The organism is Streptococcus sp. A69, from assembly GCF_058556195.1.
This window is the reverse complement of sequence record NZ_JBZUJU010000001.1, coordinates 173,015-230,685: the sequence shown is the minus strand read 5'-3', so window position 1 is coordinate 230,685 and position 57,671 is coordinate 173,015. Positions and strand designations below refer to the sequence as shown.

59 protein-coding genes and 4 pseudogenes (2 of these 63 running past the window's edge) are annotated in these 57,671 nt (G+C 36.4%); 52 read left to right on the top strand and 11 right to left on the bottom strand.

All coding sequences use genetic code 11. The features are described from left to right. The 10 genes and pseudogenes from AC4ME5_RS01155 to AC4ME5_RS01110 all read left to right on the top strand — a co-directional run. Positions 1 to 285 carry the 3' portion of a hypothetical protein gene (locus AC4ME5_RS01155; protein ID WP_270747946.1) on the top strand. 282 nt of this gene lie to the left of the window's left edge, so only the last 285 of its 567 coding nucleotides appear in the window; the start codon falls outside the window, past its left edge; the stop codon is at positions 283 to 285. Between the two features lie 104 nt (positions 286 to 389). Further along, entirely contained in the window at positions 390 to 632 is a 243-nt protein-coding gene (locus tag AC4ME5_RS01150) for a hypothetical protein (RefSeq protein WP_007521894.1), read from the top strand. 104 nt (positions 633 to 736) lie between these two features. Further along, positions 737 to 1,126, top strand: coding sequence for a hypothetical protein (locus AC4ME5_RS01145; protein WP_491799400.1), 390 nt, complete (start codon positions 737 to 739; stop codon positions 1,124 to 1,126). Further along, positions 1,123 to 1,503, top strand: a complete 381-nt coding sequence (locus AC4ME5_RS01140; RefSeq protein ID WP_096422247.1) for a hypothetical protein — start codon at positions 1,123 to 1,125, stop codon at positions 1,501 to 1,503. Before AC4ME5_RS01145 ends, AC4ME5_RS01140 begins: the two co-directional genes overlap by 4 nt. A 235-nt stretch (positions 1,504 to 1,738) precedes the next feature. After that, positions 1,739 to 2,125, top strand: coding sequence for a hypothetical protein (locus AC4ME5_RS01135; RefSeq protein WP_007521898.1), 387 nt, complete (start codon positions 1,739 to 1,741; stop codon positions 2,123 to 2,125). A 45-nt stretch (positions 2,126 to 2,170) separates the two neighbouring features. After that, positions 2,171 to 3,052 (top strand): diacylglycerol/lipid kinase family protein, encoded by an 882-nt coding sequence (locus tag AC4ME5_RS01130; protein WP_096422245.1) that lies wholly within the window; start codon positions 2,171 to 2,173, stop codon positions 3,050 to 3,052. Between the two features lie 62 nt (positions 3,053 to 3,114). After that, a pseudogene (locus AC4ME5_RS01125) lies at positions 3,115 to 3,225 on the top strand (phosphoribosylanthranilate isomerase); the annotation flags it as partial. Then, positions 3,218 to 3,484: pseudogene (locus tag AC4ME5_RS01120) on the top strand (23S rRNA (uracil(1939)-C(5))-methyltransferase RlmD); the annotation flags it as partial. The pseudogenes AC4ME5_RS01125 and AC4ME5_RS01120, both read left to right, overlap by 8 nt. Positions 3,485 to 3,528: 44 nt before the next feature. Next, a complete protein-coding gene (locus AC4ME5_RS01115) occupies positions 3,529 to 4,317 on the top strand; it encodes an alpha/beta hydrolase (protein WP_491799397.1) in 789 nt (262 codons plus the stop codon). Positions 4,318 to 4,352: 35 nt separating this feature from the next. Continuing rightward, positions 4,353 to 4,544, top strand: a pseudogene (locus AC4ME5_RS01110) (IS630 transposase-related protein); the annotation flags it as partial. Between the two features lie 264 nt (positions 4,545 to 4,808). Here the strand turns inward: AC4ME5_RS01110 and AC4ME5_RS01105 are convergent. After that, entirely contained in the window at positions 4,809 to 5,099 is a 291-nt protein-coding gene (locus tag AC4ME5_RS01105; protein WP_231076080.1) for a DUF4368 domain-containing protein, read from the bottom strand. A gap of 164 nt (positions 5,100 to 5,263) precedes the next feature. Here AC4ME5_RS01105 and AC4ME5_RS01100 point away from each other — a divergent pair, with 164 nt between their 5' ends. Both AC4ME5_RS01100 and AC4ME5_RS01095 read left to right on the top strand, forming a co-directional pair. Continuing rightward, positions 5,264 to 7,012, top strand: a complete 1,749-nt coding sequence (locus tag AC4ME5_RS01100) for a glycoside hydrolase family 13 protein (RefSeq protein WP_491799395.1) — start codon at positions 5,264 to 5,266, stop codon at positions 7,010 to 7,012. Positions 7,013 to 7,327: 315 nt separating this feature from the next. Continuing rightward, on the top strand, positions 7,328 to 8,344 hold the full coding sequence (locus AC4ME5_RS01095; protein WP_491799393.1) for a hypothetical protein: 1,017 nt from the start codon (positions 7,328 to 7,330) through the stop codon (positions 8,342 to 8,344). Positions 8,345 to 8,352: 8 nt separating this feature from the next. On the opposite strand, the gene AC4ME5_RS01090 is transcribed toward AC4ME5_RS01095, so the two are convergent. Further along, entirely contained in the window at positions 8,353 to 9,375 is a 1,023-nt protein-coding gene (locus tag AC4ME5_RS01090) for a hypothetical protein (protein WP_491799391.1), read from the bottom strand. Between the two features lie 176 nt (positions 9,376 to 9,551). Between AC4ME5_RS01090 and AC4ME5_RS01085 the strand changes: the two genes are divergently transcribed. The 13 genes from AC4ME5_RS01085 to AC4ME5_RS01025 all read left to right on the top strand — a co-directional run bounded on the left by AC4ME5_RS01085 (position 9,552) and on the right by AC4ME5_RS01025 (position 17,921). Next, positions 9,552 to 10,049: a YfbM family protein gene (locus AC4ME5_RS01085; RefSeq protein WP_096422237.1), complete on the top strand. Its 498-nt coding sequence runs from the start codon at positions 9,552 to 9,554 to the stop codon at positions 10,047 to 10,049. A 48-nt stretch (positions 10,050 to 10,097) separates the two neighbouring features. Next, on the top strand, positions 10,098 to 10,826 hold the full coding sequence (locus AC4ME5_RS01080; RefSeq protein WP_061588168.1) for a HEAT repeat domain-containing protein: 729 nt from the start codon (positions 10,098 to 10,100) through the stop codon (positions 10,824 to 10,826). A gap of 293 nt (positions 10,827 to 11,119) precedes the next feature. Beyond that, positions 11,120 to 11,524 (top strand): hypothetical protein, encoded by a 405-nt coding sequence (locus AC4ME5_RS01075; protein WP_007521909.1) that lies wholly within the window; start codon positions 11,120 to 11,122, stop codon positions 11,522 to 11,524. Between the two features lie 37 nt (positions 11,525 to 11,561). After that, positions 11,562 to 12,413, top strand: coding sequence for a CbrC family protein (locus AC4ME5_RS01070; protein ID WP_491799388.1), 852 nt, complete (start codon positions 11,562 to 11,564; stop codon positions 12,411 to 12,413). A gap of 55 nt (positions 12,414 to 12,468) precedes the next feature. Further along, complete coding sequence (locus AC4ME5_RS01065; protein WP_061588170.1) at positions 12,469 to 12,921, top strand: hypothetical protein; 453 nt, start codon at positions 12,469 to 12,471, stop codon at positions 12,919 to 12,921. Between the two features lie 27 nt (positions 12,922 to 12,948). Next, the gene (locus AC4ME5_RS01060; RefSeq protein ID WP_007521912.1) at positions 12,949 to 13,509 is read left to right on the top strand and encodes a hypothetical protein; all 561 of its coding nucleotides are present in this window, start codon (positions 12,949 to 12,951) and stop codon (positions 13,507 to 13,509) included. Next, on the top strand, positions 13,493 to 14,011 hold the full coding sequence (locus AC4ME5_RS01055) for a hypothetical protein (protein ID WP_007521913.1): 519 nt from the start codon (positions 13,493 to 13,495) through the stop codon (positions 14,009 to 14,011). The genes AC4ME5_RS01060 and AC4ME5_RS01055 overlap by 17 nt, the downstream gene beginning before the upstream one ends. A gap of 119 nt (positions 14,012 to 14,130) precedes the next feature. Next, the gene (locus AC4ME5_RS01050; RefSeq protein ID WP_007521914.1) at positions 14,131 to 14,577 is read left to right on the top strand and encodes a hypothetical protein; all 447 of its coding nucleotides are present in this window, start codon (positions 14,131 to 14,133) and stop codon (positions 14,575 to 14,577) included. A 13-nt stretch (positions 14,578 to 14,590) separates the two neighbouring features. After that, on the top strand, positions 14,591 to 15,610 hold the full coding sequence (locus tag AC4ME5_RS01045; protein WP_491799385.1) for a hypothetical protein: 1,020 nt from the start codon (positions 14,591 to 14,593) through the stop codon (positions 15,608 to 15,610). A gap of 105 nt (positions 15,611 to 15,715) precedes the next feature. After that, positions 15,716 to 16,027 (top strand): hypothetical protein, encoded by a 312-nt coding sequence (locus tag AC4ME5_RS01040; RefSeq protein ID WP_007521917.1) that lies wholly within the window; start codon positions 15,716 to 15,718, stop codon positions 16,025 to 16,027. Between the two features lie 11 nt (positions 16,028 to 16,038). After that, a complete protein-coding gene (locus AC4ME5_RS01035; protein ID WP_491799383.1) occupies positions 16,039 to 16,755 on the top strand; it encodes an acyl-CoA thioester hydrolase/BAAT C-terminal domain-containing protein in 717 nt (238 codons plus the stop codon). A gap of 142 nt (positions 16,756 to 16,897) precedes the next feature. Beyond that, the gene (locus AC4ME5_RS01030; protein WP_007521921.1) at positions 16,898 to 17,044 is read left to right on the top strand and encodes a hypothetical protein; all 147 of its coding nucleotides are present in this window, start codon (positions 16,898 to 16,900) and stop codon (positions 17,042 to 17,044) included. 139 nt (positions 17,045 to 17,183) lie between these two features. Then, positions 17,184 to 17,921 carry a TraX family protein gene (locus tag AC4ME5_RS01025; protein WP_007521923.1) on the top strand — a complete coding sequence of 246 codons (738 nt, stop codon included), beginning with the start codon at positions 17,184 to 17,186 and terminating at the stop codon, positions 17,919 to 17,921. Between the two features lie 44 nt (positions 17,922 to 17,965). Here AC4ME5_RS01025 and AC4ME5_RS01020 read toward each other — a convergent pair whose 3' ends face one another. Next, positions 17,966 to 18,775 carry a Cof-type HAD-IIB family hydrolase gene (locus AC4ME5_RS01020; RefSeq protein WP_007521925.1) on the bottom strand — a complete coding sequence of 270 codons (810 nt, stop codon included), beginning with the start codon at positions 18,773 to 18,775 and terminating at the stop codon, positions 17,966 to 17,968. A 253-nt stretch (positions 18,776 to 19,028) separates the two neighbouring features. Between AC4ME5_RS01020 and AC4ME5_RS01015 the strand changes: the two genes are divergently transcribed. The 5 genes from AC4ME5_RS01015 (at position 19,029) to AC4ME5_RS00995 (ending at position 28,376) form a co-directional block, all read left to right on the top strand. Then, a complete protein-coding gene (locus AC4ME5_RS01015) occupies positions 19,029 to 19,250 on the top strand; it encodes a hypothetical protein (RefSeq protein ID WP_007521927.1) in 222 nt (73 codons plus the stop codon). 52 nt (positions 19,251 to 19,302) lie between these two features. Next, complete coding sequence (locus AC4ME5_RS01010) at positions 19,303 to 19,974, top strand: CPBP family intramembrane glutamic endopeptidase (RefSeq protein WP_007521929.1); 672 nt, start codon at positions 19,303 to 19,305, stop codon at positions 19,972 to 19,974. A gap of 128 nt (positions 19,975 to 20,102) precedes the next feature. After that, positions 20,103 to 23,378 carry an ATP-dependent nuclease subunit B gene (gene rexB, locus AC4ME5_RS01005; protein WP_485679623.1) on the top strand — a complete coding sequence of 1,092 codons (3,276 nt, stop codon included), beginning with the start codon at positions 20,103 to 20,105 and terminating at the stop codon, positions 23,376 to 23,378. Beyond that, entirely contained in the window at positions 23,375 to 27,028 is a 3,654-nt protein-coding gene (gene addA, locus AC4ME5_RS01000) for a helicase-exonuclease AddAB subunit AddA (protein WP_491799381.1), read from the top strand. Before rexB ends, addA begins: the two co-directional genes overlap by 4 nt. 169 nt (positions 27,029 to 27,197) lie before the next feature. Then, positions 27,198 to 28,376: a hypothetical protein gene (locus AC4ME5_RS00995; protein ID WP_491799380.1), complete on the top strand. Its 1,179-nt coding sequence runs from the start codon at positions 27,198 to 27,200 to the stop codon at positions 28,374 to 28,376. Between the two features lie 32 nt (positions 28,377 to 28,408). Here AC4ME5_RS00995 and AC4ME5_RS00990 read toward each other — a convergent pair whose 3' ends face one another. Further along, entirely contained in the window at positions 28,409 to 28,765 is a 357-nt protein-coding gene (locus AC4ME5_RS00990) for a type II toxin-antitoxin system PemK/MazF family toxin (RefSeq protein ID WP_042902272.1), read from the bottom strand. Further along, a complete protein-coding gene (gene mazE, locus AC4ME5_RS00985) occupies positions 28,749 to 28,964 on the bottom strand; it encodes a type II toxin-antitoxin system PemI/MazE family antitoxin (RefSeq protein ID WP_061588176.1) in 216 nt (71 codons plus the stop codon). The genes AC4ME5_RS00990 and mazE overlap by 17 nt, the downstream gene beginning before the upstream one ends. A gap of 212 nt (positions 28,965 to 29,176) precedes the next feature. Here mazE and ylqF point away from each other — a divergent pair, with 212 nt between their 5' ends. Genes ylqF through AC4ME5_RS00970 form a run of 3 tightly spaced genes read left to right on the top strand, consistent with a single transcriptional unit; the run spans position 29,177 to position 32,366 of the window. Then, positions 29,177 to 30,028, top strand: a complete 852-nt coding sequence (ylqF, locus tag AC4ME5_RS00980; protein ID WP_491799379.1) for a ribosome biogenesis GTPase YlqF — start codon at positions 29,177 to 29,179, stop codon at positions 30,026 to 30,028. Then, positions 30,015 to 30,800, top strand: coding sequence for a ribonuclease HII (rnhB, locus tag AC4ME5_RS00975; protein WP_007521943.1), 786 nt, complete (start codon positions 30,015 to 30,017; stop codon positions 30,798 to 30,800). Before ylqF ends, rnhB begins: the two co-directional genes overlap by 14 nt. 15 nt (positions 30,801 to 30,815) lie before the next feature. After that, a complete protein-coding gene (locus AC4ME5_RS00970; RefSeq protein WP_491800055.1) occupies positions 30,816 to 32,366 on the top strand; it encodes a ClC family H(+)/Cl(-) exchange transporter in 1,551 nt (516 codons plus the stop codon). A 616-nt stretch (positions 32,367 to 32,982) separates the two neighbouring features. Here AC4ME5_RS00970 and AC4ME5_RS00965 read toward each other — a convergent pair. After that, positions 32,983 to 33,509 (bottom strand): annotated as a pseudogene (locus AC4ME5_RS00965) (IS982 family transposase); the annotation flags it as partial. Between the two features lie 473 nt (positions 33,510 to 33,982). Further along, positions 33,983 to 34,996, bottom strand: coding sequence for a hypothetical protein (locus AC4ME5_RS00960; RefSeq protein WP_491799378.1), 1,014 nt, complete (start codon positions 34,994 to 34,996; stop codon positions 33,983 to 33,985). Positions 34,997 to 35,302: 306 nt separating this feature from the next. Here AC4ME5_RS00960 and AC4ME5_RS00955 point away from each other — a divergent pair, with 306 nt between their 5' ends. From AC4ME5_RS00955 to msr(D), 7 genes are all read left to right on the top strand, one after another. Next, entirely contained in the window at positions 35,303 to 35,719 is a 417-nt protein-coding gene (locus AC4ME5_RS00955) for a zinc-ribbon domain-containing protein (protein WP_491800053.1), read from the top strand. A gap of 33 nt (positions 35,720 to 35,752) precedes the next feature. Beyond that, the gene (locus tag AC4ME5_RS00950) at positions 35,753 to 36,133 is read left to right on the top strand and encodes a zinc-ribbon domain-containing protein (RefSeq protein ID WP_231076084.1); all 381 of its coding nucleotides are present in this window, start codon (positions 35,753 to 35,755) and stop codon (positions 36,131 to 36,133) included. 503 nt (positions 36,134 to 36,636) lie between these two features. Beyond that, positions 36,637 to 37,659, top strand: coding sequence for a hypothetical protein (locus tag AC4ME5_RS00945; protein ID WP_036757376.1), 1,023 nt, complete (start codon positions 36,637 to 36,639; stop codon positions 37,657 to 37,659). After that, complete coding sequence (locus tag AC4ME5_RS00940; RefSeq protein ID WP_009664121.1) at positions 37,646 to 39,136, top strand: LA2681 family HEPN domain-containing protein; 1,491 nt, start codon at positions 37,646 to 37,648, stop codon at positions 39,134 to 39,136. Before AC4ME5_RS00945 ends, AC4ME5_RS00940 begins: the two co-directional genes overlap by 14 nt. Positions 39,137 to 39,908: 772 nt before the next feature. Next, a complete protein-coding gene (locus tag AC4ME5_RS00935; protein WP_000873143.1) occupies positions 39,909 to 40,079 on the top strand; it encodes a hypothetical protein in 171 nt (56 codons plus the stop codon). 385 nt (positions 40,080 to 40,464) lie between these two features. Continuing rightward, on the top strand, positions 40,465 to 41,682 hold the full coding sequence (gene mef(A) / locus AC4ME5_RS00930) for a macrolide efflux MFS transporter Mef(A) (RefSeq protein ID WP_000417519.1): 1,218 nt from the start codon (positions 40,465 to 40,467) through the stop codon (positions 41,680 to 41,682). A gap of 119 nt (positions 41,683 to 41,801) precedes the next feature. Next, positions 41,802 to 43,265 (top strand): ABC-F type ribosomal protection protein Msr(D), encoded by a 1,464-nt coding sequence (gene msr(D), locus AC4ME5_RS00925; protein WP_000420313.1) that lies wholly within the window; start codon positions 41,802 to 41,804, stop codon positions 43,263 to 43,265. Between the two features lie 117 nt (positions 43,266 to 43,382). Here the strand turns inward: msr(D) and AC4ME5_RS00920 are convergent, their stop codons facing one another. The 4 genes from AC4ME5_RS00920 to AC4ME5_RS00905 are packed head-to-tail and all read right to left on the bottom strand — an operon-like array spanning position 43,383 to position 44,627. Next, entirely contained in the window at positions 43,383 to 43,682 is a 300-nt protein-coding gene (locus AC4ME5_RS00920; RefSeq protein ID WP_001072467.1) for a DUF5960 family protein, read from the bottom strand. After that, positions 43,669 to 44,037 (bottom strand): hypothetical protein, encoded by a 369-nt coding sequence (locus AC4ME5_RS00915; RefSeq protein ID WP_000567222.1) that lies wholly within the window; start codon positions 44,035 to 44,037, stop codon positions 43,669 to 43,671. Before AC4ME5_RS00915 ends, AC4ME5_RS00920 begins: the two co-directional genes overlap by 14 nt. Before the next feature lie 12 nt (positions 44,038 to 44,049). Beyond that, entirely contained in the window at positions 44,050 to 44,385 is a 336-nt protein-coding gene (locus tag AC4ME5_RS00910) for a DinB/UmuC family translesion DNA polymerase (protein ID WP_000806926.1), read from the bottom strand. Beyond that, positions 44,382 to 44,627 (bottom strand): hypothetical protein, encoded by a 246-nt coding sequence (locus tag AC4ME5_RS00905; RefSeq protein ID WP_001813542.1) that lies wholly within the window; start codon positions 44,625 to 44,627, stop codon positions 44,382 to 44,384. The genes AC4ME5_RS00910 and AC4ME5_RS00905 overlap by 4 nt, the downstream gene beginning before the upstream one ends. Before the next feature lie 394 nt (positions 44,628 to 45,021). Here AC4ME5_RS00905 and AC4ME5_RS00900 point away from each other — a divergent pair, with 394 nt between their 5' ends. The 12 genes from AC4ME5_RS00900 to AC4ME5_RS00845 all read left to right on the top strand — a co-directional run. Next, on the top strand, positions 45,022 to 45,639 hold the full coding sequence (locus AC4ME5_RS00900; RefSeq protein ID WP_009664199.1) for a TetR/AcrR family transcriptional regulator: 618 nt from the start codon (positions 45,022 to 45,024) through the stop codon (positions 45,637 to 45,639). Positions 45,640 to 45,748: 109 nt separating this feature from the next. Next, positions 45,749 to 46,459 carry an ABC transporter ATP-binding protein gene (locus AC4ME5_RS00895; RefSeq protein WP_009664098.1) on the top strand — a complete coding sequence of 237 codons (711 nt, stop codon included), beginning with the start codon at positions 45,749 to 45,751 and terminating at the stop codon, positions 46,457 to 46,459. Then, positions 46,452 to 48,011: a permease-like membrane multi-spanning protein gene (locus AC4ME5_RS00890; RefSeq protein ID WP_009664211.1), complete on the top strand. Its 1,560-nt coding sequence runs from the start codon at positions 46,452 to 46,454 to the stop codon at positions 48,009 to 48,011. The genes AC4ME5_RS00895 and AC4ME5_RS00890 overlap by 8 nt, the downstream gene beginning before the upstream one ends. Before the next feature lie 18 nt (positions 48,012 to 48,029). Next, positions 48,030 to 48,251 (top strand): DUF1648 domain-containing protein, encoded by a 222-nt coding sequence (locus AC4ME5_RS00885; RefSeq protein ID WP_009664127.1) that lies wholly within the window; start codon positions 48,030 to 48,032, stop codon positions 48,249 to 48,251. Beyond that, positions 48,248 to 48,577 (top strand): GntR family transcriptional regulator, encoded by a 330-nt coding sequence (locus AC4ME5_RS00880; protein ID WP_035620602.1) that lies wholly within the window; start codon positions 48,248 to 48,250, stop codon positions 48,575 to 48,577. The genes AC4ME5_RS00885 and AC4ME5_RS00880 overlap by 4 nt, the downstream gene beginning before the upstream one ends. Before the next feature lie 170 nt (positions 48,578 to 48,747). Further along, positions 48,748 to 49,377 (top strand): TetR/AcrR family transcriptional regulator, encoded by a 630-nt coding sequence (locus tag AC4ME5_RS00875; RefSeq protein WP_009664054.1) that lies wholly within the window; start codon positions 48,748 to 48,750, stop codon positions 49,375 to 49,377. 277 nt (positions 49,378 to 49,654) lie between these two features. Continuing rightward, the gene (locus tag AC4ME5_RS00870) at positions 49,655 to 50,395 is read left to right on the top strand and encodes an ABC transporter permease (protein ID WP_009664163.1); all 741 of its coding nucleotides are present in this window, start codon (positions 49,655 to 49,657) and stop codon (positions 50,393 to 50,395) included. A 135-nt stretch (positions 50,396 to 50,530) separates the two neighbouring features. Beyond that, on the top strand, positions 50,531 to 51,244 hold the full coding sequence (locus AC4ME5_RS00865) for an ABC transporter ATP-binding protein (protein ID WP_009664206.1): 714 nt from the start codon (positions 50,531 to 50,533) through the stop codon (positions 51,242 to 51,244). A gap of 26 nt (positions 51,245 to 51,270) precedes the next feature. Further along, complete coding sequence (locus AC4ME5_RS00860) at positions 51,271 to 52,953, top strand: ABC transporter ATP-binding protein (protein ID WP_046165602.1); 1,683 nt, start codon at positions 51,271 to 51,273, stop codon at positions 52,951 to 52,953. Between the two features lie 488 nt (positions 52,954 to 53,441). Further along, complete coding sequence (locus tag AC4ME5_RS00855; RefSeq protein ID WP_037600646.1) at positions 53,442 to 54,701, top strand: site-specific integrase; 1,260 nt, start codon at positions 53,442 to 53,444, stop codon at positions 54,699 to 54,701. A gap of 12 nt (positions 54,702 to 54,713) precedes the next feature. Next, positions 54,714 to 56,567 (top strand): hypothetical protein, encoded by a 1,854-nt coding sequence (locus AC4ME5_RS00850; RefSeq protein WP_037600649.1) that lies wholly within the window; start codon positions 54,714 to 54,716, stop codon positions 56,565 to 56,567. Beyond that, positions 56,564 to 57,671, top strand: partial view of a hypothetical protein gene (locus AC4ME5_RS00845; RefSeq protein ID WP_046165600.1) — the 5' portion only. The gene runs 569 nt beyond the window's last position; only the first 1,108 of its 1,677 coding nucleotides appear in the window; the start codon lies at positions 56,564 to 56,566; its stop codon lies off the right edge, out of view. Before AC4ME5_RS00850 ends, AC4ME5_RS00845 begins: the two co-directional genes overlap by 4 nt.

Sequence of the window (57,671 nt, the reverse complement as noted above, 5' to 3'; positions counted from 1 at the left end):
GTGGTCGAAGGAGCTACAAAAGTCGATGCTTATTTAGTGAATAACGATGAAGTGAAAGCCTATATCGAAGCCAGAGAAGCAAACTTCCGTAAGGCAAAAGACTTTTTAGAAGGCAGTGGATATGAAGTCGACAGAAGCTTTTTCGGAAGTGAAGATGGTGAAGCGATTCTCTACAGAATACGCGGCACCGAAGATTGGCACTTCTTGTGTCACTTAGACCCATCGTTTTTAGAGATTGAAGATGTAGAAGGATATATTAAAGAAGCGATGGAAGAGATGCAATAGTCAAAATAAATTCCTTGTGAGTGTACGCCACTGCTTGCGTGAACGGATTAAGCAGTAAAGGGAAACTTCTAGCACTATCCGGTTTCTTAAGGAGAAAGGGCATTATGAAAATAGAAATTGGGAAAACCTATCTAGTGAAAAATGATATTTTCAGTTTAAAAAAAGGTGAACTCTGGACCTTAGTTGACAAGGGTTATCAGGCTTATTTTGGTGAACAGAATTTCGTATTTGTCAATGATGAGAAAGTGAAGGTATTTGCCGTTTTACAAGATAGTTCAGATGAAGATATGCAAATTTACCATCATCTGGATGACTATCTTGAAGAAGTTACTCCTGAAGATTTTTAAAAAATGTGAGATGAAACTTATAGCTATATGCTTGTTATACTACTATAGATTTTCATAGTGAGAAAGCGTATGAGACGATTGAAAATAGTGGAGAGAAAGATTTAATGATTGAGTGGAAATCTTTACCAGAAGATGAGTATGAAGTTAGTGCAGTTCTTAGTGAAAATAGTAATTACGAGATTTCTACGATAACTTTGAAGGGCAAGAAACATCTGATTAGATTGAAATTTCCATTTTGTCATTTTTACCAAATCATAGATAGAGACTTTTTTGGTACTCTTAATCAGATTCCTAGTTTACCAGAGCTTGAATCCCCTATTTGTAAGCTAGATACTAGTAGTCTGATTACAGAAGTGATTCATAAGGCGGGTGGAGTTTTGGCTGAAGAAGATTTGGTTCATTTTCGTATTTGTGCCAAGAATCTAGTCATAGACTTAATTCTCTATAAAAATGAAGAGAGTGATATCAGGATAGAAGAGGTTGGTCAAGAATGAAGTGGATTAATATTGGTGAGAAAATCAAGTATGATTGGTATGAATTACGGTGTCAACTTTCTCGAGAAAATCACCTGCAAATTTTTCTCGAAGGTTTAAAGAATCAAAAGCTAAAATACTGTATAGATTTTGGTAAGACTCTATTCTGCAGATCTATCGATGAGGGGTTGGACCTGAATTTGCTCGAAGAAGATTTTATTAGCGGACCAAAATTTCCTCATTTCTCAGATGGGGTTTTACTTGAAATGTTAGATAGTCACCTCAAAAAAAGAGTTCAGAAAATTTATTCTGTTCCAATCTATCACTACCAAGTACAGGGAATTAATTTTGGGATAGACATCCTTACAGTGGCTATTCCGATTATCAAAAAGATCTAGACTGAAACTAGGGTGAAAGCCATCTGGTTCAGTCTTTTTTCTATTTATGTAGTATAATAAAGGGTGTAGGGATTCTATTTTTTATACTCTTCGAAAATCTCTTCAAACCACGTCAGCTTCGCCTTTCCGTACTCAAGTACAGTATGCGGATAGCTTCCTAGTTTGCTCTTTGATTTTCATTGAGTATTAATAGGATTTTTCCAAGAACGAAAAATCATCTAGAAAGAGGAGAAGCATGAAGCAATCACTTGAATTTTTAAGAGAAAGAATCACCGATAAGATGCCCTTAGAGGATATGGTAGCAATTTTTGAAGACTTGTGTAGTGATCCTATTGAGGATGAAATGATTTTATTTGAGACAGGGACATTTACAACTGTATCTGATAAGCCCTTGTTTCAACTATCCTTAGTAAGGCAAGCCCCAAATGAAGATGAAGAGTTTTATCAAGTTCACCTTGATATTTTCTATGAAGCATGTCAAGAGAATCAAATGTTTCATGAATCGACCTGGGATGAAGATTTAGAGGAAAATATCTTTGATTACATTAGAGATTCAGAGGTGTTTGCCTATGCTAAAGAGCAGGAATACCAAGCGGTCAAAATTTATCTAGACCAAACTTGAGATAATTAGTTAAAGTAAGGAAATCTAATGACAGGAAAACTATAAATGAAAAAAATTATGATCATTATTAATCCAACATCTGGTGGTGAAAAAGCCTTGGATTATAAAGTTAAGTTAGAAAATAAAGCCTTAGATTATTTTGAGCATGTGGAAACCAGAATCACTGAGAAAGCTCTTGATGCGACAAACTTTGCAGCAGAAGCTTCTAAAGAGAAGTATGATGCTGTCCTTGTTTTTGGTGGTGACGGGACTGTCAATGAAGTCATTTCGGGTATTACTGAGAGAGACTACATTCCTAAGTTAGGGATTATCCCAGGCGGTACGGGTAACCTCATTACGAAACTTTTGGAAATCAATCAAGACATCGATGGTGCGATTGATGAACTCGATTTTAACTTAACCAACAAGATTGATATCGGTAAAGCGAATGACAACTATTTTGGTTATATTTTTAGTATCGGTTCTCTGCCTGAGGCGATTCACAATGTTGAAATCGAGGACAAGACAAAATTCGGTATTTTAGCCTATGCTATAAATACCATGAAATCTGTCATGACGGATCAGGTCTTTAACATTAAGGTGGAGACGGAAAATGGAAATTATGTTGGTGAAGCTAGCCATGTTTTGGTTCTCTTGACAAATTACTTTGCTGATAAAAAAATCTTTGAAGAAAACAAGGACGGCTATGCCAATATTTTGATTCTGAAAGATGCTTCTATATTCTCTAAATTATCCGTTATTCCTGATCTACTAAAAGGAGATGTTGTCAGCAATGATAATATTGAGTATATCAGAGCGCGTAATATTAAGATCTCTTCAGATAGTGAATTGGAGTCAGATGTTGACGGCGATAAATCGGATAACCTACCTGTAGAAATCAAAGTTCTACCTCAACGAGTAGAAGTATTTTCAAAACCGAAAGAGTAGAAGGTAAAAATTAGTTTATTATTCACAACGAAATCGATTTTATATCAACGATTGGAGGAGGAATCAATTCTTTATTTGATGAATTTCGATCAATTTGTTCTCATTTAAACCAAATCGGAATCACACCGACGCTCATGGGGTCTTTGGTTTTTGAATACCGTTCAAATGAAGAACTGGCTCAAGGAAGGTATTCAACCAACTGTTATCTTGGTTGATCCTCCACGCAAGGGCTTGACCGAAAGCTTTATCAAGGCAAGTAGCCAAACAGAAGCAGACCGCATTGCTTATATTTCATGTAATGTCGCTACTATGGCGCGTGGTATCAAACTCTAGCAAGAAATGGGTTATGAACTGCAGAAAGTCCAGCCGGTTGATCTTTTTCCGCAGATACATCACGTGGAGTGTGTAGCTTTGCTTGTACGAGCTGATTAAACAAGGATGTAGCTAGTGAAAGTCCTACAGTAAGGAGTTTAAACATGAAATTCCATGAATTTGGTGATAAGAATTTGCCTTCTATCTTACTGATACATGGTGGTGGAAGTTCTTGGTGGAATTATCTTCGTCAAGCACGAATCTTGTCAGAAGAATACCGTATTATTCTACCCACTTTGAATGGCCACGGCGAGGAATATCAACTTGATTATGTTTCTACTGAAGATTCTGCTTTGGAGATTCTAGACTATATCAAAGCAAACTGTGGTGGGAAATTGTTTGCGATCGGTGGTGTTTCACTTGGTGGTCAAATTGCTATGGAGCTTTTGTCAATAGACAGAGATATAGCTGAGAAGGCCATCATAGATGGAAGCCTCTGTATTCCTCAACCAAGATTAGCTAAAATCAGCATTTTTCTGGTACGTCTATTTGGTAAACTGATGTTCAGTAAATTCTCTTGCAAACTTCAGTTAAGCATGATGAACAAACTCTATCCTAAACTCGCTTATCCGGAGGAAATAAAAGATTATTATTTGGAGGATTTGCCAAGGACGCCTGTCAAAACATTGGTGACCATTTACAAAAACTATATGGGATGTTACAAGCTGAAAGATATGATTTCTGCTAGCAAGGCTCAGGTTCTGTATATCTATGGTGAAAAAGAATTGAACTGTGTGAAAGAATCAGCGAAATTATTTCAGCAGCTACATTCAAATACAATTTTGTATGAAGCAAAGGGCTATAACCACGGCTATTTATCAGCTTACCTGCCTTATGAGTGGATTGATTTGGTGGTGCCATTTTTAAAGAGTGATTCATTTATAGTAAACTGAACAAAAAATAGTACATAATTTGGTGTAACCTTCTTATGGCTTATCCAATAGATTTTCGTAAAAAAGTTCTCGGTTATTGTGAGCGAACAGGTAGTATAACAGAAGCATCACACGTTTTCCAAATCTCGCGTAATACTATTTATGGCTGGTTAAAGCTAAAAGAGAAAACAGGAGAGCTAAACCATCAAGTAAAAGGAACAAAACCAAGAAAGGTTGATAGAGATAGATGTCATTAAGTGGAGTTAGTGAGTTAGATGTCAAGGTAAAATCAAGGTTTTTGCGGGGAATCACGCAACTAAACATAACAAAGATCGATAATTTCTGACATCTTTGATTGGTAGATGATCGGACAACTTTTCATTACAATTTTCATAAGAATAAAACACGGAGGTTCTCATGAAAAAAGAAATGGAGTGGGCATCATCCAGCATAGAGGAATAATGAACCAAGGCTTCCTCACTACTGATTAGTTTCAGTGGTGAGGAGCCTTTTTACGCTTCGATGTCGATTGTGAGGCCGGACTTAAATTCCACGGTGAAGTGGCCAAAAAAGACGGCGATCTTCTCGATGAGCTTATTTACCAGAGTCTCATCAAACTCTGTGATGTCGGTTTTCTGCTTGGCGATGAAGTCCTGCAGCTCCTTGATCCGGTTCTCACAGGGTACTTCTGCGTGGGTGATTGATTTCCAAGCGGCTAATACAGCGCCAGACGATGAATTTGCAGCCGTGATTGTTCCAGTGGACGCGCCGGTAAAGCTCACTGCAGAAAACGATTTGTGCAAAGCAGTGATTGCAGGAGAAGATGTGCTTCCTGCCGGACGGGCTGGTGTGAACCACGCGCCTTCGGACAAGCCTTGCAAATAAAATACGAAAGTAGTATACTAGAATCACGATTTTGAAAACGTTTGCGTTTTAAATGAATCAAAGTAAATTAGGAGATAGCTCAATGGAATTAACAGCCATTTACCACAGACCAGAGTCGGAGTACGCCTATCTTTACAAAGACAAGACAATGCACATTCGCATTCGAACGAAAAGGGGAGATACTGAAAGCGTCCACTTGCATTATGGAGATCCTTTTATTTTTATAGAGGACTGTTATGAAGCAATCAAGGAGATGACCAAAATTACCTCCGATGCTTTGTTTGATTACTGGCAAGTGGATGTTACGGTCGGCTATGCACGACTTCAGTATCTCTTTGAACTCAAGGATAAGCAAGGTCAGAGCATCTTATATGGCGATAAGGGTTGTGTTGAAAATACGCTAGAAAACCTTCATTACGAAGGAAATGGCTTTAAAATTCCGTATATCCATGAAATTGATGCTTGCCATGTTCCTGACTGGGTGGCTGAGACGGTATGGTATCAGATTTTCCCAGAACGTTTTGCCAATGGTAATCCTGAGATTTCTCCAGAAGGTTCGCTAGCTTGGGATTCCTCTATCAAACCAAAGACGAGCGATTTCTTTGGTGGTGATTTACAAGGTATTATTGACCATCTGGATTACCTGCAAGACTTAGGGATTACAGGACTTTATCTCTGTCCTATCTTTGAATCTCCAAGCAATCACAAGTACAATACGACGAATTATTTCGAAATTGACCGTCATTTTGGAGACAAGGAAATCTTCCGTCAACTGGTGAAGGAAGCCCATCGGAGAGGTATGAAAATCATGCTGGACGCTGTTTTCAACCATATCGGAGACAAATCTCCACAGTGGCAGGATGTTCTCAAACATGGTGAAGATTCTGTTTACAAAGACTGGTTCCATGTTCAAGAGTTCCCAGTGACCAAGGACAAGCTGGGGAATCCAAGAAAGCTCCCTTACCATACCTTTGCTTTTGCCAGTTATATGCCCAAGCTCAATACGGCAAATCCTCAAGTGAGGGACTATTTGCTAAGCGTTGCGACCTACTGGATTGAAGAGTTTGATATCGATGCTTGGCGCTTGGATGTGGCAAATGAAGTCGACCACCAATTTTGGCGAGATTTCCGGAAGGCTGTCCTGGCTAAAAAGCCTGACCTTTATATTATTGGAGAAGTCTGGCATACTTCACAGCCTTGGCTAAATGGCGATGAATTTCACGCGGTCATGAACTATCCATTATCTGATAGCATTAAGGACTATTTCTTGCGTGGTGCCAAGAAGACCAGTCAATTTATCGATGAGATCAATAGCCAGTCTATGTACTATAGACAACAGATTTCGGAAGTGATGTTCAATCTCTTGGATTCGCATGATACGGAGCGCATTTTGGCTACGGCCAAGGGAAATGTCCAACTTGTTAAATCTGCCCTTGCTTGCCTCTTTTTACAAAGGGGAACACCGTGTATCTATTACGGAACCGAGTTAGAATTAGACGGAGGTCCAGATCCTGATTGTCGTCGTGTTATGCCTTGGGAGCGTGTTTCTGACAGTAATGAGTTGCTTATGTTCATGAAGAAATTGATTCAGCTTCGCAAGGATGTTTCAGACATTATCCAACATGGAACCTATAGCCTGAAAGAAATCAAGCCAGATGTAGTGTCCCTAGAATGGGATTATGATGGACAAAAAGTCCAAGCTATTTTTAACCAGTCAACTGAAAACTATCTTGTAAATCGTGATTCTGTAGCGCTAGCCAGTCATTGCCAAGAATTGGATAATCAGCTTGTCATCTCGCCAAAAGGCTTTGTAGTTTTTGTGGAGAAATAGATAATAAGGTGTAAAAGACTGTAATGATAGGCAACCATTCGTTCCAGTCTTTTTTGTATTTATGTAGTATAATAAAGGAAAGTAATGAAATGATAATAATCAGAAGGAAAGAAGTCAACTTATAAAAGTACCTTTATCGTAGAGAATATTTATTAGATAGCAAGGAAGAGGAAAAAAATAAAACTATTTAAAAAAATTTCCTGTCTATTTATTATTATAGTTGGCGCCCTTCTACTAAATGCCTGTACCTCGCATAAAGAAGACAAAGAAAGACTAGTTCGATATCTCAATAAAGTCTATGGAGAGAGTACTTATGTGATAAAAGAAGATCCTAGTCATCCCTATTATTGGTTTGTGACCCTGAAGGATTATCCTGACATTTCTTTTACTTGTAGTGTGTCCCATGATTGGCTCGCAATGGGTTCCCCCTTTATTCATTCTGATTTTGAAGAAGTATTTTGCACAAGAGCCCTTGCGGAATATAAGGAAAATCATAATCTAGGTGATGATGTCCTTTCCTATCTCCATCCTGAAAATTTTGTCTATTCTACTGAGGTTGAAAATTTAGATCAACTAAAAGAATCCTATGACAAGATGTTGGACTTTATCAACTATACTAGCCTGAAGTATCCTATTTTAGCTGAAACTGATTGCTTCGGGGTACGAATGGATATCAGTGGTATTCGATTAAAGAGCTCGAGGAGAAATCTTGATGGGACAATTGATACCAGTATTTATCAACAAGTTTGTAATGCAGAAAATGGGAAATTAAACATAACATCTTTTGAGAAAATTCGTCAAGAATTGGAACCCCAACTACGAACACACCCTGAGAATCCTAATGGATTTGTATTTGTGGTAAACTCGACTTCTTTTGTACTGGGGAGTGATACGCTTGATGATTGTTTAAATAAGGATGTTGAATTAGAATCCACCACAATAGGGGAACTCAAAAAGATTTACTTACAACCTGGAGAAGTCAGTGAAAGCTATATATTATCTAGAGTCTATAATGTTGGAAGTCTATCTTATTATACAAAATTTAAAATTCAGGTGAAAAACCTAAGCGATAAAGGATGTTCTCTTTTAGATGGAACGTTGATAAAGGCTGTCATCTCTGATCCGGCAAGTATGTATATTGGGGATGTCTATTACGAATTTGATAAAAGAAAAGAGTTAACCGCTGATTTATATGACATGCTTGGAATAAAAAGGCCCTCCACTAGTGAAGAGGAGAGCGACGGAGTTCCCTATAAAAATATAAGAGTTTTGTTTAAGATGAGGGTCTATTTCAAAGAGATAGATAGCGTTACCTTATCCTATCAGGAGTAGTTGATTTTTCACTCCCAGATTGTATTCTGAGCTCTTACTCCGTATCGATTTGGGGACTGATCACTATTGAAATTCGCCACAAATTGATAGCTGTTCCATAGTACATAGTCGGCAGTTTGCAGCCTCAGACTGAAGTAGGTATCGTGCTTCACTTCTTTAGCATCAGCAGGTTTTAGTGAAAAGATATCTGTTAAGTTTCTCGTTTTAAAATCAGTGATTGTGAGTTTGGAGAGGTCTTGGTCGCTGATTTTAACTTGGGATAGTTGCGGGCTGTCTGCTGAGATTTCATAGTATGTGACGACGCAGTTCTCGAGTTTATCAGAATCTTTCCACTTTGGTGTAATGCTCATCAGACCGTAAGATTGACCATCTCGGACAATTTCGAGCAGTTCTCCATAATAGAAATGGTCATTGCGTTTGTTCACAATCTCACTCTCGGGATTTTTTCCAGTAAAACTGAACCCCTGATTCAGTAGTTCTGAAGCTCTTGTTTCACCTACCACCACACTGGTCTTGTCGATTTGAACTGGAATAGGTTTAGCGGGGACACCAGTTATCATGATACAGAACATAAAGATTAAGGTGGTCAAGAAGGTAGCCCCGATGATAGCATTGGTTGATGAATAGGGACCACGATCTTTCTTTGAACGACTTACTATAAATATTACCAAGTTGACAAACTGTCTAAACAGCATGCTCGCTACAACAGTGGCGAATTGAGCCTTTAAACAAGTATAGAGAGCTGCTGGAAAATTGCCCATTTTAACATACAGTGCCACTAAAGTGAAGATATTAGCTAGAACAAAATAGAAAATAAATAGGTTGGCTTCTTTGAGAGCGTTCCTATTAGTGATATCTTCATATTCAATATGGTAGCGTCCTTGAAAACCTTGCCCGAACTGATACATCCACTTAGGAACTTCTTTGCCAGCGCTGACGGCACTTGCCAGTTTAAAATAGAGATAAATCGTAAAGACTAAGAACAGGCAAAAAATAAAATAAAAAGTCAAAGCAAATATAAAAAAGCCCATCGCTATTCTCCTTTTTAGGCGATAATCCACATTTTGGATACACCTACATTATAACACTTTATAAGGAAAACATCTGAAGATACTATTCATCAAGTAAGAATTACACTTTAGTGATAATAAGCTTTTATAAAACGTAAATAACATCATTCAACATAGAAATTTTGGAGGAAAAACAAATGGGAATGATTGCTAATTTTCAATATATAAACGATCAGTACTTACATCAACTGAAGGCCTTTAATGGTGAAGGAGATGATCAATTTGAGGTAGTAGAAGAGGAAGCAGAACTTTTACTTGATATAGATAAAATGTGGGATGTTCTTCATTTTGTGCTTACAGGGGTTGGAAGTTCAAACCCTAGTCGGAATGATCCTTTGAGCGTGGCTGTTTTGGGTGTGACGCCACTTGAAAATGTTGCGGAATATATTGCCTATACAGAAAAATCAAAAGTATCAGAGATTTGTTCGGCTTTGAAAAACTTTGATATGGAAGAAGCCATGGCGCATTTTAGTATGCAAGCTTGTAAAAAGGCAGACCTTTACCCCGATATTTGGGATTATGATGACGAAGAGGAAGAGATTAAAGAAGAAATTTGCGATTATTTCCAAGCGATGAAAGAGTTTTACCAGAAGATTTTAGAGCTCAATGGTAATGTCATGGTTACTATTTCTTAGAAAGCTTTGCAAAGGTATCTCAAAGAATTAAACAGCTTGAGGTTAAAAATGGATAAAGAAGATTTACAAAAAGCATACCTTGACTTGGAAAAAGAAGGCTTTCCTTCTGGCAAAAGAATCAAATTTGTAGCTGATCTGGGTAGTTCCAAAGAAATCGCATATCATTACGAACTGATTTGCAAAGATTGGAATGAAGGTAGAAATCTGCATTTAGAAGGTAGCTTTAATAAACATGGAAAAGATGGCTTAGAGTTTTTATTTGAACAGTTGGATGAAGTTAAAGATGAAAAACAAAGTGTATTGATTGCCTATCTTATAGCGGAAATCCTTTCTAAATCAAAACATCGAGATTTTTATAGCTCATTTTGTGACCAACTGATTCCTATCTTTACTGTACTTTTAGATATAAAGAATCCTATTCTTCGTCAAAAGGTGGTCATAGCTTTAGGTTGGATAGGATCAGCAAAAGAAATTGAACTTTTAACAAGACAAATGCTTGATGATGAAGACGCCCTTTGTCGTGCATGGTCTGCGACGAGTCTTATGCAACTATCCTTTCATAGAGTAAAAGCAGAAATTATATCCAAAAAAGCAAAGGCCAGTTTTATTCAAGCCATTACTGAAGAAAAAGATCCTTATGCTTGTGGTTTGATGATAGAAGCAACTCAACTATTATTTGGCAAGAGATGGATATCATCTTCTGCAGTGGAAAATGTGGAGCTTGAAAAAATAGAAAAAGCTCAAAAATCTGCTATTAGATTCCTAAGTAAGTTTTAAGGGATAACCATATAGAAGCATTGGAAAGTTTATTGACCGATAAGTATTAACAGCTCTCAAATTGAGAAACAATACAGCTCTAAAACTACAAAGGAACATATTATCAATATCAGCCCCTGAAATGTATGAATGTTGTGGTCATCATTGTTTCTTTCTACATAGTAAGCCTGCAGTACACTGAAACTACAGGCTTTTGTCGTTTAAGTGGTATAATAGAAGGAAAAACGAGAAGTATTTTTATATATAAAGGGTTCCAAGATCCAATATTAATCGAGGATGGTATGAGATAAAAAATGAAAAAAGAAGATTTGTTGGCATTATGGAAAGGAATAAACTGGGAAAAACATGATTCGGGGATCTATTTTTTAGGGCAATGTCGCAATAAAGCCGTAGATATTCATTTTACAGGCTATTGTGAACAGGATCTACTCTTGTTATCGGATGATTTGATGTCTAGACTCTACAGGGATCTGGAGCAGATAGATAAAAAAGCTCAAAAGGTTATTCAAGATAACTGGCCTGATGAAGCTATTTCAGAACTGGAATTAACTGAGCTAATCTTTGATAAAAACGGTTCTTATGGCGAATTTGCTCTAGGATATGATGCAGGTGACTCTCTGGCTGGGCCACTTTACCTGCTAGTGAAATTCGACAAGCAGTTTCAAGCCGCTAGAGAGGTTATTTGTGAAATTTACTAACTTGCCTGAAATTAAAAGTATAAAATAAGGTGATAAAATGAAAGAATATCTGACAGAATGGATACGTTTAAAAGAGGATTTCAATCTTCAAGATGGTGACAGATCAAGTGTTTTAGCTCTCTATCAATTTGTGGATAGACTTTCTCAGATTGAGGAGATAGAGGCGAAGAAGGTATTGGTGGATGTGTATCAAAAACTTGGTATGATGGAGAGTGCCTTTAAAGTCTTCTCGACTATGGTTGATAAAACAGACCGAAAACAAATGAAGAAATTCACCACTTTACAAGAGTTGAGCAAAAAGCGTGGAAACGACTTCGCTTTACCGCGTCCATTAACAGAGACAGAGGAGGCTGAGAGAAGGGAATGTTTAAAAGATTTACCTCAGTTTCTCTACCATCCTGATCCGCTGGCTACGGGTGCTTTTGAGGAGGGAGAAGAGAAAATCTGTCCTTGTTGCGGTAAAAAATCAAGTGTTTATTATGCTATGCGGCCTTACTGTATCGATGATGTCGACTATCTCTGTCCGATGTGCATCGCAAATGGGGAAGCAGCGAGAAAATTCGATGCAGAATTTGTTCAAGAAGCAGAATGGATCGGAGAGCCAGATGAAGAGAAAAACAATATGCTTTTCTACCAAACACCAGGATACCTAAGCTGGCAGGGAGAATATTGGCTCTCATGCTGTGATGATTACTGTGCCTATTTGGGAACGGTTGGAACACAGGAGTTGAAGGCAATGGATATTGCTGATGAAGTATTAGCAGAATACCACGAGCGCGATGAGTTTGCAGATGTAGAAGATTATCTTGTAAAGGATGGTTCCCTTTGTGGGTATTTATTTAGATGTCTCCACTATAAGAAATACCATCTCTGGGTAGATGCAGATTAGGTTATTAGAGTAGCTAATCAAGAAGGTTTCGAGGTTATAAGAAAGGAATTGTGTTTTGGAGAATTTAGAGATTTTTGAAATTGCAAGCAAATACTTTCTAGGACAAATGACCGATTTTAAAAACTTGTTGGTCAGAAAAATCAATAAATTAGACAGTACGGATTGGGTACATAATAAGGGAAGCATAAAAACTTGCAAAGCCGATGAAGCTGGTCGAAAGATGCGTTGTAAGGTAGGATTGAAATATGGTCTAAAAGTCGAATTATCCCTTAATGAGGCAGAGCTGATCTGGGAAGCATTTCAGAAGTTTTTTAAAGAAAGCTATTTCGAAAAGATTGAAAGAAACAGAAACAATGAAGAGTTAGGAAGATATGAATTTATTGCAAGAACTTCTAAGGGAGATGAAATTGAATGCAGCATTTACCTAGCAAATGAATGGAATATCCCTCAGTTTTCGATTTCAGGATTTGTTTCTTCCCGCTATAAATCATGTGATTTTAGCCAGTAATGGAAATGATAGGTAAAAAGGTGAGCTATGAAGCACTTAGACTGGGACAATATACAGAAAAGCTTAGAGACCTTGTTTGTTTTGGATGATTATGTAACGGATTCATCAAAAGATTATTTGAGATTGATACGAAAGAAAGAAACGGACTTTACTATCCGATACAGTATTGATAACGGTTCTGGGGATTCTTTGGATGTGATTTTTACAAAAGATGTCATCTTGATAAAGGGATTTGATCATGAAAGCAGTCTCAATCAGTTTGCTGCTGACCAATGGAATCAGGACCTTATCGACAGAATTTATGAAGGTATTGACGATAAATGGCTGAATCTTTTAACTTCAAAGGAAAGGAAAGAAACGACATTTTGTATCTGGTATGATGGTGCCGTTCATCAAAATAATATTGAGAATCATAATGACGGGGCCTGGTTATTGGCCTACATCTTTGATACGTTCGAACGATTTCAAGAATTTGTGACAGAATATTATTCTTTTGATTTTGATGATCAGTTACTGACAAAACTCTATACTGATGGGACGTTGTCTGATAGAGAATTGGCAGAACTGACACATGAATATCGAGGTTAGAAGAAATGGAACTGACGCTAAAAAATACCCCAGAAAAATACAAAAAATGGTAGAGAAACTCTTACCCCCTTTATTGGAATTATTACAGAAATTAACCTTGTTGGAAGAAGAAATCTATGAATGCAACAAGGAACTGGATGCTGAAACGATTGTACTCAAGATACCCTCACATCAGATTCATCCCAAGTGGAAGGACCTGATGGACGAATATCATCAACGCTATCTGGCACTCATCGAAGACCATGTAAGCGAAAAATGCTTCTCAAAAGGACCTAGAAATTCCTATGGCCATCCAAGTGAGTATTCGTATTTAAAGGGCGAGGATTTTTTCGTTCAGTTTACCATGCGAAAAGAGGATAGGGCGACGGTCATTCTACAATTTGAAGAAGATCTGGCGATGAAACATAAGTTTGTGCTCAGGTTGATAAATGATAAATGGTTAATTGATGAGAAATTCTATGGTTTTGGCGATGAAAAAATATGGTATGTCGATATTCTCTGAAAAAAATCCCTATGTACCCTTCAGCAATAATCACAAATTATCTAGACTGCAATTCCTTAAAATTAGAAGTCTAAACAATGATTTTGAATTTGTTGTCCAAGACTTAGACGAGGTTTGATATGAAAGGTCATAAGCGAAAAGATTACCTCTATCGGTATTTACTCTATCGGTTTGAAAAGGAGGCTTGCAAGAATAGTGGTCTGGAAGGGATCAATCAAGAGATTAAAGAAAGAATCTGTCAGCAGGCAACAAAAACCACCAGACGAATTAGTGTATTTGTTGGTATGGTCTACTTGATTCTGTTTTGCTTGATAATTATCTGGTTGAATGCGAATTGCTCCCAAAATCCATTTTTTCTATGGTATCAAGGCTATATAGAATCACTATTTCCATTGATCAATGGTGATTGGGGGAGTAGTTGGATTGAGAAAAAAGGGACGATATTATGGATTGCTATCAAAGCTTTCCCCATATTTGTTCTTAATGGGGCGCCCTTTCTTTTGCTTGTGCTACTGATTGCGAATAGAACCTTGAAAAAGAAATTAAAGGTTGAATGTATCAACTAAGGAGAAAATTGAAATGGGTAGAATAGTTGTAATCAGTTCGCTGGCTTTTCTTGCATTGGCATTTTTGGGGATTGGACTTGGCATGTATTTCTTCCTCAAAAGGCTGGTAGTGAATGGGAAATCCATCTTAGATGAGCCGGTAAATGAACAAACTCGTACAGACAAGATGGGGCTTGGCGAGCTTTTGGTTTATTTGTCGATAATTGCGATTGCTGGTGTTTTTGTAGTCCAAATAATGAGTAGGGATGGAACTGGTAATGCTATCTTGGCTAGAATTGTCATCCTACCACCGATTATGGCACTTTTTAATGCCAGAAAACGCACGGGCAAAGCTATGATTGCGCTTGTGGTTTCTTTTATGGTGGCCATATTTGTTATGATTGCATACGGACAGATCGGTTCACCTCCCAAAGCGCCTGAACTAAAGATAGATGATAAGCCAATCACGCTAACACAAACAAGTGTGAGTGATCTTCTAAAAGAAGGTTTTGACATCTACATCAGGGATAATGACAGCTTTAGTAACGATTATGATGAGGCTCTTTCTTCAGGGAAAATCAAAAAATATCAGGCTGATAAGAGTATTTTTATCGAAAAAGGTTTTCATCGAGATAGCAATGCTGTGTCGTATGCTCCCTATCTTCTTGGCAAAGATGGTTTAATCCTTGGAAGTATTGCCTTATACGGGGATGAAATAAAAGAAACTGTCTTAGAGGACTGTAAAATTATCCAGTTTAAGCTGGATGAAGACCGTATTTCAGTAGCAAAAACAAAAGCGATTTCTTACAAGCTGGATGGTGTGGATTTACTAGCTAGGTTTGAGGAAGGGAATATGCGAACTACTTTTGGTGATAAATTATGGTCTGTCCCGCCTGCCCAACCTCTAGACTCGACCCAACTATGGTATGGACTTCAGTGGAAAAGTCGTAGCGATCACCTATTTTGGAATGAATATTTTTCCTTAATTCGCTTGGATGAAAACTACCAAATGATAGACTTTGAGCTAGTTGGAGAGATAGCGCGTGATGATTAGTGAAATAAAGATCTACTAAGTTTTTTTGATATTATTCTATTTGTACTTTGGTCAGGATTAGTATATAATCTATCATAGAGTCATTTACTAACTAGGAGAAGAATCATGGAATTAAAAGATTTTACTGAGAAAGAACAAGAGATGATTAAGCAAGGATTGACAACATCTGAGATTAGTGATAAGGAAACCGCAGCTAAAATTCTTGCCCTAGTGCCTCAGGAATGGATCAAACGCATTCCCTTTTTCGTGCGAAAACATGCAACAACTCGGACAATAAAGCGAATTTCTATCGAACATCCAGAACTTTATGCTATTGCTAAAAGAAATGGTGAGATTCCTGAGAAGGAACGAGAAGAATTGCGCCAAATTATCACGACTATCTTTGAACAAAAGATGAATAAGCATAGTATTAAGTAGAGAATTAGAGAATGAAAATATATTTTATTGGCGGTTTGGGAAGCAATGTCTATCATAGCAAGGATTTTCTTCTAGAACTAGATTCGCAGGTCTATTTTCTCAATCCATATGAAACGCATCTTCGAGATGAAACAGAATTGAAATCATGGTTCAAAAATGAGATTGTAGAGGGAGAATCTATCTGTCTGATAGGTCATTCTCTTGGAGGAGATTTAGCTCGTTATCTTGCATCGGAATTTGAAGAAGTGAAGAAACTGATTCTTTTGGATGGTGGCTATCTAGATTTAGATAAGATTTTAACTTTAGATGTGGAATTAGAGGAAACTAAAAACTATATCAAATCTCAAATTATTTCGGACTTAGATGTTCTTATTTCTAAAGAAAAATCTGAAGCAAAGCATTGGTCAGAAAATATGGAGAAAGCCGTAAGACAGTCCTATCACTGGAATTTTGAGTATAATAGATATGAGTTAGCTATAAATTATGAAAATATAGAAGCGATACTCCGCCTACGGAGGAAGATACAAGCGTTTAAGATAGAAGTGGGAGATACCTTGTTTATTAGTCCTTGCAATTCTAATGAAGCTACATGGAGAGAGGAAGCCCTAAAAGAATTACTAGACTATTTTGATACTATTTTTCTAGAAAACGTTAGCCATGAGCTTTATACTGAAGCCCCCAAAGAAATCGCTAGTATGATTAATGAATGGCTCTCTCATTCTCTCTGAGATAGTGATTGAATAGTGATTATTAATATAGAATTAAAGTCTACTTAGACTCAACAAAAAACGAGCAGGCTCTTTTTCTGTCATTCAGAAGAGAACTTGTTCGTTTTGTGCTTTTCTTCTTTTAAAACATGCTACGACACGTATGATTAAACGCATTTCAATCGAACATCCAGAACTTTATGCTATTGCGAAAAGAAATGGTGAGATTCCTGAGAAGGAACGAGAAGAATTGCGCCAAATCATTACAGATATTTTCCAAGAAAAAATGAATAAGCATAAAATCAAATGATATTCTTTTATAAAAATTAGTTGCTAAAAGTCTGTCTTACAAAAATGTAAGATAGGCTTTTTAAATGTAAGATGAGTGTACGATTATGTGTGGAAATGTATGCTATACTCTATGTAGATCAAAATGAAAGAGGTTTATTATGAAAAAATGGAATGCAACGCAGTTGAAGTACCTGATGGCAGCTATAATGGTTTTAGACCATATTCCCCATATCACTGGGCTAGTACCTCCCTTATGGGAAGGTATCTTTCATGCTATGACCCGTTGTGTGGGAGTTTGGTTTGCCTATATGGCTATGGAAGGATTCATACATACTCGAAATCTGAAAGACTATCTCATCCGTCTCTGGAGTTGGGCTCTTATCATGTTCGCAGGAAATAGCGTACTTAATGCTCTGTTTGCCTCCAAGGGAGTAATGGTTAATAATAACATTTTCTTGACTTTGGCAATCGGTGTCACCATGCTTTGGATTGGCTTTCCTAGAAAAGAGTTGGATAAGAAGGAGAAGTTGTGGCGTCGGATTGGAGTTGCAGGTCTCTTGATTTTCGGTTGTCTTTTTACTGAAGGTGGTATCACTATGCTTCCTTTTCTCTTGATTAGTTACTCTTGTCGGAATCGCAAGGGATTGCGAAATCTCCTCTATGCCTTTCTGTGGGCCTTCTTGTTAATGACTTCCATCCAAATTTACGACACTTGGCACCAAACACTGGAAATGATGCTTTTCAATTCTGACTGGCTCTTTGTCACCGTCTTTCCTTTTATGGCCTTGTATAATGGGGAACGTGGCGAACAAACTATATGGAATAAGTATTTCTTTTATATTTTCTACCCAGCTCATTTATGGATCATAACTTTGATTGCTTATTTGGTTAAGTAGCAAAAAAGCAAATAGCAGTATTAACTGTCTATTTGCTTTTCTTTTTATAAAATATACTTCTCAATCGCACGCGCAACGCCTTCTTCTTCATTGCTGGCTGTAACGTCATTAGCAAGGGATTTGACATGGTCACTGGCATTTCCCATAGCAATGCCCAGTCCTGCAAACTGAAGCATTTCGATATCGTTATTGGCATCGCCCATGGCCATAATCTCTGAGGGATCGATCTTCAAAATCGCTGCTAGTCGAGAAAGAGCAGTAGCCTTTGTTGTTCCAAGTGGCATGGCTTCATAAATGACAGGCTGCGAACGAACTCCGCTAAATTGTTGGCAGAGTTCCTCAGCGAACCGCTGCTCAAAATCGTCTGTTTGTTCTTTTGTTCCTAAAAACATACCTTGGAACATCCGATATTTGCCACTAGTGGCTTCCTCAAGGGAGATTTCAGTCAGGTCTGAAAAGACTAGCTTGGCATCATTTTGAACGATTTGATTAGGCTTGCCACCGAGGACAAAATAATGCTTCTCATCAAAAAGAGTCAACTGGACGTCGCTTTTTTCTGCTAAGTCATAGAGGTATTCAATGTCTGATGGACTGAGTTCTTGCCAGTCAACTAGACTCCAGTCACTGGTCTGATGGGTTGAGCAACCATTATTGACAATGACGTACTCGTTCTGTAGGTCAAGTCCTAGTTGTTTATAGTAGGGGAGGACACCGAAAAGCGGGCGACCTGTACAGAGAACCAGTTTGACACCATTTTCAATGGCTTGGTGAATGGCAGTGATGTGGGCTTGCGGGATTTCCTTGGCTTCATTGAGGAGGGTTCCGTCCATATCCAAGGCTAGTAGTTTAATCATAAGACTTCCTTTTCTAGGTGTTTTGCTTTTATTATAGCATATTTTGAGGGAAATAAGGATTACTATGTCAATTTAGGACGTTTGGATGACAATTCAAGATTTGAAGAGGATATTTTGTAAAGATATGCTATACTAAAGTTGTCAAAGTTGCAACTAGACAAATATTAAAAAAACTAACTTAAAATAGTTTTTTATAAGTCGGTATGAGTAGCAGATTACTCAACTAATCTGAACAATAGTGGAGGAATACATCATGGTTTTAATGAAAAAAAATATAAATCTAACAAATGAAGAATTAGAGATGATACAAGGTGGAGCAAATCGATATGGTAAAGAGGCTAATGGTTATTACGGTTGGCAAATGGCGTCGGTATTGACTATGCCAGTTCATGGATTTTGTCCCAGTGGCACTTATGATTTAGGATATATTGGCGGAGGCAATCATCTTTGCAAAGGAAGTGCTGCGAGATTTTAAGTAAAATTTATTAGTAATATGAAGAAACAAGGGGAGAAAGCTGAGGCATAGTATGAAAAAACGAATTATTCAAATTTTACTAGCATTATCCTTAATTTTTTACAAATCAACTTGGTTTCGGTGGATTTTTAATCACTTTGCAGCTAGATTTGTACCTGCTAGTCGAGAATATTTCTTACTTCTTGCTTTTTTAGAGCTCAGCGTAACTCTTCTAACAGTACTTTATTTACTAGTGTTCGAAGGTAAAAAAATGCTGGAGTTGAAATGGAAATGGAGATATCCAGTTTATTTGCTTCTTGCTTATGGAGTCAATTATCTTTCAGATTCTGTGTTTTCTTTTTTAACCCCAGCAACGTCCAATCAAATCGCTTTAAATGAATTGATTGAGATGACAGGTCGACAAGAGTTACTATATTTTTTGATTCTTACTTGTCTACTAGGACCAATTGCAGAAGAAATGGTTTATCGGGGAGTTCTTATGAATACTTTTTTGAAAGATTCACCTTGGTATGGAGATGTTTTACTATCGGCCTGCGCCTTTGGCTATGTGCATGTCAGTTCAGGTTTAACACCACTCGCCTTTTTCACCTATGCAAGTGGAGGAGCGATTTTAGCATTACTCTACCGAAAAACTCACTCTCTCTATTATCCCATTTTGCTCCATTTCATGGTTAACATTACAGCATTTTGGTACTTATGGATAAATCTATTTTCAGCAAGTTAGTGCTTATCATTCAATGCCGGAACTTTCCGGCATTTTTTCTTCAGAAGTTTTAAGAACTCTCTATTTATAGGATTAGCAGTCAAAAAATGGTATAATAAAAGGTAATGAAAAATTCCAACGAGGCAGAGATGAAATTACTTTATACTGATATTCGGACTTCTTTGACTGAAATCCTAACCAGAGAGGCGGAAGAGCTGGTTGCTGCTGGTAAGCGAGTTTTCTACATTGCTCCCAACTCTCTTTCTTTTGAAAAGGAACGCGCCGTGCTGGAATGCTTGTCCCAGCAGGCTTCTTTTGCTATTACCGTCACGCGCTTTGCCCAAATGGCTCGTTACCTGGTTTTAAATGACTTGCCTACAAAGACCAGTCTTGATGACATCGGCCTTGGGATGGCCTTTTATAAATGCCTTGCTGAACTTGATCCCAAAGAGTTACGAGTTTATGGTGCTATTAAACAAGACCCTCAATTTATCCAGCAGTTGATTGAACTTTATCACGAGATGACGACTGCTCAGATGAGCTTTTTGGACTTGGAAAGTTTGACCGATGAGGACAAGAGAGAAGATTTACTCTTGATTTTTGAAAAAGTGACTGCCTATCTCAATCAAAGCCAGTTGGCTCAGGGAAGTCAGTTATCCCATTTGATTGAGGCTATTGAGAATGATAAGGTAAGTAGTGATTTTAGTCAGCTGGCTTTGGTTATCGACGGTTTTACTCGTTTTTCCGCCGAGGAAGAGCATGTGGTGGATCTGCTCCATCGTAAAGGTGTTGAGATTGTCATTGGTGCTTATGCAAGTAAGAAGGCCTATACCAGTCCGTTCGCTGAAGGCAATCTCTACCAAGCCAGTGTAGAATTTCTCCATCATTTAGCTGCTAAATACCAAACGCCTGCTCAAGACCGTTCTCAGACTCATGAGAATATGGATAGTTTTGACAAGGCCTCTCGTTTGCTGGAGTCTTCTTACGACTTTTCAGAACTCACTTTGGATGTTGATGAGAATGACCGTGAGAATCTGCAAATCTGGTCTTGCTTAACACAAAAGGAAGAGTTGGAGTTGGTAGCTCGCAGCATCCGTCAAAAATTACATGACAAACCAGACTTGAGTTACAAGCATTTTCGCATTCTGTTAGGAGATGTGCCTTCTTATCAGTTGTCCTTAAAGACCATTTTTGACCAGTACCAGATTCCATTCTATCTTGGTAGAAGCGAATCCATGGCTCATCATCCCTTGACCCAGTATGTGGAGTCTATTTTGCGTTTGAAACGCTACCGTTTCCGTCAGGAGGATTTGATTAATCTTCTCAGAACTGGCTTGTATACCGATCTTAGTCAGGCAGATATTGATGCTTTTGAGCAATACCTCCGCTATCTTGGTATCAATGGCTTGCCAGCCTTTCAGCAAATCTTCACCAAATCCCACCATGGAAAATTTGATTTGGAACGCTTGAATGCTATTCGTTTGCGAGTTTTGGCTCCTCTTGAAACCTTATTTGCCAGTCGGAAACAGAAGGCTGAAAATCTTTTGCAAAAGTGGAGTGCTTTTCTAAAAAACGCTGCTTTAAGCAAGCAGATGCAAGGTTTAACATCCACTATGGAAGTCCTAGAACAGGAAAGACAAGCTGAAGTTTGGAAAGCCTTTTGTCATGTTTTAGAACAATTTGTGACAGTTTTTGATGGTTCACAAGTTAGTCTGGAGGACTTCCTAGCCTTGCTCCACTCAGGTATGAGTTTATCTCAGTATCGCACTATTCCAGCGACAGTGGACACTGTTCTGGTGCAGAGTTACGATTTGATTGCACCACTGACAGCTGACTTTGTCTACGCTATTGGGCTGACTCAGGATCATTTACCAAAAATTGCGCAAAACACCAGTCTATTGACAGATGAAGAAAGACAAAGCCTAAACCAAGTTACTGAAGAGGGAGCACAATTACTGATTGCAAGTAGCGAAAATCTCAAGAAAAATCGCTATACTATGCTTTCTTTAGTCAATGCTGCTCGCAAACAGTTGGTGTTGTCAGCACCAAGTCTCCTCAATGAAAATGAGAGTAAAGAATCGGCCTATCTTCAGGAATTGATGAGTTTTGGATTTAATCGGACAGAGAAGAAGATTCATCACAAAGGTCTGTCTAAGGAAGATATGGGTTCTTATCACAGTCTCTTGTCTAGCTTAGTTGCCTATCACCAGCAGGGCGAGACGAGTGATAGAGAGCAAGATTTGACCTTTGTCAAGGTTTTGGCTCGTGTGATGGGGAAAAAACTAGATCAAAAAGGGCTTGTGAATCCAGCCCTCCCAACTAGTCCAAGTAGCAAGCCATTAGAGAAAGAGACCTTGCAGGCTCTCTACCCTGCTGACAAAGAGTTTTACCTGTCTACCTCTGGTTTGACGGAGTTTTACCGCAATGAATACAGTTATTTCCTCCGTTATGTCCTTGGTTTGCAGGAAGAATTACGCCTGCGCCCAGATGCTCGCAGTCACGGGAATTTTTTGCATCGTATTTTTGAACGGGCTTTGAAACTGCCTACTGAAAATCCGTTTGATCAGCGTTTGGAACAAGCTATTCAAGAAACCAGCCAAGAACGCGAATTTGAGGCTATTTATCAGGAAAGTTTGGAAGCCCAATTTACCAAGGAAGTTCTTCTTGATGTTGCGCGAACTACGGGCCACATCCTTCGGCATAATCCAGCTATCGAAACCATTCAAGAGGAGGCAACATTTGGTGGTAAAGATCAGGCCTTTATTCAATTGGATAATGGTCGGAGTGTCCATGTGCGAGGCAAGGTTGACCGCATTGACCGCCTGAAAGCTGATGGAGCGTTAGGAGTGGTAGACTACAAGTCTAGTCTGACTCAGTTCCAGTTTCCGAATTTCTTTAATGGGCTTAATTCCCAACTGCCCACCTATCTTGCTGCCCTAAAAAGAGAAGGGGAGCAGAACTTTTTCGGTGCCATGTACTTGGAAATGGCTGAGCCTGTCCAATCTTTATTAGCTGTTAAAAGTCTGGCAGGAGCAGTAGCAGAAGCCAGCAAGTCAATGAAATACCAAGGGCTCTTTTTAGAAAAAGAAAGCAGTCATTTGGGTGAGTTTTACAATAAAAATAAGGCCAACCAGCTGACTGATGAGGAGTTTCATCTCTTGCTAGACTACAATGCTCATCTTTACAAGAAAGCAGCTGAGAGGATTTTAGAAGGCCAGTTCGCCATCAATCCATACACAGAGAACGGAAGAAGTATTGCCCCATACGTCCAGCAACATCAGGCAATTACAGGATTTGAAGCCAATTACCATTTGGGTCAAGCTCGTTTCCTAGAAAAGTTAGACCTAGCGGATGGCAAACGTCTGGTCGGAGAAAAACTCAAGCAAGCTTGGTTTGAAAAAATGAGAGAGGAGTTGAATCGATGAAGCCCATTTCCTTTTTAACTGAGGAAGAAATTCAAAAATTGCAAGAAGCAGAAGCGAATTCGAGCAAGGAACAGAAGAAAACGGCCGAGCAAATCGAAGCCATTTATACAGCAGGGCAAAATATCCTTGTTTCAGCGTCTGCTGGTTCAGGGAAAACCTTTGTTATGGCCGAGCGCATTCTGGACCAATTAGCACGTGGCGTGGAAATCAGCCAACTCTTTATTTCAACCTTTACCGTCAAGGCTGCGACCGAACTCAAAGAACGTTTGGAGAAAAAAATCAGCCAACAAATCCAAGAAACCGATGATGTTGATCTCAAACAACACTTGGGACGTCAGTTGGCAGACCTGCCAAACGCTGCCATCGGAACCATGGACTCTTTCACGCAAAAATTCCTTGGCAAGCATGGCTATCTGATTGATATCGCACCGAACTTCCGTATTCTGCAAAATGAAAGTGAACAGTTAATCTTAAAAAACGAAGTTTTTCATCAGGTGTTTGAAGAGCATTACCAAGACGAAAATAAAGAGAAATTTAGTCGTTTGGTGAAGAATTTTGCTGGGAGAGGCAAGGATGAACGAGGTCTGCGCCAGCAAGTCTACAAAATCTATGACTTTCTTCAATCCACCAGCAGTCCACAAAAATGGTTGAGTAACTCTTTCCTCAAAGGGTTTGAAGAAGCTGACTTTGCAAATGAGAAAGACAAACAAATCGAGCAAATCAAACAGGCGCTCTGGGATTTGGAAAGCTTTTTCCGTTGTCATCTGGATAATGATGCCAAGGAGTTTCCAAAAGCTACCTATTTAGAAAATGTGCAGCTGGTTCTGGATGAAATTAGCTCCTTAAATCAAGAGTCCGATAGTCAGGCTTATCAAGCAGTGCTTGCGCGTGTTGTTGCCATCTCGAAAGAGAAAAATGGTCGAGCTCTGGCTAATTCTAGTCGTAAGGCCGATTTGAAACCACTGGCTGATGCCTATAACGATGAGAGAAAGATCCAGTTTGCTAAACTAGGACAACTGTCAGACCAGATAACCATTCTCGACTATCAAGAGCGATATCATGAAGATACCTGGGATCTAGCTAAAACCTTCCAAAACTTTATGAGTGATTTTGTGGAGGCTTATCGTGAACGTAAACGCCAGGAAAACGCCTTTGAATTCGCTGATATCAGCCATTATACCATTGAAATTTTAGAAAATTTCCCACAAGTCCGCGAGGCTTATCAGGAACGATTCCACGAAGTCATGGTCGATGAGTATCAGGATACCAACCATATTCAAGAACGAATGCTGGAATTGCTGTCGAATGGCCACAATCGTTTTATGGTGGGAGATATCAAGCAATCTATCTACCGTTTCCGTCAGGCAGACCCGCAGATTTTCAATGAGAAATTCCAACGCTATGCGCAAAATCCTAAAGAGGGCAAGTTAATTCTCCTAAAGGAAAATTTCCGTAGCAGTTCAGAAGTGCTGTCTGCAACCAATGATGTTTTTGGACGCCTTATGGACCAAGAGGTCGGCGAAATCAACTATGATAGCATGCACCAGCTTGTTTTTGCCAATACCAAACTGACTCCTAATCCAGACAACAAGGCAGAATTTCTCTTATACGACAAGGACGATAGTGAGCAAGAGGAAGAAGAGAGCCAAGCAGAAACGAAACTAACAGGTGAAATGCGCCTGGTCATCAAGGAAATCCTGAAGCTCCATCAAGAAAAAGGTGTTGCCTTCAAAGAAATTGCCCTTTTGACTTCCAGTCGGAGTCGTAATGACCAGATTCTACTTGCCCTGTCTGAGTACGGAATTCCAGTTAAAACCGACGGTGAGCAAAACAATTATCTCCAATCCCTAGAAGTACAAGTCATGCTAGACACCCTGCGTGTCATTCACAATCCCCTGCAAGACTATGCCTTGGTTGCCCTGATGAAGTCTCCTATGTTTAGCTTTGATGAGGACGAGTTGGCACGCTTGTCCCTTCAGAAAGCAGAAGATAAAGTCCAAGAGAATCTTTTTGAGAAACTGATCAATGCTCAAAAACAAGTAGCTAGCAAGAAAGATTTAATTCATACAGCTCTAGCTGAAAAATTAAATCAGTTCATTGATATCTTGGATTCTTGGCGCTTGTATGCCAAAACCCACTCTCTCTATGACTTGATTTGGAAGATTTACAACGACCGTTTTTACCATGACTATGTTGGGGCTTTAGCAAATGGTCCTGCCAGACAGGCCAATCTCTACGCCCTAGCTCTGCGAGCTGACCAGTTTGAAAAGAGTAATTTCAAAGGCTTGTCGCGTTTTATACGTATGATTGACCAAGTCCTAGAAGCCCAGCATGATCTTGCAAGCGTAGCTGTCGCCCCGCCAAAGGATGCTGTGGAACTCATGACTATTCACAAGAGCAAAGGTCTGGAGTTTCCTTATGTCTTTATCCTCAACATGGATCAGGACTTCAATAAGCAAGACTCAATGTCAGATGTTATTCTCAGTCGTCAGAATGGGCTTGGTGTCAAATACATTGCCAAGGTGGAAACAGGAGCAGTGGAAGCACACTATCCTAAAACCCTCAAACTCTCCATTCCTAGCCTAACTTATACGCAGAATGAGAAAGAACTGCAATTGGCTAGCTATTCAGAGCAAATGCGTCTGCTGTATGTTGCCATGACGAGAGCTGAGAAAAAGCTATATCTTGTCGGTAAGGGTTCTCGTGAAAAGCTGGAAGCAAAGGAATACCCAGCAACTGAAAACGGAAAATTAGATAGCAATACCAGACTACAAGCAAGAAATTTCCAAGATTGGATCTGGGCTATCGGCAAAGTATTTGCCAAGGACAATCTCAACTTTAGCTATCGTTTTATTGGTGAAGACCAGCTGACCAGAGAAGCTATCGGAGAGTTGGAAAACAAGAGCCCTCTCCAAGATAGCTCTCAAGCAGACAACCGCCAGTCAGAAACCATCAAAGAGGCTTTGGAAATGCTGAAAGAGGTGGAAGTTTATAATACTTTTCACCGCGCAGCTATTGAACTACCAAGTGTTCAAACCCCAAGCCAAATCAAGAAATTCTACGAACCCGTTATGGATATGGAAGGGGTAGAAATTACTAACCAAACCAAATCACCAGAGAAGCAAATCAGCTTCAATTTACCTGATTTTTCAACTAAAGAAAAGGTAACTGGAGCTGAGATTGGTAGTGCAATCCACGAACTCATGCAAAGAATTGATCTTAGTCAGCAACCAACACTTGCTAGTCTAACAGAAACTCTCAAACAAGTTCAAGCTAGTCCAGCTGCTAGAGACAAGATCAATCTTTCTAAAATCCTAGCATTCTTTGATACAGCACTTGGTCAGGAAATTCTCGCTAATACCAGCCATCTTTACCGCGAGCAACCTTTCTCCATGCTCAAAAAAGATCAAAAGAGTCAGGAAGACTTCGTTGTCCGTGGAATCTTGGATGGCTATCTGCTTTATGAGGATCGCATCGTTCTTTTCGACTACAAAACAGACCGTTACGATCAACCAAGTCAACTCATAGACCGCTATCGTGGTCAGTTAGCCTTATACGGAGAGGCTTTATCTAGAGCCTATTCGATTGAAAACATAGAAAAATACTTGATTTTGCTCGGCAAAGATGAGGTTCAAGTTGTAAAAGTATAATTTATACTCTTCGAAAATCTCTTCAAACCACGTCAGCTTCACCTTGCCGTAGATATGCTCACTGACTTCGTCAGTCTTATCTACAACCTCAAAACTGTGTTTTGAGCAGCCTGCGGCTAGCTTCCTAGTTTGTTCTTTGATTTTCATTGAGTATTAGAAAGGAGACCTCATGCCACTTCCAGTTAGAAAATCCCTACACGATGCAGTTTTACAAGCTTCAAAAGCCGATACTTGGGATCAGGCAACCAAGGAATGGAATGAAGTTTCCTTGATTTTTAATGGCATTGGCCGTAGTAATTGCGTCTGCGGTAATGCTATCAAATACGCCTACGAACTCTTTAATGGTGTCACAGGCCAACGCCTCTTTCCAATCGGCAGTGACTGTGTTCGTCATTTTCATCGACTGACTTTAGACCAGCAACTGGAAGAGGAAGAAAAACTACTCAGAAAAGTTGAAAACCTAACCAGAAAGGCTCAGAAAAAGGAAAAAATCAAGGTCAATAAAAGCGATTTTGACGAGCGACTTCTAAAATGGTTTTGGGAGAAAGGTGTTTTCAAAGCCAATCGTGGCAATCAATTCTCGCCTGAGAGAGACTATCAGCTCTTCCTAGAGGTCTTTCAAGGCGGAAGTTGGACCAAGGCAGAGCCAAAGAAGAAGGCTCGTATGGAAGAAGTGCTGGAAAAGTGTATCAAACCTTTTCTACTTGGTAAGACCGATGACCAACTCTACCTTGTCAAACTAGGTAAGGAGAAAATCGACTACGAGCAGCATTTACGAATTCAAGCAGAGAAAGAACGCAAGAAAAGAGATAAAATCGCCAAGCAATACGCTGACAACCTCATTCTTGCTATGGGACCTGCAGAACGAGCCTATCAAGATTATTTTGGCTTTACAGAAACCTTGACCCAAGAAGAACGAAAATGGGAAAAAATCCTCTTTGGTAAGAATAGAGACGAACGGGCTATCAAGGCTAAACAAAACCAAAAGGAGTTGGAAAAGGATCAGCGAATTGCAAATCAAGATCCTATTGAACGAAAGCAGAAGCAGACTTGGCTTCTTAATTCCTATTTTCGGGATTTGCCTGATGAAAAAGCCAGATTTGCTCGACTCTTATTAGAATTTCGAAAAAGTGGAGAAGTAGCCTTTTCAGATGAAAACTTATCTGAGCATCTCATTGATTTTTTCTACAAGATGAAAGCATTTGAGTTTGAAATTGCACCAGAACAAGTCCGCAATTTTCTAAAAGAATGCCTTCAGGCAGGACATCTATCATCTGTACAAAAAAGCTGGATTAGAGGGATTTTGACAAACTGCCTTCAACCATTTTTAGAAAGATTAGTCATATAGAAAAATCCTACCTTGTCTATACATGGTAGGATTTAAGTATCTCCAAAGATATATTGATACAGTTGAACCACTTTCTGAAAACATTGTGTGTCCATTCTTGTTATTTTTTGAGCATTACGCATCCGAAAATCAAAGGTATAAAGTTGAAATGGATTGACAGCGCCATCTACCTTATCCGACGAGACAGGAACGAGCAAGCCTTTTTCTGCCAATCGTTGTTGGCCGTGAGTGATAGGACAGACAGCCACAAAACCAGTTTGCAAGGCATATTCTCTCCTAGAAACGACCAAGGCAGGTCTCCGTTTCTGGATTTCTCGACCGACTGATGGATCAAAGTCCAGCCAAATGATATCCTGCTTTTCAGGAATATACTCAGATTTCGCTATCAAGTGACCTTACCTCTTCAAAATCATTTGTCATTCTCAAATCAGTAATCCCATTAAAAGGATCTTTCAGTTTTGGAGCTAAGACAATGACTCCGTCAATCCCTTTGTAGACAACCATTTCTTGTCCTTCTGTCATACCCAAATTTTTAGGAATGGTCACAGTGAGAGAATTCCCCACCTTCCGAGTCTTTACTGTATTCATCGCTCTACCTCCATGAATTTGTATACACTAAGTATATACTCGCCAGTAAAAAAAGTCAAGTCAATTGTTGCTGGTATCAAGGATATTTCGCACGATTACTATTTATCATTTGTTGTGGCCAAAGCCTGTGCAAAAGTTCCTAATTTATGATAGAATAGATGGTAAGAGAGAAAACGTTTTTACTACGTTTTTTTAGTCGGAAAGGGAAATTTATGGCTACAATTCAATGGTTCCCGGGCCACATGTCTAAGGCTCGGCGACAAGTTCAGGAGAATCTAAAATTTGTTGATTTTGTAACGATTTTGGTGGATGCTCGGCTGCCTTTATCTAGTCAAAATCCTATGTTAAACAAGATTGTGGGTGATAAACCAAAGCTTTTGATTTTGAATAAGGCAGATCTTGCTGATCCCGCAATGACCAAAGAATGGCGTCAGTATTTTGAATCACAGGGAATCCAAACTCTGGCTATCAACTCCAAAGAGCAAGTAACTGTAAAAGTTGTGACGGATGCAGCTAAAAAGCTCATGGCTGATAAGATTGCACGCCAGAAAGAACGTGGTATCAAGATCGAAACCCTGCGGACCATAATTATCGGAATTCCAAACGCTGGTAAATCAACTCTGATGAACCGCTTGGCTGGTAAGAAAATCGCAGTTGTCGGCAACAAACCTGGTGTGACCAAGGGGCAACAATGGCTTAAAACCAATAAAGACCTGGAAATCTTGGATACACCAGGAATTCTCTGGCCTAAGTTCGAAGATGAAACTGTCGCTCTAAAACTAGCCTTGACTGGAGCTATCAAAGACCAGTTGCTTCCTATGGATGAGGTGACCATTTTTGGTCTCAATTATTTCAAAAAACATTATCCGGAAAAGCTAGCTGAACGCTTCAAACAAATGAAAATTGAAGAAGAAGCACCTGTTATCATCATGGATATGACACGTGCCCTTGGTTTCCGAGACGACTACGACCGCTTTTACAGCCTCTTCGTCAAGGAAGTCCGTGATGGAAAACTCGGTAACTATACCTTAGATACATTGGACGACATTGATGACGACGATTAAAGAAATCAAAGAACTTCTTGCCACTGTCAAAGAATTAGACAATCCCCTTTTTCTTGAACTGGAAAAAGATCCTCGTTCTGGAGTTCAAAAGGAAATCAACAAGCGTAAAAAAGCCATTCAGGCTGAACTGGATGAAGACTTTCGCCTGGAAACTATGCTTTCCTATGAGAAAGAGCTTTATAAGCAAGGATTGACCTTTATAGCAGGTGTTGATGAGGTCGGCCGTGGTCCTCTGGCTGGTCCTGTGGTCGCTGCAGCCGTTATTTTACCAAAAAATTGTAAGATTAGAGGCCTCAACGACAGCAAGAAGATCCCTAAAAAGAAACATCTGGAAATTTATCAAGCCGTTCAAGACCAAGCCTTGGCAATAGGTATTGGTATCAAGGATAATCACATCATTGACCAAGTCAATATCTACGAGGCGACCAAGCTGGCCATGAAGGAAGCAATCTCCCAGCTCAGTCCGCAACCTGAGCATCTCTTGATAGATGCCATGAAACTGGAGTTACCAATTTCACAAACCTCTATTATCAAAGGAGATGCTAACTCCCTCTCCATCGCAGCTGCATCTATAGTGGCTAAGGTGACACGGGATAATATTATGAAGGACTATGATAATCAATATCCCGGCTATGATTTCACGGCTAATGCAGGATATGGAACAGCTAAACATCTAGACGGACTCAAGAAACTAGGAGTTACCCCAATTCACCGAATCAGCTTTGAACCCGTTAAATCATTGGTTGCAGAAGAAAAAGAAAGTTTAAGTTAGAAGGAATGAATGATTATGGAGGAACAGTCAGAAATACTCAGCTCCAAGAAGGAATTTGCCTTTGCCTCAAGCACCATATTATCCCAAGTTGGGCGAGGGATCATTGTCGGTCTCGTCGTCGGACTAATCGTCGGATCCTTTCGGTTTTCAATCGAAAAAGGCTTCCACCTGATACAAGGACTCTATCAAGATCAAGCGCACCTAGTGCGCAATCTTTTTATCATTGGTCTATTTTATTTAATTGTTAGCTGGCTCAGTGCGAAACTAACTCGGTCAGAAAAAGATATCAAGGGTTCAGGAATTCCTCAAGTCGAAGCCGAACTAAAAGGTCTCATGACTCTCAACTGGTGGGGCATTCTCTGGAAAAAATATATTTTAGGTATTCTTGCTATTGCCAGTGGACTTATGTTAGGACGAGAAGGGCCAAGTATTCAACTTGGAGCAGTTGGTGGAAAAGGTATTGCCAAGTGGCTCAAATCCAGTCCGGTAGAGGAACGCTCCCTGATTGCCAGTGGTGCTGCCGCAGGACTAGCAGCTGCCTTTAACGCTCCGATTGCAGGCCTTCTCTTTGTTATAGAAGAAGTTTACCACCATTTTTCACGCTTTTTCTGGGTCTCAACTCTAGCAGCCAGTCTCGTAGCAAACTTTGTCTCACTACTCATATTTGGCCTAACACCCGTACTAGATATGCCAGACAACATTCCTCTCATGACCCTAGACCAGTATTGGATTTACCTCCTTATGGGAGTTTTTCTCGGGCTTTCTGGTTTTCTCTATGAGAAAGCTGTACTCAATGTTGGTCGAGTTTATGACTGGATTGGTCAAAAAATCCATTTGGATAGAGCTTATTATCCAATCCTAGCATTCATTCTCATCATACCAGTCGGGATCTTCTTACCACAAATCCTTGGTGGTGGAAACCAGGTCGTTCTTTCTTTGACTGAGCAAAATTTTAGTTTTCAAGTCTTACTTGCCTACTTCCTCATTCGATTTATTTGGAGTATGATAAGTTACGGAAGTGGATTACCTGGTGGAATTTTCCTACCTATTCTGGCTCTTGGTTCCTTACTCGGTGCCCTGGTTGGTGTTATTTGTGTGAAACTTGGGCTTGTCAGTCAGGAGCAATTCCCCATATTTGTCATTTTAGGAATGAGTGGCTACTTTGGAGCAATATCTAAGGCTCCCTTAACTGCTATGATACTCGTAACCGAGATGGTTGGAGATATTCGCAACCTCATGCCACTTGGACTTGTGACCTTAGTCGCCTACATCATCATGGATCTGCTCAAGGGTGCTCCGGTCTATGAGGCCATGCTAGAAAAAATGCTACCAGAAGAAGCAACAGACGAAGGAGAAGTAACACTAATTGAAATTCCTGTTTCAGATAAAATAGCAGGAAAACAGGTTCACGAGCTCAACTTGCCACATAACGTACTCATCACCACCCAAGTCCATAATGGTAAGAGCCAAACAGTTCACGGCTCAACTAGAATGTATCTGGGTGATATGATCCACCTAGTTATTCCAAAAAGTGAAATTGGAAAAGTCAAAGATTTGTTGTTGTAGCATTTTGCATAACATAAATTATGTAAAATACTTTCTTAATGTATTTAGAAAACCGATTCTCAGTAATGAGATCGGTTATTTCTTACTGATAAGGTATTTCACATACAAGTAATTGAATTTTCTTAAAAATAAGATAATAATTAAGTTAGAAATGATAAAGCATAAAAGCTAGAAAGGAGTTTACTGTATTTAATCTATACAGAATGTATTTTGTATCCCATAGCTCCCTATATAGCTCTTGAGATGTGTAGAATGAACAGAAGTTTCGTTACTGATAATCTCTTTTTTATTTTCCTTATTCTGCTGACTATTTCATTCTGGTTTAGTATTTGGAAGCTAGAAAAAGTACTAGATAAGGAGTGTACTTTATTTTTATTTTGTACATTATTTTGAAGTGTTATTTTGTATATTTTCTAGTTCATAACATCATCTGATTTAAGGAATTGATTTGTACATTTTTACTCTAATAGGTGCAGAAGAAGTAGTGGTTCAATTGTACATTTTTTGCTGCTCATTTAAGGTCTTATTGATAGTAAGATATAGATTTTTACTCGTGGTGCTAGTTAATCTCAAAGTATCTCAGATTATAAGTCAGTACAATTTGCTCCATTCTCAACTACAATCTTGTTAAGCCTCTAGCTAGTGTTTGTTCGACATCAAAAAAAGCACAAATGATTATGTTGTTTAGCTCTTGCCATATTTTGACGTAAAGGCGTCCAAAGATGGTAACCTTTCTGTTTCAACTGTTCTCTGAGTTCATAGCTAAGATAAGCTAAATCAGCTAAAACATATGGTTGAGAACAATTTTCTAGTAAGTCATCAACTGCCCTAATATCATGTACTGAGGCAGGCGTTACAACATAATTCAGAATATAGCCTGATAGGGGTGACCAGCATATGTACTTTGAATCCATAGAACCAAAGGTGCTTAGAGGAATTGTAACCAATGTCGGCTAGTTCATTAAAAACATGTGCTCTATGGTTACGGACTGGTTGACAAAGTGATAAGGGGAAACTATCTATGATGACAATGTTATTGGGAGAAATTTGAGTATTTATGGCTTGCCGAATAATTTGGACTAACCAAATCAACTGCCTTGACCGTCGATTAAACCGACTTCTTTCAAGGAGACACCCACAAGGATTCTTGTTTAGAAGCACCGAATCAATCAAGAAGGATCACCCAGAGGTTCCAGTATTTGAAGAATATGACGAGCTACTTGAAGCAATCAAAAAATCCCTATAAAGGGATTTTTTTATACCTATAATACCTTGTGCAAAACAGTCGTATATATCAAAATCAGAGTCACGTTACCTACTATTAGACCAAAAGTCGCAAGCAAGGTCTTTGCTGTACCCGGCTTAAAATCTGCACTAATCAAATATGGCCAAAAGCATACCATTGGGAAAATGGCTATTAACACGCATACATAGGTAGGAAAGCTTGTCCAAAGAAAGCGTGTCGTCTCTAACCAGTGACCCCATGAAGGTATCACTATTTTGCTTATAGTGAAAAGTATGCATATAAGGTGGACCACTAGAAGATAAATAGCATACTTTGTCTTACTTATTACTTTTTTATTTTTCATTTTGCCTAATTATCCCTGCAAATTCTTCTATCGCTCAGCTGCAATATTAGAACTAAAATTAAAATTAACTATATCATTATTCGAATCAAGGTCTAAACTCATAAAGTAATGATTCCAAAAGAATTCATTGTTACCTGCGCCCCACTGCACGCCATAATGACCCAAATATTCATCTCTTGGCTCGCTTGGAGTCAGCCATATTTTTTTCCCAAATACTTTCGTGAACTCGTTTTCGTCAAGCTTCTTTAGCATATCTATACCATCTATATTATATGAGATCCCATATTTTTGGGCAACAGCTGTGCACTCAGAATCAAAGCAAACCTGCGTAACTACACAGTCCTTCAGCTCCGTATTCTTCCTCTTATCTCCGTAAACACCTATACATACGAGAACTACTTTCTTCTTTACAAGAAGATAGGTAGATCGCGTAACTGCTGAGTCATATGACTTAAAGCCGTTTGGTACACTAACCCCAGTTCCTTGGTATTTAGTATAGCTTCCCGTTGTCAAAAGCTCGTTATAATTAGGATAATCATGTCTACCATTTGACACATAGATTTCAAACCCCTTGTCTATCAGATCCGAAATCTTAGTCTCTGTAAGATGAATTTCAGTTCCGTCAATTTTAAGTGGAGGTGCGTTATCAGGTAGACCTATAATTATATATACAAACATCAAAAACACGAATACCATAAGCACTGCAACGATACCCATCCAAGATTTCCCGGTTCTCCTTCGTGCATTGAAAAGCGACATTATAGAAGGCGTGATAATAGCAGCACCAATTGGCGCCGCCCCATGACGGAACATGCTCATGACCCTAAAGGCAATTACAGCGCTAATTAGTATTAAAACTATGTGCACTGCATACTCTCCTACGCTTAGCTTACTCGTCCTAGTCTGATTATTGGCTGGGGCATCGTACACTGGAACACCGTTCTCAAAGGTGTTCTTCATTCTAAAACGCAGCCAAATCAATATTCCAATAAACACAATTGCCAAGAACACTAGCATTCCGATAAAAACTAATTTTTCCATCTATAACCTTTTCTCAGACCTAATTATCGTCCATCAAAATTCATATCTAGTCTACCACATTTTGAAATTGTTTTACAATATTTACATACTTGTGCACGAATCAATAATGTATACAAGCTTTTCAGAGTATTTATTCTTTACACCTCTTTTCCGCTATGTTAAAATTGTATTAAGTTTAATACTTGTTTTATTCTAAAAAACGCGCATCATTTTAGCGCAAAAAACAAATTTAATTCCGTTGTTTCTGTAGTTAACTTTTTTATCGAAGTAATTCAGGAGTCCTATATTCAATATTAGGATGCATTAATCAAAGAGGTAACATCAGTAGAATCCGAAAATAAAATATTTACTTGGATTTGTGATTGTTGCAAATTAGAATTCAATGAAAAGTTAGGGATTGTTTTAGATGTATTTACCAACAGTGACTTTAATAATCTTAACTCTATTTGTCCTTACTGTAATAAAAAAATCCCTAAACCAAATGAAAAAATAAGCTTCGCTAAACCGTACTTAATCAATGAATGGGTGAAAGAACATAACGGAGATATTGACACTTTCTTTTATGATTCAAATATAATAGTTGATCGAATTTGTCGTAAATGTCACAGGAGTTATAAAGCGAAAATTTCTGAACGCTCCGAAAACGACCAATGTTGCCCATATTGTTCATTTAAAAAGACTGCAAAAGTTATAACGATCTTGAAACAACACATCCTTGGTTAATTAAAGAATTGGTCTATATTAAATAAACAAGAAATGTTTTCAGTAAGAGTTAATTCAACATATACCGCATGGTGGAAATGTCCTGTATGCACTGGAGAATATCAGCAAGTCATTAAAGAAAAATTTTACCGAGAAAATTCTTGTCCATATTGTAGGAATCAAAAAGTTTTAAAAGGATTTAACGACTTGGCAACAACTCAACAAAGTCTAATGAATGAGTGGGATTATTTGAATAACCTCCTAATAGCAAGTCCAACTGAAATCACAGAGTTGAGTAATATGTCTGTATGGTGGATATGTCAAGAAAATCCAGAACATCGTTATAAAATTCAAGTTAAAGAAAGAATGGCATACAGAAAACGAAATAAAAAGGTATGTGCGATTTGCAAAGGTTTAAGAAGAAAATTAGATTAAAGATGTAATAAAATATTAAAATCAAACAAGCTAAAAACACTCTAAAGATCATTAAATTGATATTGGAGTGTTTTTTATTGTCAAAATGTACATTTGAAAATTTCCAGTTTTCACTTTGACAAGATACATTTTTAAACCATTTTTGTTCCAAAAAAATTTTTAGTTATTTTTTGAAAACTAAAAGTTTATTTACAATTGACTTAACAAGAGCTAAACCATTGATATAACTGAATTAGAAGCATAAAGTACATTCTTTAAAAAGTGTACTTTATTTTTATTTTGTACATTATTCTGGGGTGGTATTTTGTATGTTTTCTAGTACATAACATCCTCAAATCTAAGAAATTGATTTGTACATTTTTTACTCAAGTAACAGTAGAAGGAGTGACGGTTCAATTGTACATTTTATTTAAAATATTTATGGCTATATTAATAGTATTTGAAGCATAGATAAAGTAGATACAGTGGTATAATAGTGTCAAAAGACTTTCAGGAGAAATGAGATGAGATCGCATACAGTTATTCTAGGCGCTGGTGCTACTATTGCAGCAATTCCAGATGGTGATAAAAACGGCAAAAGTTCTTCAGTTATGAATGGATTGCTAAAAAAACTAAATTTAGAAGAAATTCTTGCTGGTGTTGAATTACAGACAAAGAGCGAAAATTTAGAAGATATCTATTCAGAATTATTTGAGAGAGAAGAGTGCTCCGAAATAGTTAAAAAACTAGAAGAAAGACTCTATGATTATTTTGCTTCGTTGGAGTTACCTGATGAACCAACAATTTATGATCTTTTAATATTAAGTTTAACTAATAAAGATTGCATAGCTACGTTTAATTGGGACCCTTTACTTATACAAGCTTATGTTCGCTGTTCAAAAATTACTCTGAACCTGCCACAAATTCTTTGTTTACATGGGAATGTAGCTGTCGGTTTTTGTGAAGAACATACTGAGTTTGGAACAGTAGATTACTATTGCCCAACATGTTATAAAAAATTAAATCCAACAAAATTATTGTATCCCGTAAAAAACAAAGACTATTCTTCCGATGGATACATAAATTGGTGTTGGAAAGCATTAGATTACTTTGTCGATCATTCATATATGTTAACTATTTTTGGATACAGTGCTCCTAAGAGCGATGTAGATGCTGTTAATTTAATGAAAAAAGCATGGGGAAATATTGAAGACCGACCACTTGAAGAAGTTTCCGTAATAGATATTATAGACGAAGAGACTATGCTAAATACATGGAAAGACTTTATTCATAGCCATCATTATAGGTATTCAAATTCATTTTTTGATTCTTACTTAGCAAAATTTCCAAGAAGAACTTGTGAAACCGTATTTGCAACATTTTCATTAAATGTTCCTTCTGATGGTAGTAGAGGATTTAAAGAGAATTTTAATTGGGACATGATAAAAGAGTTTTTATCTGATATGTTAGTTGAAGAACAGGAAAATAAAGGAAAATCAAATTTAAAATCGAGATATTTAGTTTGGGGTGAAGATGTTAACAAATAATCCAATTAATCATAGTGTACTTAAATTGTCAATGGATTTCGATAATGCTTTTAAACATAAAAATATAGAGGAAATCTATAGACTAATAGAATTTGGAAAAAATATGGAAAACACTATTGATGATATTTCCAAAATTCAATTATTTTATTCTATTGGGACAGCATACGCTGATATATTTGAACTAAGTGATAACTTAGTTTTCAACATAGATACCGATTTTACAGTTCAACAAATTTATTACTTAAGAAAAGCTATAGAAATTTCAAATAACGTTGATATAAATTCTGAGAACAGTAGGTTTGTTTTCCCATTATTATGTTCACTTTACACTAATTACGCAAATTTATTAGATGCTTGTGGTAGAAAGCAGTTAGCTATTAAGATGTATTGTAAATGTATACAAATCAATCCAAGATTCACAATGGCTAGTGGTAACTTGGCTATTTGTCTAGATCATTATCGTAATTTTTTGAATGATAACGAACACCTCCACTTTATTAAAAAAATTAAAAATTTAATAGAAACAAGCATAACTGTTTCAGATCCAAACAGAGTTGATTATGCAGAAAAGCGATTTATTGAACTTTACGAACAATATCTTAATTATAAAGACTTAGATGAATGCTCTTGTAAAACCATCGATTATAATCCTAATTCACAAAAGTATCGCGAATGGTGTTGGAATAACGGGCTGTATCTTAATCCACTTAATGACTTACAAGCTGACGATATAAATAGATATGATGATAATCTTTTACTACCAAGTTTATTATTTCAATCGGATAAAGATTTAAACAAATATATTTCTATGTTTAATCAAATTAAGCAAGAATATGTTTATGCGCGTTATCTCTGTTTTAATAGCATTGAAATTGATTCGGTTCATTATGCTGATGAGAATGTTTATCTTATTGATTGTCTAGACTATGTACAATACTCTATCCGAGTTGAAGGATTAAAAGCATCTTTTAAAACACTATATTCATTATTAGATAAAGTAGCTATGTTTATAAATGAATATTATTCTTTAAAAATTAAAACTCGACAAGTAAATTTCCATTCAATTTGGAGATCAAATAGTGATTTAAATAAAATGTTGGATAAGAATATTGGTCTGTCATCTATATTTTGGATAGAGAAAGATTTTGATAATGGTGATAATTCTTTAACAGCTAATCCAAACTCAAAGCGATTGAAAATTATTAGAAATTATTTAGAGCACAGATTTACTAATATAACATTGAATATTTTTAATGGAAGTGAAGATAATGAAGATAATAATGAAACCAGACTGTATCTAACTGAATTTGAACTTCAAGAGTTTGCATTAGATTTATTAAATCTTGTAAGAGAAGTTATTTTTTCACTCAAAAATGCCATTCAAATAAGTGAAAATGAAAAACAATCTACTATAAGCAGTGAAGTTGCTTTAATTCCGATAAATTATGAAGAAGTAGATTCGGAAGATAAATTATAGCATTGAACATACAATTTATAGTCGTTATAAAAAGCAATAGCCTAAATTCATTTAACTAATCGACTTAACTAGATCTAAACCATTGATAAAACTGAATTAGAAGGATAAAGTACACTCATTAAGCAGTGTACTTTATTTTTGTTTTGTACATTATTTGTTGATTGCTTAATCAATACTACATCGCTATCAGGCAATTCAGTCTCCATTTAGTCCTCTAAAACCCATGTTGAGGCGGTAAGTTTGCTAGTCAAGGAGTAAAACGACGAAGATTAGCATTTACTTCCGCCCATGCGATAGCTGTCCGTGATTGACAAGTGCTAGCACGCAGACAGAACGGAGATAGCGAACCGCTGAGTGTGTCGCTCTGCTCGTAAAAGCTTAGAAACCTTTGAACGAAAGGGATAATGAAAGCCTTGATTGCAAGGCTTTTTGCTTTATGGTGGGTAAGTATCAGAGTGAGAAAATTTTTGGAATGAGTAGAAGTGATAGCTAGAAATTATCAGTTTCTATTTCCATTTACCCTGTGGGTACGTGTTTGTTTCCATTGACAAGGAGTTTGTGGGAATAGAAATGTACCCACCTTGTTTGAATCAAGTGAAGTGTAGTTGAAGGAAATCTGTTGAAAGCAATACTTCATTTTACCGAATAAGTAATAATTTAGGCAACTTCAAATCGATTAAAAAAAACTATTTTAAAGGTTAAGAGTAGACAAAAATTGTCCACTCTTTTTTGCAAACTCAATTTATCAATAAATGAAATGAGGGAATGTAAAATGAAATATTTTGAGGTTGAGTTAGAAAATCCTGATGAATTTTTAAAACTACAAACAGAAGATTTTGTGAAAGCTAATCGCTTGCTACTAAGGAAGATAATCCAGAGCGTTACAGTCTATGAAGAAAACTTCGTCATATCCTTTAAATCTGGCATCGAATTGGAAGTATGAGTCTCATTCCATAACTTTTATATTGAACATATCATCTTGTTGTGTTATACTATAAATTGATATAAACAAAGATGTAGGAGGAACCGAAACTATGACAGCCTCAATGCGTTTAAGATAAGCTGGCAATAAAAAAAGCAGAATCTATACCCGATGATAGGCTTTTTTGTTGTGCTTATTTATACGATATTGAGCATTCATTAGTTACGGTGAGGATATTGGTTATTTAACTATACCTTTATTTAACTATGTCTTTAATATGAATGTTTCCAAATTGTATGTATGCAGACCAAAAGCCACATTGTGGGGTTTGGCCTGCATTTTTTATTGCCTAGAATGCTATTCAAAATAGAAATTCAAGCAAAATAATATGCAGGAGATAATATAAATGGAAAAATACAACAATTGGAAACGAAAATTTTATGCAATATGGGCAGGGCAAGCAGTATCATTAATCACTAGTGCCATCCTGCAAATGGCGATTATTTTTTACCTTACAGAAAAAACAGGATCTGCGATGGTCTTGTCTATGGCTTCATTAGTAGGTTTTTTACCCTATGCGATTTTGGGACCTGCCATTGGTGTGCTAGTGGATCGTCATGATAGGAAGAAGATAATGATTGGTGCCGATTTAATTATCGCAGCAGCTGGTGCAGTGCTTGCTATTGTTGCATTCTGTATGGAGCTACCTGTCTGGATGATTATGATAGTATTGTTTATCCGTAGCATTGGAACAGCTTTTCATACCCCAGCACTCAATGCGGTTACACCACTTTTAGTACCAGAAGAACAGCTAACGAAATGCGCAGGCTATAGTCAGTCTTTGCAGTCTATAAGCTATATTGTTAGTCCGGCAGTTGCAGCACTCTTATACTCCGTTTGGGATTTAAATGCTATTATTGCCATCGACGTATTGGGTGCTGTGATTGCATCTATTACGGTAGCAATTGTACGTATACCTAAGCTGGGTAATCAAGTGCAAAGTTTAGAACCAAATTTCATAAGGGAGATGAAAGAAGGAGTTGTGGTTCTGAGACAAAACAAAGGATTGTTTGCCTTATTACTCTTAGGAACACTATATACTTTTGTTTATATGCCAATCAATGCACTATTTCCTTTAATAAGCATGGAACACTTTAATGGAACGCCTGTGCATATTTCTATTACGGAAATTTCCTTTGCATTTGGGATGCTAGCAGGAGGCTTATTATTAGGAAGATTAGGGGGCTTCGAAAAGCATGTATTACTAATAACAAGTTCATTTTTTATAATGGGGACCAGTTTAGCCGTTTCGGGAATACTTCCTCCAAATGGATTTGTAATATTCGTAGTTTGCTGTGCAATAATGGGGCTTTCGGTGCCATTTTATAGCGGTGTGCAAACAGCTCTTTTTCAGGAGAAAATTAAGCCTGAATATTTAGGACGTGTATTTTCTTTGATCGGAAGTATCATGTCACTTGCTATGCCAATTGGGTTAATTCTTTCTGGATTCTTTGCTGATAAAATCGGTGTAAATCATTGGTTTTTACTATCAGGTATTTTAATTATTGGCATTGCTATAGTTTGCCAAATGATAACTGAGGTTAGAAAATTAGATTTAAAATAAACAATATTGGAGGAATATTTATGTATCTTATTTTCATGTAACTCTTCCTGCTAAAATCGCAGGGTTTTCCCTGCATACAAGCAAATGAAAGCATGCGATTATAGACAGGAGGAAATGTTATGGAATTAATATTAAAAGCAAAAGACATTCGTGTGGAATTCAAAGGACGCGATGTTTTAGATATAAATGAATTAGAAGTATATGATTATGACCGTATTGGTTTAGTAGGAGCAAATGGTGCTGGAAAAAGCACTTTACTCAGGGTACTTTTAGGAGAATTAACTCCCCCAGGATGTAAAATGAATCGTCTGGGTGAACTTGCCTATATTCCCCAGTTGGACGAAGTAACTCTGCAGGAGGAAAAAGATTTTGCACTTGTAGGCAAGCTAGGTGTTGAGCAATTAAATATACAGACTATGAGCGGTGGTGAAGAAACAAGGCTTAAAATAGCACAGGCCTTATCGGCACAGGTTCATGGTATTTTAGCGGATGAACCTACGAGCCATTTAGACCGTGAAGGAATTGATTTTCTAATAGGACAGCTAAAATATTTTACAGGTGCACTGTTAGTTATTAGCCATGACCGCTATTTTCTTGATGAAATAGTAGATAAAATATGGGAACTGAAAGATGGCAAAATCACTGAGTATTGGGGAAACTATTCTGATTATCTTCGTCAGAAAGAGGAAGAACGTAAGAGCCAAGCTGCAGAATACGAACAATTTATTGCGGAACGTGCCCGATTGGAAAGGGCTGCGGAGGAAAAGCGAAAACAGGCTCGTAAAATAGAACAGAAGGCAAAAGGTTCTTCAAAGAAAAAAAGTACTGAAGACGGAGGGCGTTTAGCTCATCAAAAATCAATAGGAAGTAAGGAAAAAAAGATGTATAATGCTGCTAAAACCCTAGAGCACAGGATTGCGGCCTTAGGAAAAGTAGAAGCTCCGGAAGGCATTCGCAGAATTCGTTTCAGGCAAAGTAAAGCATTGGAGCTCCATAATCCATACCCTATAGTCGGTGCAGAAATTAATAAAGTATTTGGGGATAAGGCTCTGTTTGAAAATGCATCTTTTCAAATTCCGTTAGGAGCAAAAGTGGCGTTAACTGGTGGTAATGGAATCGGAAAAACAACTTTAATCCAAATGATCTTAAACCATGAAGAAGGAATTTCTATTTCGCCTAAGGCAAAAATAGGTTACTTTGCACAGAATGGTTACAAGTACAACAGTAATCAGAATGTTATGGAGTTTATGCAGAAGGATTGTGACTACAATATATCAGAAATTCGTTCAGTGCTAGCATCTATGGGGTTCAAACAGAACGATATTGGAAAAAGTTTATCTGTTTTAAGCGGTGGAGAAATTATAAAATTGTTGCTTGCTAAAATGCTCATGGGTAGATATAACATCCTAATAATGGATGAACCCAGTAACTTCCTTGACATACCAAGTTTAGAGGCTTTGGAAATACTAATGAAGGAGTACACCGGAACTATCGTGTTTATCACCCACGATAAACGATTACTCGAAAATGTAGCAGATGTAGTTTATGAAATTAGAGATAAGAAAATAAATCTGAAACATTAAATTTAAGGTAGTCGCTGGTCAGTATAGTCTGTTCTGGTTGGCGACTCCATTGTTAAAGAGTATAAAGACTTTAGATTTTATGAATATTAAAAATAGGAACAGTCAATTGAACTGCTCCTATTTTTCTGCTAAATATATTGTAGTTTTCTTATATGTATAATGATAGATTAGCGGATTCTCATCTACGGTACTTACTTCAAATATGAAGAAGTGATCGCGGTTATCTCTGGACTTTTCCTTATTGAGGACAAAGTAATTCTTACGTGAAGTCGCCATTGTTTTTAGGATATCATCAGTTAGGAAGGTCAATGGAATATTCATGTTAGAGTAGCGGTAGAAGTCACGTTCAAAATCTTGGTAGCTCTCGCTATAATAGTCCATTTGTAGGTGATTACGCTGAAACTCAAGCTGATTCATAGAGCACCTCCTCGACAAGTTCAATACTAATAATGTCTTTTAATTTCAAATTGATGTGACCTGTTGTAGTTTTTATCAAAATGAAATCTTTGGTCAGACTTGGTATTGTTCCAGTGTAGGAAACACGCTTGTTTTTTTCAATCACTTGAATGCGTGTGCGTAGCTGCCCGGCGTATACTTGACTGAGGAGTAATAATTTCTTCTCTAGTGATAAGTCAGACATGTACGTTACTTTGTTTGTATCATCAGAGAGTGCTGATGCATGTTCAGATAGGAAAAAGCCCATCCATTTTTGCATCTTTGTATCCTGGTACTCTCTTGCTGATTGAAATGGTAAATATGAACGGTCAATCATATCAAATCCTTTCTATGCAGAGGCAAGGGTATTTTTATCAAATTGAATCGTAAAACCTTGAATTCCCCCACCTGTGTAACATTCTTTAAAGCGATTGATTACCTCAGTATAGATTATCACAGATGAGCTTGTTGGCTTAATGCTAAATGTAAATTCCAATGGTAATCGGTTTTCAGATTTAGCATGTACTAGTCGTATCGATATTTCAGTTGTTTTGAGTTTTCTCTGACGAAGTTTTGAAGTTGCTGTTTCAACGATTCCATGTAAAAATCTTTCAAGCATTTCAATATCATTACATCCTTTGCTACGGATTTCTGAAAATTGTACTGTATTTTTTTCTTGTTTCATTTTAATCCCTCCAATCCACCCGCGGAATGACCACCGATAAGTTTACTGCGTTCAATATTTCTGGAACCTTCAGTTAGGACGGTTCCTTTTTGTATGGCTAAAAAACCAAACTGTTCTCTGACAACATCAATAGCTGTCTGAAGTCTATTATCTTTTTCAATTTGTTCTACATCATCAAAGAGTGATAGTAGAGTATAGCTTTCATCTACGAAGCCACTATAAGATACACCAATTTGTCTCACTGCACCAGAGGTGTATTTTTTCGGAATAATACAAGTACATGACTCACCATTGTTTTGGGGAGATTTGCGGGTTCAATTTTATTCTGAGCATTTATAGATTTTTTCATCTCAGTCCTAGAATAGCCAATATGAATAGAAACGACAGTAGTCAATACTAGGGCTACTGTTCCGTTCCACAGTATCATTTAAAAATCATTTTCACACCCTTTCGTCTATTAGTATAGAAGAAAGCTCTCAGCACACGTTGAGGCAGTATCACTGCTTGTACGAGCTTAGAAAAAAATGTTGACGAAAAAGCCTTGGTGTCAAGGATTTTTTGCTATCCTCAAAAAGATAATTTTATAATTGACAATTTGTCAGTAGAGCAGTATAATTTATAATCAGGAGGAATAAAATGCGAGATGTAAAAGATCCGGAAATTCGACGGGCTGAGATTATGGATGCTTCTATGCTCCTCTTTATGGAGAAAGGATATGCGAACACAACAACTCAGGATATAGTCGATAAGGTAAATATATCACGAGGTTTGTTATACTATCACTTTAAGAACAAAGAAGATATTCTATATTGTCTTGTGGAACGATATTCAGAGAAATTATTGAGAGATATTCATGTGATTGTCAATGATGACGACAAAACTGCTATTGAAAAAATAAGAGCCTTTATAGATGCCACAATAATCTCTACAGATAACGTTTCAGCGGAGGGAACTGAGTTACAAAAGACGGTTGATCTTAAAGAAAATCGTTATATGTTAGATAAGTTATCCCATAAGCTCATTGAAAAACTGACTATATATTTTGAGAGGATAATAAATCAAGGCATCTCAGAAAAAGTATTTTCTGTAAAATATCCATCTGAAACAGCAGAATTTCTTATGACAGCCTATGTTTTTGTTTCAAATAACATAGGTATAAAAACATCAAAGAAAGAACCTGTCAAAGATTACTTGAATGCATTTAAGATAATGCTGGAACAAAACCTAAATACAAAAGGACTCTTTAGCAATTAAAAAAAGATAGAATGTTTGTAAAGAGAACTATGTACCGATAGCTGAATCAAAACAAGCTATCGGTATTATTTCAAAATATGACTGACAAATTGTCAATAGAGGTGAAAATATGTTAGAGATAAAGAATTTTAGTAAAAGTTATGGGGATAAGAAGGTTGTGGATAACCTATCTATTTCAGTACAGCCTGGAGATATTTATGGTTTTATTGGAGCAAATGGTGCGGGAAAAACGACAACGATAAAGGCAGTTGTCGGTATCCATGATTTTGAAGACGGAAGTATAATTATCAACGGTCATTCTATTAAAGAAGAACCTGTTATTTGTAAAAAAATGATGGCGTATATCCCAGATAATCCAGATTTGTATGAACATATGACAGGACTTCAATATATTAATTTCATTGCTGACCTGTTTGAAATTCCTACAAAAATACGCAGGGAGAGAATCCAAAATTACGGTGATTTATTTGATATGACTGAGCATCTTTCGGGGATAATTTCTTCATATTCACATGGTATGAAGCAACGAACAGCCATTATTTCTGCACTTGTACATTCTCCCAAACTATTGATTTTAGATGAACCTTTTGTTGGGCTAGATCCCAAAGCAACTTTCCTACTAAAGAAAATTATGCATGAGTGTGTTTCAGATGGAGGTGCTATTTTCTTTTCAACCCATGTATTGGATGTTGCGGAAAAATTATGTAATAAGATTGCCATTATCAAAAATGGAAAGTTAGTTGCAAGTGGTAATACAGGAGATATCAAAGGTAATGAATCATTGGAAGCATTTTTCATGGAGGTGCAGGGCAATGAGTAACATTTGGATACTAATTAGAGCACAATTGATAAATTTTTTTCCCATTAACCAGATTAGAGAGACGGGAAATAAAAAACAAAGTTCAATGGCTATTGCGAGTTTTGGCATAGTAACTCTTGCCTTATTTTGCTTTTTTTATAATATCCTAACAGCTAAAACATTGGTACAAGTTGGACAACAAAACTTGATTCCGGCATATATGGTCTCTGTCTCAAGTTTTTCGATATTATTTTTGACAGTTTTTTATTCGAATGGCATTTTATTTGGCAGTCGAGATATGGAAATTCTCCAATCCTTACCTGTTAAAAGTTCGTATATTATCACCAGCAAGTTCATGTTTATGTACTTATTGAATTTTTTAATAGGCTTGATGTTTATGCTTCCGGGTGGAATTGTATGGGGCTTGAACGGAAGTTTAAACCTCCTACAGATTATATTGTATTTTACTTCTATATTTTTTGCCCCTTTGATCCCCATGTGTATAGCGGCATGCATGGGACTCGTTATTGTTGTCGCTTCATCTTTTTTTAAAAGAAAAAATGTTATCTCTCTTATTTTTTCATTTGCGATGCTAGGTATAATTGGATATTTTGCATTATCAGCTTTGCAATCAGGTGATGAAAGTAGTATTGGGGTTACTCTGGCTAAGCAAATTACTGGACTGTATCCAATTTCTAGACTATTTATGTCATACTACAATTTTCCAATGTACTATGGGATGGGATTTTATATAGTTCTTTCAATAGTCGTCTTTTATCTATTTGTCAAAATTGCTTCGTTGAAGTATGGACTACTTAATACACTTGCCAATACAAAATCAAGTTATGCTAATGACAAAGTATCTTATGAAAGAAAATCGGTATTTTTTGCCTTGTATCAAAAAGAGCTTGGACGATTTTTAAGTTCTTATATGGCAGTCTTGAATGCTGGGCTTGGAGTGATTCTTTTATGTGTCTTTAGTATATGTTTCCTGTTTAATTCTGTAGGTCAAATAGGAAATTCTGCAGGAATTGAAAATATAAATGAGTATCTTTCAAACTTAGCTCCCGTCTTTATTGCATCTATGCTTTCACTCAGTTGTCCAGCAGCTTCATCTATATCTTTAGAAGGTAAAAATATTTGGATTTTGAAAAGTTCTCCGGTTGAGATAAAAATGATTTTAAATGCTAAGATAGCTGTCAACCTTACACTTCATTTGATTGGATATATGATTTCTGTATCAGTATTTATGCTGAAACTTGATATGAATCCTATTCAAGTTATGAATCTAGTTATTGTTCCTATATGTTACTCCCTTTTTATAACGGTAATCGGAATTTCATTAAATAAAAAATATCCTAACTATGATTGGGACAGTGAGATGATAGTCGTCAAACAAAGTCTACCTGTTATTGTGACTGGAATTATTGGTATGATTGTACTTATTACGCCTATTTTTCTTAATTGGGTGTTAAATATTCCGATTACATTTGTTTTGCAGGTAGTATCAGTAGTTTTATTGGTTATTACAATGGGTGTTTATATAACAATGAGCAAGTCGAATTTTATCTAGTTAAAGGAGGAAAATAAGATGAAAAACAGACTGACAAAAGATATTTTGGTGTTGCTAGGGATGACAGTCATAATAGTTGTTATTTGTAGTTTTCTCCCAGAGGAAGTTCCTATCCATTTCAATGCAAAAGGTGTTGCAGATATGTTTGCAAATAAATATTATCTTCTACTGGCTACAGTAATTCCATACTCTGCATATTGGAAGATTGTTAGGGGGAAGGAAAATAAAAAGATTAAATGAAACCCCATCTATATTTACAGATTGCATCAAAATTAAGAACAACTATTTTAAGAGGTGATTATGTGCTTGGACAAAAAATTCCTTCGATAAGGAGTTTAGCAGAAAATGAGAAGTGTAATCCAGCAACAATCCAAAAAGCAATGAAAGTTCTCGAAGAACAGAATTTGGTTATTAGCTGTGGAACATTAGGATATTTTGTCATAGCAAGCGAGCAAGAAATAAAGGAGTTAAGATATCAAGAATCGAACAAGCTAGTGAAAATTTTGTTTGAAAATCTAGGTGAGCTAGGATTTTCGGAAGATGAGATTGTCAATTTATTTTTTTGAAAAGATGCTTAGATGAAGTTGAATGGAAATTTATTAGGATTATTTTTGAAAGTATATAAAAGCCTTGATTATAAGGCTTTTTTTGCATTTTCCAATAAAGAACTTGACATTATTAGTTACTTCCACTACAATAGAATTACATACCATCGGTATGATAGAAAGGAACAAAAATGGCAAGGAATAGAAACTCACATGAAACTAGAAAAAAAATACTAGAGGTCTCTAAAAATCTATTTTTAGAAAAAGGATTTGATAATACATCAATACAAGATATCATAGATGGATTAGGTGGATTAACAAAAGGTGTTATCTATCATCATTTTGAGTCTAAATATGATATACTGCAAACAATCATTAGCGAAAATAATCAAGAAATTTTAAATTATAATTGGAGAGGAAATACTGGATTAGAAAAGATACAAAATTCTTTGATGGACTCTTTCTCTAATTTTGAACACCAAAGGCTCGTTTACTCTGCCTCAATCATGCTAAGAAGTCCACGCTTATTGGGAGAGCAGTATCTAGGTCTATTTTCTGATTTTTTACCCGAAATTAGAGAAAAGGTTTACGAAGGAGTTGAAGATGGGTCTATTAAAACAGAATATCCAGAAGAGCTAGCAGATTTAATTGTTTTATCTCTAAATATTTGGATTGGTTTTCAAATTTCCGTTTTTTCATTAGTAGAATTAAAGCGTAAAATGAATTTCATTAAACTTACTTTTGAAGGTCTAGGGGTACAGTTAATTTCTGATGAAATGATGGAGGTGATTTTCAACTTATTTGATCGCTTAAAAAAATAGTAAATAAGTAGTCGCATGACATTCATGTTAATACTAATTTCTATTTATGTGTTATCAATTTAATAAATTATCTTACATAATTTATAGTTAAAAAATAACATACTTTAAGTGTGTTATTAAAAATCTATTATACATACCGAGGGTATGTTTGTTTTTAGTATATACATACCGATAGTATGTATGGTGCCATTGTCTGTAAAATAAGCTTATTTTTAAATATTTGTCGAGATTAGTCTGAATAGTTTATTCTTTATTTACGCTTTGGAGGAAATAATCTATGTTGTCGCTTATTAAAATTGAATTAAATAAAGTTTCTAAATCTAAATTATTTTTAGCCTGGTTGTGTACTATATTTATAGTGTTAGGTATTACAGCAATCATTATTATGGGTTTAGGTACTGACAATAAACTAGGAGAATTTACTGGACAGGATTCTAATGTTATTAGAATTACTGGTAAATGGGAAGGTTGGGCAATTGTAGCTTCATTGTTTTCATCTTTATTTACAAAAGCAGCATTTTTGATTTTCGAATCTTATTTATTATCTACGATTATTATTGATGAATTTAAACGAAGAACAATTTTTCAGTTGTTTTCTTACCCTATTTCTAAAATAAAGTTACTTTGGGGAAAAATTCTTTCAGTCATTCTAATAGCATTTATTGCCCATTTTTCTGCACATTTAGTGACTCAATTATTCATTAGATTCATGGCTGTTGTAACTGAATCTAGTTATATCCCTCTAGCTAGTCAATTAATTAACTTGGCTGGAATAACGTTTGCAACAGTACTAATAGGGTTACTACCATTTGTTTTAGGTATGATTAAACATTCAACAGCTATAACAATGCTTTCAGGACTTGGTTTAGCAGCATTACTTTCAAATGTAAGTCCAGGAAGTTTATCTAATAATATTGCTGATAACTTATTCTTTTTGATATTTGCAAGTTTCATAAGTTTAATGATTACTTCATTTTCAATTTTTAATATTTCAAGACAAGATATTAGTATCAAGTAGCATACCTAAGTTTAATTGAAGGAAAGTGATAATTCCTTAATGATTTCTATAAAAAAAGAGACTGTATAAATTAGTATTTATGCTCTGGGAGAAAAATTCTTGCATTTAAAACTGGATATAGAAAGAGAGATAGAAATGAGAAATATTGTTGAAATAAAAGAAGTTTTTAAAACAATTGATAAAGAAGAAATTTTAAGTGGTATCAACCTTCAAATTGCTGAAGGAGAAATCTATGGTTTTCTAGGACCGAATGGTGCTGGAAAAACAACGTTAATGAAATGTATGTTATCCTTATCAACAATTACATCAGGTAGTATTGAAATTTTTGGGAAAAATCTACAAGAACACAGAGAAGAAATCCTAAGTCAGATTGGAAGTATTATTGAATCACCAATTTTTTATGATAACTGCACTGCAAAAGAAATTTTGGAAATTCACGCTCAGTATATGGGGAAAACTATTACTGAATCAGATATAATAAGAGCCTTAAGAATGGTCGGATTAAAAAATACGACTAAAAAAGTAAAAGATTTTTCGTTAGGAATGAGGCAAAGGCTTGGTTTAGCTCGTGCCTTTCTAACAAAACCTAAATTGTTAATTTTAGATGAGCCAATCAATGGTTTAGATCCAATAGGAATTCAAGAAATTCGAAATCTTTTGTTGTCGCTTTCTAAGGAGCATGGAATTACAATACTAATATCGAGTCATATATTATCGGAAATTTCACAGATAGCAGATAAAATTGGTTTTATCAAAAATGGAAAAATTGTAGAACAGGTCTCTATGAAAGAGATTAGGAGAGAGAATATTGACTTAGAAGAATATTTTATGTCACATTTTCTAAATTAAATTAAGAATTATGAGGTAGATTAAGGATGAAACAATTGATAAAGAACCATCAGAAGGCTTTTTATGCTTTCATGATATTTAATATACTGGTCCCTTTAACTAATATTGCTTTTGCTTATTCTATTAAAGGTATTATTGATAGTGGCATGTCTCAAAATAAAGAAGCCTTAACTCAAGCGGTACTAGTAGGAGCTATTGTTATTCTCATATATGCAGGGCTCAACTTTATATCTCTTCGATTGAAAAATAAACTTGTTAGGCAAATCATGTCAAGATACAAAAATAAGGTGTTCCAATCTATTTTAGATAGGGATTATAGAGACTTTTCTAAAGAAAAATCAGGGAAATTTATTTCTGTATTAACCGAAAATATGAAGAAAATTGAGCAAGATTATCTACACCAGTATTTTAATATTTCAAAAAACCTTTCCTTAATGATTTTTTCGCTCCTAGCTATGTTTATAGGTAATTGGTATTTGACCTTATTGGTTATCATTGCTAGCATTATTCCAATGATGATTTCTGGATTCATTGGACAAAAATCAGCTTATCTTCAAAAGAGTGCCATGATTGCAGATCAGAAGTATTTAGCTAAGGTTAAAGATATTTTAGCAGGATTTCTTGTTATTAAAAGTTTTAATGTGAAAGATGCTATCTGTGAGGATTATAGTTATGAAAGTGAAAAATTGGATGAGATATATTTTATAAAAGGAAAATTTGATGTTTTAGCAAATGTTATTTCACAGCTTTCAGGGATGATTGTTTTTTTGGTAGCTTTTGGTGGAGGGATGTACCTCGTATTTAATGGTTCTACCACAATTGGGAGTGTGACAGCTATTGTTCAACTAGTCAATTTTGTAGTAATGCCACTAAATGAAATTGGTATGGGAATGAGTAAATTTCGTGAAGGGCAAGCAACACTTAATGCATTTGAGGTAAAAGATGTAATTGGACTTCAGACTGGTGAAACGAAAGAATATTTCGATGATGTCATTTCTTTTTCAAATATAGACTTTTCTTACCCTAATGCTGAAGAAAAAATTTTTAATCATTTATCTTTGAAGATTCAAAAAGGGGAAAAAATTGCAATTGTAGGAATGTCAGGGAGTGGAAAATCAACTTTGCTCAATCTATTGCTGCGTTTTTATGATGTAACAAGTGGACATATTTCAATTGATAATCAAGATATACAAGCTATTTCAGCAGAGAGTCTTTATAACTTGATGACGATTGTTCAGCAAGATATTTATATCTTTGATGATACTTTAAGAGCAAATATTACTCTTAATCAATCCTTCACTGATGAGGAAATAAAGAAAGCTGTACAGCAGTCAGGTTTAGAAAGTTATGTTTTAGAAAATGAATTAGGTCTACAAGCTTTATGTGGAGAGAATGGATCAAATTTATCTGGCGGACAAAAACAAAGAGTTAGTATTGCGCGCGCCTTGATTCGAAAAACACCAATCTTATTATTGGATGAGGCTACTTCATCTTTGGATAATCAAGTAACTACTGAAATTGAAAGTTCAATCTTGGATATTAAAAATTTGACTGCACTTGTAGTAACCCACAAGTTGAATGAGAACATTTTGAAAAAATACGATAGAATTCTCTTTATGAAAGATGGCGTTATTGTTGAAGATGGTTCTTTCAGTGATTTGATGGATAGGAGAGGTGAGTTTTATAAGTTGTTTGAGTTGAGTGTGTAATTCTCTTTCATTTTATAGTATAATTTTATAAAACGCTCTAAAATCATTAAATTGATATAAAAGTGTTTTTTATTGTCAAAATATACAATTGAAAAAATTTCCAGTTTTTTTAAAATCACTTTCTTAGATGACAATTTAATCAAAATATGATATAATACAGAAAAAGTAAAAATAACAAAAGTAACTTACAGAAGTAAAAGAAAAAAAGTAAATAGATAGCCACGGCGGATATTCCTTTCATCGTTTAGAAGGAGTTGCTGTGGTTATCGTTGTTGCTGAGCTAATAAATTGCTCTTATTACTTAGATGAAGTTACTTTTATTATTGAATTAATTTAAATAATAATAACGATCAATGAAAGTACTCATCGATATTCCCTTTATGCAGTTTAGAGCACAAAGGAAAATGGTACTGATTTGATCGTTTTTTTGTGTATTGACATCATAAAACACAGTCAGAACCTTCAGTCATAATAAACAAGGAGATAACATGAGATTTGTTGTATATAAACATTCGCTAATTCTAGGTGATAATAATATCGTTACAAAGCAATTGATTGCACTCAAACATGATGATGGTACATTACAATTCACTGATTTTCATAGATATGTAAAATCTGCCACAAAGATTAAATCTATTTCAGACGATGGAAACAAACGATTTTCATACGTTGTTAAGTTTTTGAATTTTATCTACGGAACAGTTGGGGTTAACAATCTTGATCAACTAACTTTAGAAATGGTCAAGGAGTTTTTTATGCTTTATGGTTTAGGACAACTTCCAGAAGATAGAAAAAATAGAAAGAAAAGTACAGTCGAAAAATGTGTAAATGCAGTTCTTGATTTTTTAACTCTATACTTGAATGAACGAAAAGGAAAGGCTAATTTGAAGCCAGAAGACCTTTATTCTATCAATACATTCACTAATAGACGAGGTAGAGTCATTAAACGGAAAGAACTGAATTTTGAGATATTTGTTGATGATAGCAACGCACAGAAGTCAATTTTTAGAGATATGCCAAACAGCGCCTTTGAAATGCTCTTTGCTCACATTGCTCAATATCACAAGGATTTACTTATGGTTGTTGCTTTGGGAGCATTTGTTGGTTTGAGACCATCAGAAGCATGTAATGTAAGACGTGAAGATAGTCCTTTGGGAGCAGGTATCTTATTTCACCAAAGTGATAATCAAGTATTTAAGATTGAGATTGATCTGCGAAAAGAAATGCCCCTTAGAAGTGATTTAAAGCCAACTGGACGAATTAAAAAGGAAAGACTTCAAGCTGTACCTTATATCTTCTTGGAGGTCTTTTTAGACACTTATAATGACTATATGAGTTATCTAGAGGGTAAAAGGTATGAGAAAGATTTTGGTCCATTAAACCTTAACAAGCAGGGTAAAGCATTATCATACGATGTGTACTATCAACGATTTCGTAAGATTATTCGCGAAGAAATGATCCCAATATTTCTTAAATCTGATGACCCAGAGGTTGTCTTTTTTGGTCAACTCTTGCAAGAAAATAATATTTCACCCCATATCTTTAGGCACTGGTACACCACTCAATTAGTGTTGTCAGGCGTTAATGAAGTTAGTGAGCTGATGTCCGCTAGAGGGGACAATTCACCAGAAAGTGCTTGGGTATATTTACAAAATAAAGGAGAAATTGCAAAACAGTATGGTCAGGTGAACAATGGTGTTTTTGATTATATGAACTGGCAAGCAGAAAAATTATTTGGTGAACACTAGAAGGAGTAGCTGTTGGTAGTAGATTTAAAAAGTTATCTTGAAAGAATATTAGTCGAGTTAGGTGATGCTACAATAAAACACCGTGAGAAAGTCAGTGGATTTTTACTAGACAATGATTGGTTTGGTGTGTCTATAAATCTTGATGATTATACTATTACGGAAAAAGATGCTGAAGTTCTTAAAAATCACATCAAAGACTATCTAACAACACCTCCTGGAATTAAGAGTATGGAAGGAATCTTTTCAAAAAAATTCCCTTCTACAAATGAATTATTCGTTCAATTTGCTGAAGAAGAAAAACTGAGTGAAACAAATCGTTTCTATCTACTTGATTTTTTAGCATACTACTTAACAAAAGATTTGTTTCTATATAGTGATGCTGAAGTGGAGACCTTAGTAGAAGTAGCAACAAAAGTTCTCACAAAATATCTAGGTGATAATCTCATTCAATTTATTAAATGGCTACTCAATAAAGGTGTTACTCGTTATCGAGTGAGTTTTGAAATGACGAAGCGTTACACGATTGAGAGTGCAAATGGAGCGTATGAATTAGATGAATACCTTGAATTAATGTACTACCTATTCAACGAGGACTACATCATAAAAAATGATATGTTTTGTAAAGCAGCAAATTCAAAAAACTATGCAGATACATGGTTGTATCTAGGGTTACATTTTATTTGCGCACTAAGATCAACAGACTTGGAAAGATTAGGACATCCTAAATTAACAAGAGAACCATTAGAAGTTTTAGAAGCAGTAGTAGATGGAACTTGGAGTAGTAGTGAAGCTAGAAGGACTTTACTAAGTATTACAACAAGATTGACTTATTTAAACTTAACACCTAATAAAACAAAAAACGCTTCTAACGTTACTCAGCTAAAGTTTCACGTCCCAGAAAGTTGTCAGGTTCTTATTGGAACGTTATTGGCTATCTGTGAAGCACATTTTCAACTTCAAATACCATACAATGCAGAAAACCCATTAATCAGACGAATTAAAACTTATGAAAAGATTACTAGTTATATGGGGGAGGAAATCGGAAATTTATTTTTAGAGCGTAACTTTAGTAGTCGTTCTGCAAACAAGTCTTACTTACAATCTGTCGCAATGTTAGCAGATGACGTTCTTGAAGAAAAGTCAGAACTGAATATTAAAGGTTATTTTTTAGCAGCATTAGCTCGTAGCCATAAAGGTAATTTTAATGAATTTGCGCAAACTACAACAACGTATCTAAAAGATGCCCAACTTGGACAACTAAAACCTGAAATGGTTGCAAAAGAACTATTTGAGCGAGGCGTATTATCCATGATTCCGTCTATGCTCTTGACCATTGTAACTAGAGGAAAGTATAAAGAATTAAGTCCAAGCCAACAAACTCAAATGATTAAAAGTTTAGATCTAACACCAGTAGAAATTGAGAAAACGTTAGAATTGAGCATTAGGGCTGATTTGCGTTCTCAACAAGCTTTAAAAACTCTAGTTGAAAACAACGTTGAACCTGAACAATTACTGACAATCTGTCATCGAATTGGCAACGGAGAGGCTTTCTCTAAGCAGGGAGAAAGTATGTGTCTCTTATCTGCGTTAGGGAAACTATGCCCCTATGATGACCGTCAACATTGTGTAGGTTGCCAGTATGAATTGCAGACAAAATCTACTTTGCTTTTGTTAATCGGTGAGTTTAATCGGCTTAACAAGCAATACTCTAAACTAACAAATGACCTTGAGAGAGGTAAAGTTAGAGCAATTTTAGAAAAACAGATTAAACCATGCCTTACAGAAATGTTAGGAGCTTTATCAGAACAATATGGTGAAGCTGTATTGTCTGATTATGAGGATATTATTAAGGAGTTAGTCAGTTGAATAATCAATCAAAATTATTTCGTAAAGTAAATGAAATTATCCTGTTTGATGATAATATGATTGAAAGCGCAAAAGAATGTTTTCAAGATTATGTTGAAAAAGGGATTATATTAACCACCAATTTTGAAGAGAATAAATGGGTTACAACTAATGAATATTCTAATGTAAGCTTCGTTTTTAACTTGAATAAATTCCGATATAAAAGATTTTATGAACAAGTATTTCAATTATCTTTTGATGATTTTCTTACCTACTTAAAGAGTTTTTTAGTGCTATCTATGGAGCATCATGTTTTGATTTCACTTCAAACATTTTTAAGAGACATAAAGCGCTTGATCAAAGAAACAAGCTGGGATATAGATTTCAATGTGGAACATATTAAGATTTACAATCCCTCAATATGTATAGACTTTCTTTCTACACTACCATGTTTAGAGGATAATGAATTAACCCAATTGATTGAACAACTAGATGAACTTTTAACTGTTAGTTATCAACTGAACACTAAAAAACAACGAAAGTTAGCTCAATTTCAATCCTATTTTCTATTTAATGATATTTTAAACGACTATTGGGTTAAACCATTATCAGATGAAGAAAGATTGTTTTACTACCCTCTTTACTTATGGTGGCAAATAACAGCAGTAGTACCACTTAGACCAAGGGAATTTTTACTTACTCAAAGAAATTGTCTTACAGAAAAAGACGGAAAGTATTACTTAACTCTCAGACGAAATAACTTAAAAGGAAAAGACAAGGGAGTATCCCATAAAATTTCAGAGGATTATTATTTAACGACTTACGAAGTACCATTTAAGCTTGCGAGTGAGATTATAAATTATCTAGAACTAACCAAAGATTTATCATCTACACAGTTAGATACCCTTTTTGTGACAGACTCACATTATCGTAAATGGAAACGTGTTACAGGTACTAAAAATCGCTTTTTGACTTATAGTAACTTAAATACCATTTTAAAATATTTCTTTAATGAGGTCGTATCTCAACAGTATGGATATTTTGTCCATCATATCAACTTCCCAAATAAATTGGATGAACATGAGATTAATTTTATTCATATTGGAGATACTAGACACATTGCAA

What these genes read in the sequence shown, in the direction of transcription:
- AC4ME5_RS01150 (WP_007521894.1), top strand. Translation starts at nt 390, where the DNA reads ATGAAAATAGAAATTGGGAAAACCTATCTAGTGAAAAATGATATTTTC.
- AC4ME5_RS01145 (WP_491799400.1), top strand. Translation starts at nt 737, where the DNA reads ATGATTGAGTGGAAATCTTTACCAGAAGATGAGTATGAAGTTAGTGCA.
- AC4ME5_RS01140 (WP_096422247.1), top strand. Translation starts at nt 1,123, where the DNA reads ATGAAGTGGATTAATATTGGTGAGAAAATCAAGTATGATTGGTATGAA.
- AC4ME5_RS01135 (WP_007521898.1), top strand. Translation starts at nt 1,739, where the DNA reads ATGAAGCAATCACTTGAATTTTTAAGAGAAAGAATCACCGATAAGATG.
- AC4ME5_RS01130 (WP_096422245.1), top strand. Translation starts at nt 2,171, where the DNA reads ATGAAAAAAATTATGATCATTATTAATCCAACATCTGGTGGTGAAAAA.
- AC4ME5_RS01115 (WP_491799397.1), top strand. Translation starts at nt 3,529, where the DNA reads ATGAAATTCCATGAATTTGGTGATAAGAATTTGCCTTCTATCTTACTG.
- AC4ME5_RS01100 (WP_491799395.1), top strand. Translation starts at nt 5,264, where the DNA reads ATGGAATTAACAGCCATTTACCACAGACCAGAGTCGGAGTACGCCTAT.
- AC4ME5_RS01090 (WP_491799391.1), bottom strand. Translation starts at nt 9,375, where the DNA reads ATGGGCTTTTTTATATTTGCTTTGACTTTTTATTTTATTTTTTGCCTG.
- AC4ME5_RS01085 (WP_096422237.1), top strand. Translation starts at nt 9,552, where the DNA reads ATGGGAATGATTGCTAATTTTCAATATATAAACGATCAGTACTTACAT.
- AC4ME5_RS01080 (WP_061588168.1), top strand. Translation starts at nt 10,098, where the DNA reads ATGGATAAAGAAGATTTACAAAAAGCATACCTTGACTTGGAAAAAGAA.
- AC4ME5_RS01075 (WP_007521909.1), top strand. Translation starts at nt 11,120, where the DNA reads ATGAAAAAAGAAGATTTGTTGGCATTATGGAAAGGAATAAACTGGGAA.
- AC4ME5_RS01070 (WP_491799388.1), top strand. Translation starts at nt 11,562, where the DNA reads ATGAAAGAATATCTGACAGAATGGATACGTTTAAAAGAGGATTTCAAT.
- AC4ME5_RS01060 (WP_007521912.1), top strand. Translation starts at nt 12,949, where the DNA reads ATGAAGCACTTAGACTGGGACAATATACAGAAAAGCTTAGAGACCTTG.
- AC4ME5_RS01055 (WP_007521913.1), top strand. Translation starts at nt 13,493, where the DNA reads ATGAATATCGAGGTTAGAAGAAATGGAACTGACGCTAAAAAATACCCC.
- AC4ME5_RS01050 (WP_007521914.1), top strand. Translation starts at nt 14,131, where the DNA reads ATGAAAGGTCATAAGCGAAAAGATTACCTCTATCGGTATTTACTCTAT.
- AC4ME5_RS01045 (WP_491799385.1), top strand. Translation starts at nt 14,591, where the DNA reads ATGGGTAGAATAGTTGTAATCAGTTCGCTGGCTTTTCTTGCATTGGCA.
- AC4ME5_RS01040 (WP_007521917.1), top strand. Translation starts at nt 15,716, where the DNA reads ATGGAATTAAAAGATTTTACTGAGAAAGAACAAGAGATGATTAAGCAA.
- AC4ME5_RS01035 (WP_491799383.1), top strand. Translation starts at nt 16,039, where the DNA reads ATGAAAATATATTTTATTGGCGGTTTGGGAAGCAATGTCTATCATAGC.
- AC4ME5_RS01030 (WP_007521921.1), top strand. Translation starts at nt 16,898, where the DNA reads ATGATTAAACGCATTTCAATCGAACATCCAGAACTTTATGCTATTGCG.
- AC4ME5_RS01025 (WP_007521923.1), top strand. Translation starts at nt 17,184, where the DNA reads ATGAAAAAATGGAATGCAACGCAGTTGAAGTACCTGATGGCAGCTATA.
- AC4ME5_RS01020 (WP_007521925.1), bottom strand. Translation starts at nt 18,775, where the DNA reads ATGATTAAACTACTAGCCTTGGATATGGACGGAACCCTCCTCAATGAA.
- AC4ME5_RS01015 (WP_007521927.1), top strand. Translation starts at nt 19,029, where the DNA reads ATGGTTTTAATGAAAAAAAATATAAATCTAACAAATGAAGAATTAGAG.
- AC4ME5_RS01010 (WP_007521929.1), top strand. Translation starts at nt 19,303, where the DNA reads ATGAAAAAACGAATTATTCAAATTTTACTAGCATTATCCTTAATTTTT.
- rexB (WP_485679623.1), top strand. Translation starts at nt 20,103, where the DNA reads ATGAAATTACTTTATACTGATATTCGGACTTCTTTGACTGAAATCCTA.
- addA (WP_491799381.1), top strand. Translation starts at nt 23,375, where the DNA reads ATGAAGCCCATTTCCTTTTTAACTGAGGAAGAAATTCAAAAATTGCAA.
- AC4ME5_RS00995 (WP_491799380.1), top strand. Translation starts at nt 27,198, where the DNA reads ATGCCACTTCCAGTTAGAAAATCCCTACACGATGCAGTTTTACAAGCT.
- mazE (WP_061588176.1), bottom strand. Translation starts at nt 28,964, where the DNA reads ATGAATACAGTAAAGACTCGGAAGGTGGGGAATTCTCTCACTGTGACC.
- ylqF (WP_491799379.1), top strand. Translation starts at nt 29,177, where the DNA reads ATGGCTACAATTCAATGGTTCCCGGGCCACATGTCTAAGGCTCGGCGA.
- rnhB (WP_007521943.1), top strand. Translation starts at nt 30,015, where the DNA reads ATGACGACGATTAAAGAAATCAAAGAACTTCTTGCCACTGTCAAAGAA.
- AC4ME5_RS00970 (WP_491800055.1), top strand. Translation starts at nt 30,816, where the DNA reads ATGGAGGAACAGTCAGAAATACTCAGCTCCAAGAAGGAATTTGCCTTT.
- AC4ME5_RS00960 (WP_491799378.1), bottom strand. Translation starts at nt 34,996, where the DNA reads ATGGAAAAATTAGTTTTTATCGGAATGCTAGTGTTCTTGGCAATTGTG.
- AC4ME5_RS00950 (WP_231076084.1), top strand. Translation starts at nt 35,753, where the DNA reads ATGTTTTCAGTAAGAGTTAATTCAACATATACCGCATGGTGGAAATGT.
- AC4ME5_RS00945 (WP_036757376.1), top strand. Translation starts at nt 36,637, where the DNA reads ATGAGATCGCATACAGTTATTCTAGGCGCTGGTGCTACTATTGCAGCA.
- AC4ME5_RS00940 (WP_009664121.1), top strand. Translation starts at nt 37,646, where the DNA reads ATGTTAACAAATAATCCAATTAATCATAGTGTACTTAAATTGTCAATG.
- AC4ME5_RS00935 (WP_000873143.1), top strand. Translation starts at nt 39,909, where the DNA reads ATGAAATATTTTGAGGTTGAGTTAGAAAATCCTGATGAATTTTTAAAA.
- AC4ME5_RS00920 (WP_001072467.1), bottom strand. Translation starts at nt 43,682, where the DNA reads ATGAATCAGCTTGAGTTTCAGCGTAATCACCTACAAATGGACTATTAT.
- AC4ME5_RS00915 (WP_000567222.1), bottom strand. Translation starts at nt 44,037, where the DNA reads ATGATTGACCGTTCATATTTACCATTTCAATCAGCAAGAGAGTACCAG.
- AC4ME5_RS00910 (WP_000806926.1), bottom strand. Translation starts at nt 44,385, where the DNA reads ATGAAACAAGAAAAAAATACAGTACAATTTTCAGAAATCCGTAGCAAA.
- AC4ME5_RS00900 (WP_009664199.1), top strand. Translation starts at nt 45,022, where the DNA reads ATGCGAGATGTAAAAGATCCGGAAATTCGACGGGCTGAGATTATGGAT.
- AC4ME5_RS00895 (WP_009664098.1), top strand. Translation starts at nt 45,749, where the DNA reads ATGTTAGAGATAAAGAATTTTAGTAAAAGTTATGGGGATAAGAAGGTT.
- AC4ME5_RS00890 (WP_009664211.1), top strand. Translation starts at nt 46,452, where the DNA reads ATGAGTAACATTTGGATACTAATTAGAGCACAATTGATAAATTTTTTT.
- AC4ME5_RS00885 (WP_009664127.1), top strand. Translation starts at nt 48,030, where the DNA reads ATGAAAAACAGACTGACAAAAGATATTTTGGTGTTGCTAGGGATGACA.
- AC4ME5_RS00880 (WP_035620602.1), top strand. Translation starts at nt 48,248, where the DNA reads ATGAAACCCCATCTATATTTACAGATTGCATCAAAATTAAGAACAACT.
- AC4ME5_RS00875 (WP_009664054.1), top strand. Translation starts at nt 48,748, where the DNA reads ATGGCAAGGAATAGAAACTCACATGAAACTAGAAAAAAAATACTAGAG.
- AC4ME5_RS00870 (WP_009664163.1), top strand. Translation starts at nt 49,655, where the DNA reads ATGTTGTCGCTTATTAAAATTGAATTAAATAAAGTTTCTAAATCTAAA.
- AC4ME5_RS00865 (WP_009664206.1), top strand. Translation starts at nt 50,531, where the DNA reads ATGAGAAATATTGTTGAAATAAAAGAAGTTTTTAAAACAATTGATAAA.
- AC4ME5_RS00860 (WP_046165602.1), top strand. Translation starts at nt 51,271, where the DNA reads ATGAAACAATTGATAAAGAACCATCAGAAGGCTTTTTATGCTTTCATG.
- AC4ME5_RS00855 (WP_037600646.1), top strand. Translation starts at nt 53,442, where the DNA reads ATGAGATTTGTTGTATATAAACATTCGCTAATTCTAGGTGATAATAAT.